Source organism: Ruegeria sp. A3M17 (assembly GCF_003318255.1).
Classification (GTDB): Bacteria; Pseudomonadota; Alphaproteobacteria; order Rhodobacterales; family Rhodobacteraceae; genus Ruegeria.
Genome location: NZ_QOCF01000027.1, coordinates 1 through 57,671, shown reverse-complemented (window position 1 = coordinate 57,671; position 57,671 = coordinate 1). Strand labels below are relative to the sequence as shown.

Annotated in this window: 46 protein-coding genes (1 of these 46 running past the window's edge); 24 read left to right on the top strand and 22 right to left on the bottom strand. The window is 55.8% G+C overall.

The features are described 5' to 3' along the window. Positions 1 to 297, top strand: partial view of a GDP-L-fucose synthase gene (locus DS906_RS14155; RefSeq protein ID WP_113790830.1) — the 3' portion only. The gene continues 681 nt to the left of window position 1, outside the view; only the last 297 of its 978 coding nucleotides appear in the window; its start codon lies beyond the left edge, outside the window; it ends in the stop codon at positions 295 to 297. A gap of 33 nt (positions 298 to 330) precedes the next feature. On the opposite strand, the gene DS906_RS14150 is transcribed toward DS906_RS14155, so the two are convergent. From DS906_RS14150 to DS906_RS14120, 7 genes are all read right to left on the bottom strand, one after another. Then, a complete protein-coding gene (locus DS906_RS14150; protein WP_233494799.1) occupies positions 331 to 1,470 on the bottom strand; it encodes a DUF2793 domain-containing protein in 1,140 nt (379 codons plus the stop codon). 185 nt (positions 1,471 to 1,655) lie between these two features. After that, a complete protein-coding gene (gene galU, locus DS906_RS14145) occupies positions 1,656 to 2,549 on the bottom strand; it encodes a UTP--glucose-1-phosphate uridylyltransferase GalU (RefSeq protein WP_113790782.1) in 894 nt (297 codons plus the stop codon). 311 nt (positions 2,550 to 2,860) lie between these two features. Then, entirely contained in the window at positions 2,861 to 4,666 is a 1,806-nt protein-coding gene (locus DS906_RS14140) for an ABC transporter ATP-binding protein (RefSeq protein ID WP_113790781.1), read from the bottom strand. A gap of 1 nt (position 4,667) precedes the next feature. Next, positions 4,668 to 5,597, bottom strand: coding sequence for an ABC transporter permease subunit (locus tag DS906_RS14135; RefSeq protein ID WP_058274595.1), 930 nt, complete (start codon positions 5,595 to 5,597; stop codon positions 4,668 to 4,670). Positions 5,598 to 5,607: 10 nt separating this feature from the next. After that, entirely contained in the window at positions 5,608 to 6,531 is a 924-nt protein-coding gene (gene oppB / locus DS906_RS14130) for an oligopeptide ABC transporter permease OppB (RefSeq protein WP_113790780.1), read from the bottom strand. Between the two features lie 65 nt (positions 6,532 to 6,596). Next, the gene (locus tag DS906_RS14125) at positions 6,597 to 8,225 is read right to left on the bottom strand and encodes a peptide ABC transporter substrate-binding protein (protein ID WP_113790779.1); all 1,629 of its coding nucleotides are present in this window, start codon (positions 8,223 to 8,225) and stop codon (positions 6,597 to 6,599) included. 404 nt (positions 8,226 to 8,629) lie between these two features. Continuing rightward, positions 8,630 to 9,853 carry a lytic transglycosylase domain-containing protein gene (locus tag DS906_RS14120; protein WP_369934909.1) on the bottom strand — a complete coding sequence of 408 codons (1,224 nt, stop codon included), beginning with the start codon at positions 9,851 to 9,853 and terminating at the stop codon, positions 8,630 to 8,632. A 199-nt stretch (positions 9,854 to 10,052) separates the two neighbouring features. On the opposite strand from DS906_RS14120, the gene DS906_RS14115 reads away from it, so the two are divergent. Genes DS906_RS14115 through DS906_RS14090 form a run of 6 tightly spaced genes read left to right on the top strand, consistent with a single transcriptional unit; the run spans position 10,053 to position 16,584 of the window. Then, positions 10,053 to 11,015 (top strand): cytochrome ubiquinol oxidase subunit II, encoded by a 963-nt coding sequence (locus DS906_RS14115; RefSeq protein ID WP_233494798.1) that lies wholly within the window; start codon positions 10,053 to 10,055, stop codon positions 11,013 to 11,015. Continuing rightward, positions 11,012 to 13,102: a cbb3-type cytochrome c oxidase subunit I gene (locus DS906_RS14110; protein ID WP_113790777.1), complete on the top strand. Its 2,091-nt coding sequence runs from the start codon at positions 11,012 to 11,014 to the stop codon at positions 13,100 to 13,102. Before DS906_RS14115 ends, DS906_RS14110 begins: the two co-directional genes overlap by 4 nt. Then, complete coding sequence (locus DS906_RS14105; RefSeq protein WP_113790776.1) at positions 13,099 to 13,731, top strand: cytochrome c oxidase subunit 3; 633 nt, start codon at positions 13,099 to 13,101, stop codon at positions 13,729 to 13,731. Before DS906_RS14110 ends, DS906_RS14105 begins: the two co-directional genes overlap by 4 nt. Further along, the gene (locus DS906_RS14100; RefSeq protein WP_113790775.1) at positions 13,724 to 14,050 is read left to right on the top strand and encodes a cytochrome o ubiquinol/quinol oxidase subunit IV; all 327 of its coding nucleotides are present in this window, start codon (positions 13,724 to 13,726) and stop codon (positions 14,048 to 14,050) included. The genes DS906_RS14105 and DS906_RS14100 overlap by 8 nt, the downstream gene beginning before the upstream one ends. 33 nt (positions 14,051 to 14,083) lie before the next feature. Further along, positions 14,084 to 15,064 carry an HlyD family secretion protein gene (locus DS906_RS14095; RefSeq protein ID WP_113790774.1) on the top strand — a complete coding sequence of 327 codons (981 nt, stop codon included), beginning with the start codon at positions 14,084 to 14,086 and terminating at the stop codon, positions 15,062 to 15,064. After that, positions 15,061 to 16,584: a DHA2 family efflux MFS transporter permease subunit gene (locus DS906_RS14090; protein WP_113790773.1), complete on the top strand. Its 1,524-nt coding sequence runs from the start codon at positions 15,061 to 15,063 to the stop codon at positions 16,582 to 16,584. Before DS906_RS14095 ends, DS906_RS14090 begins: the two co-directional genes overlap by 4 nt. On the opposite strand, the gene DS906_RS14085 is transcribed toward DS906_RS14090, so the two are convergent. Next, positions 16,581 to 16,943 carry a CrcB family protein gene (locus DS906_RS14085; protein ID WP_113790772.1) on the bottom strand — a complete coding sequence of 121 codons (363 nt, stop codon included), beginning with the start codon at positions 16,941 to 16,943 and terminating at the stop codon, positions 16,581 to 16,583. The genes DS906_RS14090 and DS906_RS14085 overlap by 4 nt on opposite strands. Beyond that, positions 16,940 to 17,431, bottom strand: a complete 492-nt coding sequence (locus DS906_RS14080; protein WP_233494797.1) for a CrcB family protein — start codon at positions 17,429 to 17,431, stop codon at positions 16,940 to 16,942. The genes DS906_RS14085 and DS906_RS14080 overlap by 4 nt, the downstream gene beginning before the upstream one ends. A 132-nt stretch (positions 17,432 to 17,563) precedes the next feature. On the opposite strand from DS906_RS14080, the gene DS906_RS14075 reads away from it, so the two are divergent. The 3 genes from DS906_RS14075 to DS906_RS14065 are packed head-to-tail and all read left to right on the top strand — an operon-like array spanning position 17,564 to position 21,669. After that, positions 17,564 to 19,144, top strand: a complete 1,581-nt coding sequence (locus tag DS906_RS14075; RefSeq protein ID WP_113790771.1) for an FMN-binding glutamate synthase family protein — start codon at positions 17,564 to 17,566, stop codon at positions 19,142 to 19,144. Between the two features lie 60 nt (positions 19,145 to 19,204). After that, positions 19,205 to 19,744 carry an RNA polymerase sigma factor gene (locus DS906_RS14070; protein WP_113790826.1) on the top strand — a complete coding sequence of 180 codons (540 nt, stop codon included), beginning with the start codon at positions 19,205 to 19,207 and terminating at the stop codon, positions 19,742 to 19,744. Next, positions 19,741 to 21,669 (top strand): VWA domain-containing protein, encoded by a 1,929-nt coding sequence (locus DS906_RS14065; RefSeq protein ID WP_113790770.1) that lies wholly within the window; start codon positions 19,741 to 19,743, stop codon positions 21,667 to 21,669. The genes DS906_RS14070 and DS906_RS14065 overlap by 4 nt, the downstream gene beginning before the upstream one ends. A gap of 42 nt (positions 21,670 to 21,711) precedes the next feature. Here DS906_RS14065 and DS906_RS14060 read toward each other — a convergent pair whose 3' ends face one another. From DS906_RS14060 to DS906_RS14045, 4 genes are read right to left on the bottom strand one after another with little or no spacing between them, the layout of a single operon-like run. Then, the gene (locus DS906_RS14060) at positions 21,712 to 22,362 is read right to left on the bottom strand and encodes an ABC-type transport auxiliary lipoprotein family protein (RefSeq protein ID WP_109310978.1); all 651 of its coding nucleotides are present in this window, start codon (positions 22,360 to 22,362) and stop codon (positions 21,712 to 21,714) included. Further along, positions 22,359 to 23,675, bottom strand: coding sequence for an MlaD family protein (locus tag DS906_RS14055; protein ID WP_113790769.1), 1,317 nt, complete (start codon positions 23,673 to 23,675; stop codon positions 22,359 to 22,361). Before DS906_RS14055 ends, DS906_RS14060 begins: the two co-directional genes overlap by 4 nt. A gap of 5 nt (positions 23,676 to 23,680) precedes the next feature. Beyond that, positions 23,681 to 24,496, bottom strand: a complete 816-nt coding sequence (locus DS906_RS14050) for an ABC transporter ATP-binding protein (RefSeq protein ID WP_113790768.1) — start codon at positions 24,494 to 24,496, stop codon at positions 23,681 to 23,683. Between the two features lies 1 nt (position 24,497). Continuing rightward, positions 24,498 to 25,622: an MlaE family lipid ABC transporter permease subunit gene (locus DS906_RS14045; protein ID WP_058277195.1), complete on the bottom strand. Its 1,125-nt coding sequence runs from the start codon at positions 25,620 to 25,622 to the stop codon at positions 24,498 to 24,500. A gap of 296 nt (positions 25,623 to 25,918) precedes the next feature. On the opposite strand from DS906_RS14045, the gene DS906_RS14040 reads away from it, so the two are divergent. The 3 genes from DS906_RS14040 to DS906_RS14030 all read left to right on the top strand — a co-directional run bounded on the left by DS906_RS14040 (position 25,919) and on the right by DS906_RS14030 (position 30,145). Beyond that, positions 25,919 to 27,451 (top strand): sulfatase-like hydrolase/transferase, encoded by a 1,533-nt coding sequence (locus DS906_RS14040; RefSeq protein WP_113790767.1) that lies wholly within the window; start codon positions 25,919 to 25,921, stop codon positions 27,449 to 27,451. A gap of 130 nt (positions 27,452 to 27,581) precedes the next feature. After that, entirely contained in the window at positions 27,582 to 29,447 is a 1,866-nt protein-coding gene (locus DS906_RS14035) for a PAS-domain containing protein (RefSeq protein WP_233494796.1), read from the top strand. After that, positions 29,447 to 30,145: a response regulator transcription factor gene (locus tag DS906_RS14030; protein ID WP_113790766.1), complete on the top strand. Its 699-nt coding sequence runs from the start codon at positions 29,447 to 29,449 to the stop codon at positions 30,143 to 30,145. Before DS906_RS14035 ends, DS906_RS14030 begins: the two co-directional genes overlap by 1 nt. 71 nt (positions 30,146 to 30,216) lie before the next feature. Here DS906_RS14030 and DS906_RS14025 read toward each other — a convergent pair whose 3' ends face one another. Genes DS906_RS14025 through DS906_RS14005 form a run of 5 tightly spaced genes read right to left on the bottom strand, consistent with a single transcriptional unit; the run spans position 30,217 to position 39,779 of the window. After that, a complete protein-coding gene (locus DS906_RS14025) occupies positions 30,217 to 31,488 on the bottom strand; it encodes an HlyD family type I secretion periplasmic adaptor subunit (protein ID WP_255415409.1) in 1,272 nt (423 codons plus the stop codon). Positions 31,489 to 31,510: 22 nt separating this feature from the next. Then, entirely contained in the window at positions 31,511 to 33,658 is a 2,148-nt protein-coding gene (locus tag DS906_RS14020) for a type I secretion system permease/ATPase (protein WP_113790764.1), read from the bottom strand. Next, positions 33,646 to 35,001: a TolC family protein gene (locus DS906_RS14015; RefSeq protein ID WP_113790763.1), complete on the bottom strand. Its 1,356-nt coding sequence runs from the start codon at positions 34,999 to 35,001 to the stop codon at positions 33,646 to 33,648. Before DS906_RS14015 ends, DS906_RS14020 begins: the two co-directional genes overlap by 13 nt. 2 nt (positions 35,002 to 35,003) lie before the next feature. Then, the gene (locus DS906_RS14010; protein ID WP_113790762.1) at positions 35,004 to 35,810 is read right to left on the bottom strand and encodes a SapC family protein; all 807 of its coding nucleotides are present in this window, start codon (positions 35,808 to 35,810) and stop codon (positions 35,004 to 35,006) included. A 60-nt stretch (positions 35,811 to 35,870) separates the two neighbouring features. Further along, positions 35,871 to 39,779, bottom strand: coding sequence for an Ig-like domain-containing protein (locus tag DS906_RS14005; protein ID WP_233494794.1), 3,909 nt, complete (start codon positions 39,777 to 39,779; stop codon positions 35,871 to 35,873). 135 nt (positions 39,780 to 39,914) lie between these two features. Between DS906_RS14005 and DS906_RS14000 the strand changes: the two genes are divergently transcribed. After that, a complete protein-coding gene (locus DS906_RS14000) occupies positions 39,915 to 41,963 on the top strand; it encodes a dockerin type I domain-containing protein (RefSeq protein ID WP_233494793.1) in 2,049 nt (682 codons plus the stop codon). 13 nt (positions 41,964 to 41,976) lie between these two features. Here DS906_RS14000 and DS906_RS13995 read toward each other — a convergent pair whose 3' ends face one another. From DS906_RS13995 to DS906_RS13985, 3 genes are all read right to left on the bottom strand, one after another. Further along, positions 41,977 to 43,290, bottom strand: a complete 1,314-nt coding sequence (locus DS906_RS13995) for an HlyD family type I secretion periplasmic adaptor subunit (protein WP_113790760.1) — start codon at positions 43,288 to 43,290, stop codon at positions 41,977 to 41,979. Continuing rightward, the gene (locus tag DS906_RS13990; RefSeq protein ID WP_113790823.1) at positions 43,290 to 44,987 is read right to left on the bottom strand and encodes a type I secretion system permease/ATPase; all 1,698 of its coding nucleotides are present in this window, start codon (positions 44,985 to 44,987) and stop codon (positions 43,290 to 43,292) included. The genes DS906_RS13995 and DS906_RS13990 overlap by 1 nt, the downstream gene beginning before the upstream one ends. Before the next feature lie 703 nt (positions 44,988 to 45,690). Further along, positions 45,691 to 46,950 carry an aminotransferase class V-fold PLP-dependent enzyme gene (locus tag DS906_RS13985; RefSeq protein WP_113790822.1) on the bottom strand — a complete coding sequence of 420 codons (1,260 nt, stop codon included), beginning with the start codon at positions 46,948 to 46,950 and terminating at the stop codon, positions 45,691 to 45,693. A 558-nt stretch (positions 46,951 to 47,508) separates the two neighbouring features. Here DS906_RS13985 and DS906_RS13980 point away from each other — a divergent pair. From DS906_RS13980 to DS906_RS13935, 10 genes are all read left to right on the top strand, one after another. Beyond that, a complete protein-coding gene (locus DS906_RS13980) occupies positions 47,509 to 49,248 on the top strand; it encodes an ABC transporter substrate-binding protein (protein ID WP_113790759.1) in 1,740 nt (579 codons plus the stop codon). Positions 49,249 to 49,330: 82 nt separating this feature from the next. Beyond that, the gene (locus tag DS906_RS13975) at positions 49,331 to 50,380 is read left to right on the top strand and encodes an ABC transporter ATP-binding protein (protein ID WP_113790758.1); all 1,050 of its coding nucleotides are present in this window, start codon (positions 49,331 to 49,333) and stop codon (positions 50,378 to 50,380) included. Between the two features lies 1 nt (position 50,381). Beyond that, entirely contained in the window at positions 50,382 to 51,458 is a 1,077-nt protein-coding gene (locus tag DS906_RS13970; protein ID WP_113790757.1) for an ABC transporter ATP-binding protein, read from the top strand. Next, on the top strand, positions 51,455 to 52,318 hold the full coding sequence (locus DS906_RS13965; RefSeq protein ID WP_113790756.1) for a carbohydrate ABC transporter permease: 864 nt from the start codon (positions 51,455 to 51,457) through the stop codon (positions 52,316 to 52,318). Before DS906_RS13970 ends, DS906_RS13965 begins: the two co-directional genes overlap by 4 nt. Then, positions 52,315 to 53,112, top strand: a complete 798-nt coding sequence (locus DS906_RS13960; protein ID WP_113790755.1) for a carbohydrate ABC transporter permease — start codon at positions 52,315 to 52,317, stop codon at positions 53,110 to 53,112. Before DS906_RS13965 ends, DS906_RS13960 begins: the two co-directional genes overlap by 4 nt. Before the next feature lie 8 nt (positions 53,113 to 53,120). Continuing rightward, entirely contained in the window at positions 53,121 to 53,525 is a 405-nt protein-coding gene (locus DS906_RS13955) for a DUF2160 domain-containing protein (RefSeq protein ID WP_113790754.1), read from the top strand. A 66-nt stretch (positions 53,526 to 53,591) separates the two neighbouring features. Continuing rightward, positions 53,592 to 53,987: a BlaI/MecI/CopY family transcriptional regulator gene (locus tag DS906_RS13950; RefSeq protein WP_113790821.1), complete on the top strand. Its 396-nt coding sequence runs from the start codon at positions 53,592 to 53,594 to the stop codon at positions 53,985 to 53,987. Beyond that, a complete protein-coding gene (locus tag DS906_RS13945; protein ID WP_113790753.1) occupies positions 53,974 to 55,071 on the top strand; it encodes a M56 family metallopeptidase in 1,098 nt (365 codons plus the stop codon). Before DS906_RS13950 ends, DS906_RS13945 begins: the two co-directional genes overlap by 14 nt. A gap of 430 nt (positions 55,072 to 55,501) precedes the next feature. Next, entirely contained in the window at positions 55,502 to 55,891 is a 390-nt protein-coding gene (gene speD / locus DS906_RS13940; RefSeq protein WP_113790752.1) for an adenosylmethionine decarboxylase, read from the top strand. Between the two features lie 7 nt (positions 55,892 to 55,898). Next, positions 55,899 to 56,207 (top strand): hypothetical protein, encoded by a 309-nt coding sequence (locus DS906_RS13935; RefSeq protein ID WP_147235259.1) that lies wholly within the window; start codon positions 55,899 to 55,901, stop codon positions 56,205 to 56,207. Positions 56,208 to 56,242: 35 nt separating this feature from the next. Here the strand turns inward: DS906_RS13935 and DS906_RS13930 are convergent. After that, positions 56,243 to 57,585, bottom strand: a protein-coding gene (locus DS906_RS13930) for an IS3 family transposase (RefSeq protein ID WP_369934897.1) whose coding sequence is annotated in 2 segments (ribosomal slippage) — positions 56,243 to 57,256 and positions 57,259 to 57,585 — 1,341 coding nt in all. Because the reading frame shifts where the segments join, the coding sequence is not laid out codon by codon here. Positions 57,586 to 57,671: the final 86 nt, after the last annotated feature.

Here is a 57,671-nt window from a genome sequence, read left to right as displayed (position 1 = left end):
GACCTGCCTCGTGCTGAGTATGAGGCAAATACCCAACCAATGCTGAGCCATATCAACGTGGGATTTGGCGAAGATATCTCAATCGCGGAACTGGCCGCGATGGTGGCAAAGATCACCGGGTTCACCGGGCGGATTACGCAAGACGTCAGCAAGCCGGACGGTACCATGCGGAAGCTGATGGACGTTTCCCGGCTGGCCGACATGGGATGGCGCGCGACTATCGGGATCGAAGACGGTATTCGCGAAACCTATGCTTGGTTTCTGGAACAAGCCGAGGCAGAACTTCGCGCGAAGTGACCGCCCGGACAAAGATCCGGGCAGTCTGTCGGATCAGAACCAGCGGCCAATAGCTATGGCCGTTGGTGGTAAAACCGTTGCGTCAGAAGCAGACGAAAGAACTTTGTACACGACCTGAGTGTCGGTCGGTCCATCAAACCCGATAAACCTGCCGATTGAACCTCCGCTGCCGCTGAGTGCCGGCGTCGTGCCCGCAGCAAAAGCAGCTGGAAAATCCCATGCTTCCGACGAGCTTGCGTACAGTGCACCTTCGGTGTTTGTGCAGGTCGTTGCATCCAGTGAAGCGGTGCAAATCTGGGTACCATCAGCGAACCGGACGAAATCACCACTCGGTGTGGCTCCTCGTTCAATCACAGCGCCGGTCGGGGTTCCGCCACTTTGCGTGACCGCCCCCAAAAGATTTCCGGGCCCATACCCGTAGTCGGCCCGCATCAGGCGGCCCGCTGTTGTGTCGTATGCACTGTTTTGCACGGCCGTGCCAGTGACTACCCCGGACGCTGGATCAAAGTTCAGCGCTTCGGACCAACTGTTCCCATCCGGCGAGACCTTGATAGAAAAGCCTGTGTTACCGGACAGGCCCATTTCAGCATGCCCGGTCCAATTGGACTGAAACAACAGAGATGCGGTCTCACCCGCATTTGCCTTGTTGATCTTCAGTTGATGCCCGGCACCTTCGTGGCTTAGCAAGGTTGCAGGCGCGCGCACCGACAGACGGTTGGTCATGTCGTGCCCGGTGGCAATTCCGATGCCTGGCAGGTTCTGCGTCTTAGTCGGGGGTTCGACCCATTCTGACCCGTCCCAAATTGTCAGACGGTTAGTCTCTTGGTCCCACGCGCGCCAGCCCGATTTGGGTGTTATAAAATGCCAGTCATTGTCCAACCAGGCTGCAAGTTCTCCGGCATGATCCGACCAATCGCCGATGGGTGTTGATCCAAGGGCATAAAGCTCGCCCTGAGCCGGAACTGCGGGCGGGGTTGAGGCATTAATAGACGCAACACTCAGCTGGACGATCAGATCAAGGCGTCTCAGGGCTTCGTTATGCGTGATGTGTTTTTGCGCTTGCGAAGGTTGCAGGAATGGCAAGTTCAATTTGGGCGAATTTTGGGACAAAGGGCATTCTCCGTTGGTTGTCGGATCGACAATTGCGTTGCGCGCCAGACTGCCGCGCTTCACATGAATCCCGCCTGACCGGTACGAACGCTCGGTTAATGTTGTGCCAATATTTTCCCAGAGTGAAGGGCTGTCCAATCTGCCCCAGGGCCTTTCATCCACACCGAAAGAAAAAGGCAAACTGCAATGCCCGCAGTTTGCCCTTAATACGATACCGTTTGCCTCGTCTTCGAGGCCGCAATCCCTAGTTACTGGGCTGCCTGACCCGTGGCGACAACTTCGTGCAGGTATTTCTGCAAATCCTCTCGAAGGTCATCGCGCGCCAGCGCAAAGGCGACGGTCGCCTGCAGGAAACCCGCTTTTGACCCGCAGTCAAACCGTTGGCCGTCGAATTTGTACCCGAAGACCGGGACACCGTTTCTGATGTCTTCGGCGATTGCGTCCGTCAGTTGAATCTCGCCGCCACTGCCTAGCTTGTTCTGATTAAGGTTGTACAGAACCGATGGGCGCAGAATGTAACGACCGATAACCGCCAAATTGGACGGTGCCTCCTCGGGTTTCGGTTTCTCGACCATGCCGCGCGCGCGCACGACTGTGCCGATGTTATCGCCGACATCCAGAACGCCGTAAGAGCTTGTCTTTTCCGAGGGAACTTCCATGGTGGCAACCATATTGCCGCCGGTTTCTTCATAGGCTTCTATCATCTGCTGCAAGCAGGGCTTTTCCCCCGCGATGACGTCGTCGGGCAGCATGACCGCAAATGGTTCGTCTCCGATCAGGCGGCGTGCGCACCATACGGCGTGACCCAAGCCCAAAGCTTTGTGTTGCCGGATATAGGCGATTGCCCCGCTTTCCATGTTGGTCGCATTTAGCGTTTCCAACAGGTCGTCTTTGCCCTTTTCCTTAAGCGTTTGTTCAAGGATTTGGTTGTGGTCAAAATAGTCCTCAAGCGCCGATTTTCCGCGGGACGTTACAAAAATGAATTCGGTAATCCCGGCCGCCCGGGCTTCGTCGATTGCGTATTGAACCAGCGGGCGATCGACCAGGGTCATGATTTCCTTAGGTACCGATTTTGTCGCGGGCAGAAAGCGAGTACCAAGACCCGCAACCGGAAAAATCGCCTTTGTGACCTTACGTGCCATGCTACCTCTCAGCAAAAAGTCTTGTCCGTATGAAAGTGTTTTGTCGACGCAACCTCATAGTGTGTGCGGTTAGAACAATCAACGCAAATAGGCAAAGCCGGTCCACTTGGAGAGATCGTGCCACCGTCGAAATCGGAAGTCAAAATGCTGTGCTCATGCTGGCCATAACATAGCCTCGAAGGTTGTCAATTTTGTGTTGAAATAGATAAAATTACGCACATTGGACGCAATGCGGAAACAAAAAGGAGTCGCCGAAACATCTAAAAACGAACCTGCCCCGAAGACTGTGAATTGCTTCGGAGCAGGCGGGTTTATGCCTTTGCCATGATCGCCTCGAGCGGGTCGTGCTCGGCCACAAAATGATTAGGCTTCACTTCACTCAACTGAGGAACATAGTCATTCTCACCAGCCGCCAAACGACTTGGGAGGAAACGCAACGCGGCTTTCGGATCCATCGGTGAGGGCAGCTCACCCGGCAATTTCAGGCGTGTGCGACTGCGCTCCACATCCGGGTCCGGGATTGGCACGGCCGAAATCAGCGATTTGGTGTAGGGGTGGATCGGATCAGAACAGATCACTTCTCCGTCACCCAGTTCCACGATCCGGCCCAGATACAGCACCATGATCCGGTTCGATACCGCCCGAACGACCGAGAGGTCGTGGCTGATAAAGATCATCGACAGACCGAACTCCTGCTGCAACTCGCGCAGCAACTCCACGATCTGCGCCTGAATCGACACGTCCAGCGCCGACACAGCTTCGTCGCAGATGATCAGCTTGGGTTTGTTGATCATCGCCCGCGCAATGCCGACGCGCTGGTTCTGACCGCCCGAAAGCTCGTGCGGATAGCGGTTGATCATGTTGGCCTTCAGGCCGACCCGTTCCATCATTTCGGCGACCAGCTTCTTGCGTTCCCGCTCAGTCAGGTCAGGGCGATAGGTCTTCAGCGGTTCCGCAATTGAGGCCGAGATGGTCATCCGCGGATCGAGGCTGGCCAGCGGATCTTGGAACACGATCTGCAAGTCCTTGCGGTACTTGTTCAACTCGGCCCTTCTAAGCCCTACAATGGGATGACCCAGCCAACTGACATTTCCCGCGCTGGGTTCGATCAACTGCAGAACGGCCCGTGCCAGCGTTGACTTTCCACAGCCGGACTCGCCCACAACTCCCAATGTTTCGCCCTTTCGGATGTCAAAACTGACACCATCAACGGCTTTCAAAGGTACTTTGTGTCCGAACAAACCGCCCGAGACGTGGATTGGGAAGTGCACTTTGACGTCGTCGACTTTCAGCAGCGGCTCATCGACTTTTTCTAGCGCCTTGGGTGCGTCGCCGGCGTCGATGCGGGGCATCGCGGCCAGCAAAGTCTTGGTGTAGTCGTGTTTAGGCGCTCGGAAAATTTCGCGCGTCTCGCCGGCTTCGACGAATTGACCCAGCCGCATGACCTGAACGCGGTCGCACATACGTGCGACAACGCCCATGTCGTGCGTAATCAGTGCAATCGCGGTGCCTTCGTCCTTTTGCAGGCGCACCATCAGGTCCAGAATGTCGGCCTGAACGGTTACATCCAGCGCTGTCGTCGGTTCATCAGCGATCAACAGCTTTGGATTACACAGCATGGACATTGCGATCATGACCCGCTGGCGCATACCGCCGGACAGCTCATGTGGATACTGATCCAGGCGCCGTTTAGCCTCGGGGATGCGTACACGTTCGAGCCATTCAAGACAGCGCGCCCGAGCAGCCGAACCTTGCAGCCCTTCGTGAACCTGCAGAACTTCGCGCATCTGCTGGCCGATCCGCAGGTGCGGGGTCAGGGCGGTCAGAGGATCCTGAAAAATCATGCCGACATCGTCGCCACGGATCTGGTTCAGCTTGTTGACGGGCAGGTTCAGAATTTCCTGTCCGTTCAGCAGGGCGGAACCGGTTGCCAGCCCGGCAGGCGGCAGCAGGCCCATCGCGGCCATGAAGGTCTGGCTTTTACCAGACCCACTTTCACCTACGATGCCAAGGCATTCACCCGGATTGATGTCAAAACTGATGCCTTTGACGGCCTCGACAACGCCATCGGCGGTGTTGAACTGGACGCTCAGGTCTTTTATGGAAAACAGGCTCATATCAGCGATCCTTCGGGTCCAGAGCGTCGCGCAGGCCATCACCTATGAAGAACATGGTGATGATGATTGCGACGTAGAATGTCAGTGGGAACAACAACTGCCACAGTGTGCCATAACCCATCGTCCCGGCCCCTTCGGCGATCAGTCGACCCAGCGACGTGTAGGGTTCAGAAATCCCAAGGCCGAGGAACGAGATGAAACTTTCAGTCAGGATCATCTCAGGCACCAGCAGCGAAGCATACACAATCACCACGCCCAGAAGGTTGGGCAGGATATGGCGATACATGATGGTGAATTCACTGACCCCAGCTGCGCGCGCGGCCTCGATGAACTCTCGGTTCTTCAGGGTCAGGGTTTGCCCCCGGACAATCCGTGCCATCGTCAGCCAGCCGACCGCGCCAAGTGCGATGAACAGCATCACGAATGATCGACCCGCGACAACCAACAACAGGATGATGACCAGAGTTGCCGGAATGGCCAGCAGGATATCGACGAAGCGCATCATTACACCATCAGTACGGCCACCGATATACCCTGCAGCAATACCGTAACATGTACCGACGATCAGGGCGGTCGCGGCACCGATCAGACCCACCAGCAGCGATGTCGTCGTCGCCTGAATGATGCGGCTGTATAGATCGCGCCCCAGATCGTCGACGCCGAAGAAATGTCCAGTCTCTGCGGACGGCATTCCCATGCCGCGGACGTCGCCCATGACATTCCAGTCGATTTCCTCGTTGCTCCAAACGGCAAAGTAGGGGCCAATGATCGTGAACAAAACGATCATAGCCAGAATGAACAGGCTCGCCATGGCCGCCTTGTTGCGAACAAAACGCATACGTGCGTCCTGCCAAAGTGAACGCCCCTGAATGACCGTGTAATCGGTGATATCTTCGGCCAGGTGGGCGGCTTTTTGTGATTTACCAAGCATTGCCAGCCCCTCAGTAACGGATTTTCGGATCGAACCAGGCATAGGCCAGGTCGGTCAGCAGGTTTACGAGAACGGTCAGGACGCCATACAGGATCGTGACCCCCAACAGCACCGCGTAATCACGCGACAGCGCGGACCCCACATAAGCCTGCCCCAGTCCACCGGTCGAAAAATAGATGTCCACAAAGACCGAACCGGTCAGAACGTAGACGAAGACCGGTCCTAGATAGGACACAACGGGCAGCAAGGTTGGTTTCAGCGCGTGGCGCCAGATCACGGTTCTTGTCGGCAGACCCTTGGCGCGGGCCGTGCGGATGAAGTTCGAGTTCAGAACTTCCAGCATCGATGACCGCGTGATCCGTGCAATGGACCCCATGTATGAGGTCGCAAGCGCGATAACGGGCATGATCAGGTACGGCCACTGGCCGCCATTCCAGCCACCACCCGGCAGCCACCCCAGCCACAAGGTGAAGGTCAAGATCAGGATCGGACCCATGATGAAGTTCGGCAGCGCTTGCGCTGCGATTCCCAAACCAACAGCAAGATAGTCGATCCAGCTGTTGTGCTTGATCGCAGCGGCAATCCCCAGCGAGACTCCGACGGTTGTTGCGACCAGGAAGGACAGCGAACCGTAGGTCAGCGAGATCGGGAAACCCTGCGCGATGATGTCATTTACATCCCGGTCCTTGAACTTAAAGGACGGGCCGAAATCAAAATGCACGACGATGTTGTACAGATAGTCCCACAGCTGTTTCCACAGCGGTTGGTCCAAACCGTACCGCGCCTCGATATTGGCCAGAACCGCGGGCGGCAGTGGCCGTTCCGATGTGAATGGCCCACCTGGCGCGAAGTGCATCAGAAAGAAACTTGCAACGATCAGCAAAAGGATCGTTGGGACGGCGATCAGCAATCGCCGGACGATATAGGCAAGCATTTCATGCCCCCATTATTGGCTTTGCCCCGGAAAGAACTCCGGGGCAAAGCGTGGTCTAAGGAAGATTATTCGGCGGTTTTGTAGAGGTTCTTGGAATACCAGTTCTGCTCTACGTTTTTGACCGGCCAGTTACCAACATCGCTGTCCATCATGTAGACGCCAGCATAGTGATAGATCGGGATAACGGGCGTTTCTTGCGCGATGATACGCTCGACCTCGGTGTAGAGAGGAGCGGCATCGTCAGAGGTTTTGGCTTCGGACAGCAGTTCATCAACGCGGGCGTTGTTGTACTTGCCGTCGTTATAGCCGGAATCCGACTGTAGCAGATCGAGGAAGGTCGAGGCTTCGTTATAGTCGCCACACCATGCGCCGCGTGCCATATCGAAGTTCTGGTTGCCACGCTCTTCCAGGAAGATTTTCCATTCCATGTTGGCCAGCTCGGCATTGATGCCCAGCTTTTGCTTCCACATCTGGCTCAGGGCCACGGCAACTTTTTTGTGCGCTTCCGAGGTGTTGTAAACCATCTCAAAGCTCAGTGGGTTGTCGGGACCATAACCAGCTGCAGCTAGCAGTTCCTTGGCCAATTCGTCGCGCTCGGCCTGCGACATCGACGCCATTTCTACATCCGGAACGTCAAAGCCAGCGGTTGCTGCCGGGGCAAAGGTATAAGCTTGCGGTTGCCCACCTGCCATAATGTTCTCGGTGATGATCTTACGATCAACCGCCAGGGACAGCGCCTGACGGACGTTCGGGTCTTTGAAGGCTTCGGGTCCACCATCGGACAGGTTGAACGTGTAATAATAGTTACACAGGCGCGGGAAGCTGATTGCCTCTTCCGGGTTCTCTTTCTGCAGGCGTGGGAATTGACCGGCGGGAACTTCGGTGCGGTCTAGCTCACCTGCCAGATAGCGGGTCAGGGCGACGTTTTCGTCATTGATGACCAGCGCCACGACCTTTTCGATGATGGTGTTGTCGTTGTCCCAGTAGTTTTCGTTCCGCTCGCGGACTGAACGTTCTTGCGGCAGATGCTCGGTCAGGACGTATGCACCATTCGATACGATGTTTTCGGGCTTGGTCCAAGCGTCGCCAAACTCTTCGACAACTTTCTGCGGGGCAGGGAAGGTGGTCGAGTGCGTGGTCATTTGCGGGAAGTACGGCAGCGGTGCGCTGAGCGTCACTTCAAGCGTGTGGTCGTCGATGGCTTTAACGCCCAAGTCGTCAACCGACTTGTCCCCTGCGATGATTTCAGATGCGTTCTCGATCGACATCAGTTCCATGAACCATGCATAGGGCGAGGACAGCGCGGGATCGACGGCACGTTTCCAGGCGAAAACAAAATCGCCGGCGGTTACCGGATCACCATTCGACCACTTCGCATCGTCGCGCAGGGTAAAGGTGTAAACGTCTTTGGTGTCGTTGGTGGTGTAACCGGTGGCAACACCGGGGACCAGATTGCCGTCTTCGTCCTGGTTCATCAGGCCTTCGAACAGGTCACGCACGATCTCGGCGCCGGAAACATCTTCGACAACCTGAGGGTCAACTGAGCTGTGTTCGTCCAAGATACGATAGGTAAAGGTCTGGTCATCCGCCAACGCTTCGCCGGTAGTCGGATGGGTTCCGGCGGCAAATGCAGCACCGGTTATCATGGTCGAGGTCAACAGCCCCGCAAGAGATGTACGAATATACTTGTTCATGTTTTTCAACTCCCGTTTTTTATTCGGCAACCCACGCGCATCCCTTCAGGATGGCTGAAGGCCACCATGTTTGTCCGACCCAGAAAGAGACCGGGACTGGTTCGAATTTTGCTTTTTCAGATCGCAATGAACACCGCGTCGCAGTCTTTCGGTTTGCAGTCGGGAACGTGTTTGCAAAAGTCGCCTTTCACTGAGATCGAACGTGGCATTATTTCAAAAAAGGTTAAAGCCTTTGCCTGAAAATTGGGCAACCAGAGGTGGATTGTGAATGGAAACGGGGGTGCAGCGGAAATTTTATGTTGAAACTCGGAGGCTTCGTGACATTTTCGTGAAAGGCGACGTTTTTCGTTTGGCTGTTGCCGTTGGGTCAAACAGCTAAGGGGGCTCTGGATCAGGGCGAATCGCTACTGTTTCAGGCTGGTCTTCATGCCCGCATCAGGAAAGCAGGTCGGAGCCTGGCCGATCGATTCTTGCCAACGCCCGATCGAGCGGCGGGTTTTGAAACCCGGTAGGCCATCTGCCCCGCCCACGTCGTGTCCTTGTTGTTCCAGTGTGCGTTGCATGGACGCTATGTCAGACCGGTACAAGTTTCCCACCTTGCTCCAGCGTCCTGTGAAATCGCCAACGCCATATTGAATGCGGTCTCCGACGTGTCCAACGAACAAGGCATAAAGATCGCTTTTGTTGTATTCCTTGAGGACATAGAAGTTCGGTGTGACGACAAAGGCAGGGCCGTTCCGCCCTGCGGGCATCATCAAATACCCCTCTCCTGCCAGTTCATGTTTTGGAAACGGCTTGCCTGACACGCGAACAATTCCCATTTCGGCCCAGTCCCGAATGGGTCTGCCTTGGTCGGGACCTTCCAGTGCGCAGGATATGGTGTCAGGAACTATGACTTCGAACCCCCAATCGCGCCCGATTCTCCAGCTATGCTGCGCCAGATAATTCCCGATAGAGGCAATTGTATCTTCGGCTGAGGTCCAAATATCAGCTTTCCCGTCCGCGTTTCCGTCGGCCGCATAGGTCAGGAAATTGGAGGGCATGAACTGCGGCTGGCCCAATGCGCCCGCCCAACTGCTCTTCATTGTGCCCGGCGGTGCATCGCCCGCTTCGGCGATTTGCAGCGCCGCGATCAGCTCTTTGGTGAAATATTCAGCGCGGGTACTCATGAACCCTTTGGTGCCCAGAACCTGGAAGGTGTTGTGCCGAATGGGAACTTGTCCATAGCCGCTCTCACGACCCCAGATGGCCAGAATGATGCGGGCGGGTACGCCGGTTTCGGTCTCGACGCGCGACAAGGTTGCGGCGTGTCGCCGGGCCATCTGCCGCCCGACTGATGTTGCGCCCTGAACGGAACCCGCGTTGAAGTATCGACCCGGAGAGCCAAATTCAGCCTGTTTTTGCCGTTTGGGGGTTTTGATCGGTTGCCCCGGCGGCACCAGATCCGGTAATTTCCAGTTCAGCGTCACACCGTCAAAGGCCTGCTGCATCGTGCGCCTGGAAACACCCTTGGCTCTGGCCTTTGGCCAGATGGTTTCTTGTAGCCAAGACTGGAATTGTTTTTCAACCGCAGCACGATCTTGCGCGGTTGCACTTGTGGACAGGCACCAAAGACCCAGGACGAACATGATCCATCGCATCGCCTAAGGTCTGGCTTGGTCAAAGCCGCAAGTCAACAGCGGTTTTCCTGTGGTTTTGTCTGCGCCTATCCCCACCGTTGATTAGGGTCGGTGGCAGAGCACCGACCTATTTGGGAAAAAGCCTTGAGAAATTTCATTTGTCTGCCGATAGTTGGCGCGAGAGATTGCTTTAGAAGGACAATCAGGCGTGGCCCTATTCCGAATGTCACCAAAGGCGATTCAAGTTTTGATTGCCGCTGCGGCTTTCTCTGCTACGGCGCAAGCTGTCTGTGCAAGTGACAGTTTCATGGACCCACAAGGTCCGATTGCCGCTGTCCAAAAAGTGCACCTTTTCCGCGCAACTGTCCTGATCCTATTGGCGGTTATTCCGGTTCTTGTTCTGGTGCCGCTGATTGCCTTTCGGTATCGCCGACGCAAAGAAGGCGGAGCCATATACCGGCCCAAGTGGGATTTCTCCGGTCCGTTGGAGTTCGTTATGTGGGGCGTGCCGGTCCTGATTGTTGCTCTGCTGTCTTTCTATCTGTGGAAGGCGACTCACCGATTGGACCCATATTCGGATCGCTTTGGCGAAATGCCTGCGCTGAACGTTCAGGTCGTCGGATTGGATTGGAAATGGCTGTTCATCTATCCTGACCTAGGCATCGCCAGCGTCGGAGAACTTGGCATCCCCGTAAAACAGCAAGTCGCAATGACGCTGACGACCGATACCGTGATGCAGTCCTTTATGATCCCTGCTTTGGCAGGCCAGATTTACGCAATGCCCGGTATGACTACGGAATTGCATGTCGTGTCGGATGTAGCTGCAACAATGCAAGGCGAGAACACCCAGTATAACGGGCGCGGGTTCACCAAACAGAAGTTCCAAACAGTTGCCATGTCCGTCGGGGAATTCAACGAATGGGTCGACAAGGTGCGCAGCAATAGCATTCCGTTGAACGGCGAAAACTATCGCATATTGGCCATGCGGACGGATCGGGACGAGGTGCAGGCCGCGTTGGGAACCGCGCAAATGCCAGATAACGCGTTGTATTTCACGCTGGAGGACAGCAACCTGTTTCATTCAATTGTGCATCGGTATCACGGCAGCAATGCTCTGACCGCCGACCAGCAGCCAGGGACGGTAGAATTCGGGCAGGAGGCGCAGCAATGACCACCAATGGTTCCGGCTTCTTCGGCCGCCTGAATTGGGACGCGTTTCCGATTACAGGGCTTATTCAGAATCCCAACACGAACGAGATTGTCGCCAACACTGCCGCTGCGATTGTGATCGTCGGGGTCATCGTCGTCGTCGGATCATTGACGTGGTTTCGCCTTTGGGGGCTTTTGTGGCGTGATTGGCTAACCAGTGCGGATCACAAGAAGATCGGCATTATGTACATCGTCTTTGCAATCGTCATGCTGGCGCGTGGTGTTTTGGAAGGCGTTGTAATGCGGGCGCAGCAGGCGGCCGGTCCAGGCGATGGATTTCTTGAGGCCGAGCATTTCGCCGAACTATTTAGTACCCATGGCACGATCATGATCTTCTTCGTCGCCGTTCCGTTTGTGTTTGGGCTGGCGAATTTCCTGATCCCGCTGATGATCGGTGCGCGCGATGTGGCCTTTCCTGTGATGAACCAGATCAGCCTTGGTCTGACCGTCTCAGCCGGAATGATGCTGATGGTATCGTTGGTGGTGGGCGAGTTTTCGACCGGCGGCTGGACAGCCTATCCGCCATATACCGGTGCGGCGTTCAACCCCGGTGTCGGTCCGGACTATTGGATCTGGGCCATTGTCGTCTCTGGTGTCGGAACAACACTGACGGGCATCAATTTTGCTGTCACGATCTATAAGCTGCGCGCGCCTGGCATGAAATTCATGCGGCTGCCGATGTATTGCTGGACAATCATCTGTAGCTCGATCCTGATCGTCTTTGCCATGCCGCCTCTTGGCGTTGCCGCACTAATGCTGGCAGCGGACCGATATCTGGACTTTCATTTTTTCACCAACGATCTTGGCGGCAACATGATGAACTATGCCAATATGTTCTGGCTGTTCGGTCATCCCGAGGTCTATTTGCTGGTTCTGCCGGCCTACGGTATCTACTCTGAGGTTTTCGCAACATTCTCGGCCAAGCGCCTGTATGGCTACAACTCACTGGTTATCGCCACCATGTCGATTGCGGTGTTGTCGTTCACCGTCTGGCTGCACCACTTCTTCACCATGGGTCAAAGCGCGCTAATCAACGCCGTGTTTGGCATCGCGACAATGCTGATCGCTATCCCGACCGGCGTGAAAGTCTATGACTGGATGGCTACCTTGTTCCGAGGGCGTATCCGGTTTTCGGTGCCGATGCTATATGGGTTATCTTTCTTGATGCTGTTTGTCATCGGCGGGCTTTCCGGTGTGATCCTCGCCAACCCAACAGTGGACTATCAGGTCCACAACACGCTGTTTCTTGTCGCCCACTTCCACAATGTGCTGTTGCCGGGCGTGCTGTTCGGATTGCTTGCCGGATACAACTATTGGTTCCCCAAAGCTTTCGGGTTCCGCCTGAACGAGTTTTGGGGCCGCGTCTCGGTTGCTCTGTGGACTGGCGGGTTCATGCTTACTTTCCTGCCGCTGTATTTCGTCGGGCTGATGGGAATGCCACGCAGGTCATTCAGTTGGGAGGATCCCAGTTTCCACCCGTACATGATCGTCGCAGTCGTCGGCGCGTTGATCATATTGGCGGCTTTGCTGTCGGTAGTCGTGCAACTGTGGGTCAGTATCCGTGATCGGGAAAAGGCACGCGTTCCGGTTGGTGATCCGTGGGATGCGCACACGTTGGAATGGTCGATCCCGGCCCCGCCTCCTTCCTACAATTTTGCCATCATCCCCCATGTGACCGATCGCGACAATTTCGCTGCCGCGAAAGAGCGCGGCAACGCGTACCCGTCGCCTGATGCCTATGAGGATATCTCGGTTCCGCTGAACACTGGCATTGGGTTCAGTCTCTGCGTGCTCAGCGGGGTTTGGATGTTTGCGCTGGTCTGGTGGATCTGGTGGCTGGCGGCGCTGGTGACAATCTTTATGCTCGCGACCTTTATCGCATGGACGTTCAAAGCCGAAACAGAACGGGTCATTCCGGCGGAAGAGGTGCGCAAGCAGCACGAAGCCTGGTTGGATCTGGTTCACAGCTCTACGCCTGTTGACCGCGATCACGAAACAGCCCCGGAAAATCGCGGGTTGGCCCGCCCTGATCTGGAGGCCGTGACATGAAACGCGCGCCCACCCACAGCTATCCCGGTCTGAACCTTGGGCGGCGGCATGCAAGTGCCGACAAGGCAAGCGAAGTCGTTACCTTCGGGTTTTGGGTCTTTTTGATGAGCGATCTGGTCTATTTCGGGCTGATGTTCGCGATCTACATCACGATGATCGACGCACAGGCCGGCGGACCGGGGCCGCACGAATTGTTCGACCTGAAAAGCATCTTTGCCCAGACGCTGATCCTTTTGACCAGCAGTCTTACCGTTGGTCTGGCGATGCTTGCGCTCAAATACAACCTTCCGCGGTGGCGGATCGTATTCTGGTTCTTCGTAACACTGGTTCTTGGTCTCAGTTTTCTGGTTCTGGAAATACGCGACTTCATGTCGATGGCCGCAAAGGGCGGTATCCCACAGCGCAGTGGGTTTTTGTCCGCATTCTATGGGCTGGTGCCTTTACACGGTCTGCACGTCACGGCCGGGTGCATCTGGTTGATCGTGCTGGGTATTCAGCTACGAATTTTTGGCCTGACCGATCTGCTGATGTCACGCGTGGTGCGGCTAGCGCTATTCTGGCACTTTCTGGACCTGATATGGATAGGCATCATCACGATCGTTTACTTCGGAGGGCTGACCTATGGATAAGCGCAGCGAGATGCATCGCCGCGAGCGTCGCCGCTATGTAATCGGTTATGGTGGGTCGCTATTGTTGACCTTTGCAGTATTTGGGATCGCCTACCGTTACGGCATTGAGACAAAGGGCGTTTACCTTGCAATCAGCCTGCTTGGGTTGGCTCAGCTGATCGTACAACTGGTCTATTTCCTGCATATCGACAGACGCCGCAGCAGTCGCGAAGATCTGGATCTTATCCTGTTTTCCACGATGGTGCTGCTGATCATCATTCTTGGAACTGTTTGGATCATGGGTAATCTGGCGGTTCGGATGCACACGTTTCCAATGTGACGTCTGGCAGAGTTGAACGAAGGGGGCCGGTTCATGAAATCTCTTAAGGTCGTTGGTGCGGTGGTCATCTCGGGCGCAATTGCCGCTGGCCTTTTCTTGTACTGGCGCCATCAGGAACGTTACCCTTCGACCGATGACGCCTATGTGGGGGCGAACATCATATACGTGGCACCACAAGTCACCGGTCAGGTTGCCGAAGTGCTGGTGATTGAGAACCAGCCGGTCAAAACCGGGGACTTGCTGTTCACAATCGACGATACGCAATTCAAAGCTTCGGTCGATCAGGCCAAGGCCAACCTCGACAGCGCGGTGCAGCAGGCGCAGTCTTACGGTACGCAGATCGCGGCTGCACAAGCGGTGGTCGACAGCACGCAGTCGGCCTACAACACCGCCCAAAGCAATCTGGAACGTGCTAAGGCCCTGTTTTCAGATGGTGATATTGCACAAGCATCACTGGATCAGTCGAGTTCGGAATTTGCGCGCGCCGCGGCGCAGCTTACCACAAGCCAATCCGCTCTATTGGCCTTGCAAAGCGGTCTAGCGGCAAAACAGGATGATATTCTGTCATCGCAAGCCCAAGTGGAAATTGCGCAGGCAAATCAAAATTGGACCAAGATCTTTGCATCGGCAGATGGATGGATCGCTAACCTGACACTCAGACCTGGATCTTCGGTTTCAGCCAACGCACCGCAGTTTTCCATCGTCGAGTCGTCTGATTGGTGGGTAGACGCCAATTTCAAAGAGACTTCTCTGCCGCGCATTCGTCCGGGGCAGCCCGTCACTGTCAAGATCGACTTGTTACCGGGCGTGACCCTGACGGGCAAAGTTGCGTCAATCGGGCGGGGGTCGGGGGATACGTTCTCGCTTTTGCCGTCCGAGAATGCCAGTGGCAATTGGGTTAAGGTCACGAAGCGGTTTCCGGTGCGGGTTGAACTTGATCCTACGGATGCCCCATTGCGTGTAGGTGGCAGTAGCAAGGTGACCGTGGATACCACACCGCAGGCCCAAAAATGACATCCCCGGCAGCAGGCCACATCAATCCGGTGATTGTGGTTGCTGTTGTCCTTAGCGCTATTCTTGAGGTGCTCGACAGTACAATCGTCAATGTTGCGCTGCCCCATATTCAGGCGGCATTCGGCGCAACAACCGATCAGGCCACGTGGATACTGACTAGCTATATCGTGTCGGCCGTTGTGATCATGCCACTGACGGGCTTTGTCGCCCGCCGTGTCGGCCGTCGACGTCTGATCCTGACCGCTGTGACCGGGTTCGCGACGATGTCGGTCATGTGTGGCCTGTCCTGGAGCCTTGAGACCATCGTCGCCTTTCGCCTGGCCCAAGGCATGTTCGGGGCGTTTCTGATCCCGTTGTCCCAATCCATTCTTTTCGACGCCTACCCCCGCGAAAAACGTGGGCAGGCGATGGCGGTCTTCGGTTTGGGAGTCGTCGTAGCCCCGGTGTTGGGGCCCACAGTAGGGGCTATCCTGACCGAATATTTCTCGTGGCGGATGGTATTTTTCGTGAACTTGCCGGTAGCCGCGATGGCACTGCTTTTGTTGGCCGGAGAGTTGCCAGACGACGAAACCGAAGAGGTTCGCATCGATTGGAAAGGCCTTGCCCTTCTGGCCATTGGCATAGGCTGCCTGCAATTTGTTCTGGATCAGGGAGAGACCAAGGACTGGTTGTCATCGCGTGTCATTCAGGTTGCCCTCATCGCGTCGGTTTTGGGCGCGTTTGGGTTCATCATTCACGTGCTGACCACGGAAAAGCCGGTTGTCGATTTGCGTTTTTTCGCGGACCGCAATTTCGCGCTGTGCAATCTGGTTATCGCCGGATTTGCCATTTCCCTGTTCGGAGGTATCGCGATCCTGCCGACTTTCGTTCAGAACTTGCTGGACTATCCAGTCATCACATCGGGTCATCTGTTTATCCCACGAGGGGTCGCCGCCGGGCTGTCGATGGTCTTGACCGGCGCTGTTTTGGTAACGCGTTTCGATCCGCGCGTCCTGGCGGGGCTGGGTATGCTTTTGACGGCTGTCAGCAATTTCATGATGGGGGCGCTCAACATGGATGCGGGATTTTGGGAGCTGGCCTGGCCAGGGGCAGTAAGCGGTCTGGGAATGGGGCTGGTTTTTGTACCAATGTCGATATTGGCCTTCGAAAGCATCTCCAAATCGCGGCAGGACGAGGCATCCGGCCTGTTCAATGTGACCCGTCAGCTTGGCTCATCGGTTGGAATTTCCTTGGTCGGAACTTGGGTTGTTCGGGGCCTTCAAACAAACACGGCTGTGCTCAGCCAAAACGTGACGCCCTATAACCCGGCCGCGCAAGCCTATCTTGCTCCACTGAACCTGACACCGGACAGTGCGCAGGGGGCAGCTATTCTGGGACAGGAAATTGCTCAGCAGGCTGAACTGATCTCATATCTGACAGTCTTCAACAATCTCGGGCTTTTGGCATTGGCGACCATTCCGCTGCTGTTCTTTTGCAAAGCACCTAAACCTGGAACGCAGGCGTCAGTGCCTGCACATTAACGCATCAGAAACAGGCCAAATACCAAGGCCGCCCAGCATATTCCCAAACTAAGCACAATGTTGCCCGCCGCCAGCGCGATGGTCCGCTCGCGTCTGAGTTCCAGGGACTGGTAGGCAAAACTGGAAAAAGTCGTGAAGCCACCACAAAAGCCGAAGACCAGGCGTTTTTGTTCTTCGCCCATCTCTATTGATCCGCCGAGATAGCCGATCCACAACCCCAGCAGCAGGCTACCCAGAACGTTTACAATCAGGGTCGAAAACGGCAGGTCATGAACAATCCGCAGAGCGATCCAGTGGCGCAAAACAGCCCCTAAACCGCCGCCTAACCCGAACATCGCGTGCAGGAACAATTCGCTCATTCAGTCGCCCTCGGCGGATGAAAGCGCCTTCCGATAGCCTCACCCAGAATGGCAGCGGCCAGCCCCACCGCGATTTCTAACGCGGCGGCCGAAGCCGCAACCCAGATGTTGGACAATGCCAACCGCTCCAATTCCGCAACAAACGAGGAAAAGGTCGACAGGCCGCCACAAAAGCCGACAGCTCCAAGATGCAGCACATGGGCATGGACGCGGTTTCGCACCGAATACAGCCACCCCAGTATGAAGCAGGCCACGATATTGATGCCAAAGGTCTGCGTCAGAAATCCGGCATGCGGTATGCTCACCGAGAATAACTCGCGCAGCAGCGACCCAACTGCGCCACCAATGAACACGGCTCCGAACATCAATGCCGTGGTCCGAACATGCGTTCGTTTCTGTGTCACAGCCTGCCGTCCTGCACCTATCCCGTTTCTTCGGGCATAATAGCTGACGTTACCCAGATCAACCGTGACCAATGTCCGCGCCACATTTCACATCTTCGCCCGATTACGTGAAGGCGGGCACAATCGCTTGCAATCTAACAGCGATTTGGCCCACGTTTGGCGAACACCTCGCCTGCTACAGCAGGCCGGAAAACACGCGACCTTGGGAGAGCACGAATGATTGTACGCAGACTCTATTACTTCATTGCATATGTGTGTCTGCCGCTGACCCTGTTGTGGGGTTTTTTCTGGCCACCCGCCCATTGGTTGCTGGTGGTGCTCATTCCATATGCCGTGATCGGCCTTTACGACATGCTGACGACCAAGCATAACGTGCTGAACAACTATCCGGTTCTGGGGCATTTCCGGTATATGCTGGAGTTCGTCAGCCCGGAAATCCGACAGTATTTTGTGGAAACCAACGAAAGCGGCCGCCCTTTTAACAGGATCGTACGATCGCTTGTCTACTCGCGTGCCAAGGGACAGGTGGATACACAGGCCTTTGGTACGCAGTACGACGTCCTGTCAGTCGGATATCATCGTGCCAACCACTCGCTGGCGCCCAAACATGTGGATGAAAGCGAAGAACGGATCCTACTGGGCGGTCCGCAATGTACGCAGCCATACAGCGCCTCGCGGCTGAATGTATCCGCCATGAGCTTTGGGGCGCTCAGCGCCAATGCGATCCGGGCCCTAAATGGCGGGGCCAAGGACGGGGGATTTGCGCATAACACCGGGGAAGGCGGTCTGTCCCCACACCATCTGGCCGAGGGTGGCGACATCATTTGGCAGATCGGAACAGGCTACTTTGGTTGCCGCACGCCCGAGGGTGGTTTTGACAAGGACCTGTTTGCCGAAAAGGCAAAAAAGAACGTTGTCAAAGCGATTGAAATCAAGCTGTCGCAGGGGGCCAAGCCGTCGCATGGCGGGGTGTTGCCTGCCGCAAAAGTGGATCAGGAAATTGCCGAAATTCGTGGCGTGCCCGAGCATCAGGACGTGATATCCCCGCCCACCCACTCTGCCTTCGAAGGCCCGACCGGTCTGATCCATTTTGTGCAGCATCTGCGGGAAATGTCTGGCGGCAAACCAATCGGGTTCAAGCTGTGTATTGGCAGGCCGTCCGAATTCATGGCGATTTGCAAGGCGATGATTGAAACAGGCATCCTGCCGGACTTCATCACAATTGACGGTGCCGAAGGCGGTACCGGTGCCGCCCCGGTCGAATTCACCAACCGTTTGGGCATGCCGCTGAACGAGGCGCTGATATTCGTCAACAATTGCCTGCGCGGTGTCGGTTTGCGCGACAAAATCCGGATCATCTGTTCGGGCAAGGTAGCCACCGGCTACGACATGGTCGAGAAATTTGCGCTGGGGGCGGACATGTGTAACGCAGCGCGCGCGATGATGTTTGCCGTGGGGTGCATTCAGGCGCTGCATTGCAATACGAACCGCTGCCCGTCCGGCGTTGCCACACAGGACCCGATACGGGGCAGGGCGGTCAATGTTCCCCAAAAACGCCAGCGCGTACACCGCTTTCACGATGCGACATTGGAAAGCTTCCGCGAACTTTTGGGCGCTATGGGCAAAGACAAGGTGTCGGACCTTCACCCGGTAGATATCCGCCGCCGCACGGCAGACGAGCGGGAACGGTCTTATGCCGAACTCTATACCCTTATTGACGAGGGCGTTTTGTTGACCGACACCATTCCGTCCGACTACGCGGCCGATTGGAAACTCGCCTCGGCCGCCCGCTTTTAATTTTTTGGCTATTTCGCCAAGGATTGACGTTTTCGATCCGTCATACTCAGTGTGATGCGTATGAAAACATCGGATGAGGACTTGGCCAGGGCCGCCGCGGACGGGGACGCTGATGCGTTTGCGACCCTGTTGCAACGCCATTACGACCGGGTCTTTCGTCTGGCTTTCCGTCTGACCGGACGGGCTGATCAGGCCGAGGATCTGACACAGGATATCTGTGCGGCGCTGCCCGCCAAAATCGCGGGCTTTCGGGCGCAGGCCAAGTTCACGACCTGGCTTTATCGCGTTGTCGTCAACGCGGCTGAGGACGCTCGGCGCCGCCAGGCAAGTCGCAGTCGCGCTGCCGCAGGGTGGGGTGATGTGGAGCACATGCGGCGGGCAGAGGCGACAGAAACAGCCCAAGCAATGGATTGGTTGCAGCGCGCCATGCGGTCTCTGCCACTCGATTTGCAAGACACACTGGCCCTGACATTAGAGGATGAAATGACACACGCCGAAGCTGCTGCAGTTCTGGGTGTGTCCGAAGGCACCGTGTCCTGGCGCATGTCCGACATTCGCAAACGTCTGCGCGCCCTGCGACAAGAGGAATTGGCACCATGACCGATGATCTTGATGACTTCAAAGCCTTGATGGATGCTGCGACGCCGGCACCAGATGCCGAACGACGGGCGCAAAACTTGAAACTGGCTCAGAAAAATTTTGCACACAGCCAAGGATCGCATGCTGCGATGCGTCCGACTGTTAAGCGAGGCCCAATGGCCCGCATGACAGAAGGAGCGAAATCCATGTTGAATGCTTTGTCCCATCGCGGCGCCCTAACCGCGACAACCGCAATTGCCGCTGTTGCGCTGATCATGTTCGTGCCGCAATCCCGCGACATCGTTGTGCAGCCCCTATCGCGCAGCGAAAGCCCTGTGCCCGCACCCGAAGCAGATTCTGCCGCATTGGAAGAACCCGTCGTTGAGGCCCCGGTCGTAGTTGAAGAGTATGCCGCGCCCGTGCGATCCAAAGCGGCCGCCCCTCAGCAAGGCGTTTCGGGCTTGGTTGCTGAAAACACTGCGCGACTTGGCGTCGCCTCGGGCGATGCCACTCATATGATGGGTGAACCAGAGGTGGGATTTCTGCCCCTCCCGGATACCGAGGCGTTTTCAAACGCTGAAGCCAATCCTCTGAAAGTCACCAGTCAAGAGCCTGTTTCCACCTTTTCAATTGACGTTGATACGGCCTCATATTCGATCGTCCGGTCCTCTCTTATGCGCGGTCAGCTTCCACCCAAGGATGCCGTCCGTGTCGAAGAGATGGTAAACTATTTTCCTTACTCGTACCCCGCACCAGAAGGGGATGCGCCATTCCGGCCGACGATCACTGTAACACCGACGCCCTGGAATGAGGGCACTCAACTTGTGCATATCGGTATCCAAGGGGCATTGCCGCAGATTGAGGACCGACCACCGCTTAATCTGGTCTTTCTGATCGATACCTCGGGATCGATGCATGATGCCAACAAACTACCACTGTTAAAACAATCGTTCCGTTTGATGCTGTCAGAGTTGCGAGATGAGGACGAGGTCTCGATCGTGACTTATGCCGGTAGCGCGGGGCAGGTTCTGGAACCCACCGCGGCCGTGGAACGAGACAATATCCTTGGCGCGCTCGACCAGCTGGAGGCAGGCGGCTCGACCGCAGGTCAGGCCGGGTTGCAACAGGCATATCAGGTAGCCGAAAGCATGAGCGCCGACGACGAGGTTACGCGCGTCATCCTGGCAACGGATGGGGATTTCAATGTTGGCTTGTCTGATCCTGATACGCTGAAAGACTTCATAGCAAATAAACGCGACAGCGGTACGTTTCTGAGTATATTGGGTTTTGGGCGGGGTAATCTGGACGATGCTACGATGCAGGCGCTTGCCCAGAACGGAAACGGACAAGCCGCGTATATCGACACGCTGAGCGAGGCGCAAAAAGTCCTGGTGGACCAGTTGACCGGCGCGTTGTTTCCAATCGCCAACGACGTCAAAATCCAGGTCGAGTTCAACCCGTCGCAAATCGCCGAATATCGCCTGATAGGATACGAGACGCGCGCGTTGCGTCGGGAAGATTTCACCAATGACAAAATGGACGCCGGCGATATCGGTGCAGGTCACTCGGTCACGGCGATTTACGAGGTCACGCCTGTTGGTTCAAACGCCATCCTGAACGACCCGTTGCGCTATGGTGCCCAAGCGGTACGCGATCGTTCGGATGAGATCGGGTTCTTTAAGCTGCGTTACAAAATGCCCGGCGCGGACCTGAGCCAGTTGATCGAACAGCCCATTGCGGCGACGCAAGGTGAGGTCACTGATGATGTCCGCTTTTCCTATGCCATCGCCGGTTTCGGGCAGTTATTGCGCGGTGCAGAATATCTGGGGAACTGGTCCTACGACGACGCGATCGGATTGGCAAACGCTGCGCGTGGCGAAGATCCTTTTGGGTACAGGGTCGAAGCTGCCACGCTCATGCGGCTTGCGCAAACGTTGTCAAGGTAACAGCGGCAATGGGGCGCTGCGTTGGGCAGCGCCCGTGTCCCGTCAATACGATCTTTGGTTGTTGGCCGCATGTGTGTTGATCCGGCGCACGCTCCACTCTACGGCGTCGCGCATGGTCCTGCCCAAAGCATCGTCAAAGGCTTTCACAAGGTCAGGCGTCGCATCGCTGGCAGAGGCAACAACTTCCCGAAATGAACTGGACGCGATGATCTTGTCTTCGAATTCATCAATGATCTTAATGTTCATGCGCACTTCAACGCGGATGGTTTTTGTCCCCTCAACATCGCTGACAACGAACCCCTGAAATTCGCGCAGGTCCGGAACGATGACATAATCGGCGCGCAGGCCCACGGTTGAGCGACCAACAGCGGCCACCTTGCCGCTGTTTTCATAGCTTTCGACCAACAGCGCCTGTACGATAAGCGGTGCACGGTCGACCCATCTGGCGCGCGGTAGATACTGCACCTGCAATGGGGTCGGCTGAATAGCGATCTGATCGGTATTGACCGCCGCCGTTGCAGTTGGTTCCTGTACAACGATTTGTTTCTGTACACGCGGCAAAGAAGACGAAAAGGTGCTTTTCGGCGTCAAAAGATACAGATCGTTTGGCTTGGATGCCTGCCTCAGCGTGCCCAACCCGGTGCACGCGCCCAGCGACCCCAACGCCAGAACCAAAAGAAACAGCCTGATCATTGGCGAAACTCCGAAGCTTGGGTTCCCAGTAAGAAGCGTGCCGGGTCACGTTCGACCTTGTCCACCAGCCGATCCAGGCTGATTACCAATCGTTGCGACTCTTCTACGAAACGTGTGAATTGCGGCAGGCCGACGCGGAGGAAGTCGGACAATTGCCGTCGGTTGTCCTGAACGATGCCGTCGATGGTGCCCAGCAACTCGGACGCCGATCGCGATGCATTGAGGATATCTGCCGAAATTTCGTCCAACTTGCTTGTGACATTAGACACCGTCGAGGCGACCTGATTGGCCGCATTGCGGATATCGTCCATGACTGCACCGACGTCTTTGTTGATGACCTCATTGGCCGAGTCAAAAGCGCGTTCCGCAGAAGCCAATGTGGTGTTTGCTGTATCCATCGCTGCCGTGATCGACCCCAGTGTTTTGTTTGCATTTACAAAGGTCTCGGTCGCGGTCGCCAAGGCAACGCTGCCTTCGTCAGACAGGCCGGTCAGGCGTTCTGCCAATGTCGAGGCCCGATCGATAAATGGTTTCACGTCGTCCTGTATTATGCGATCGGCGGTTTCGATTGTAGTCTTGGCGCTGTTCAGTGTTTCTGTCGCGGACTCGGATGCAGTTTTTACGCTTTTGAGTGTGTCTGTCCCTGTCGTCAGGGTGGTTTCGGCTGTATCGGCCAATTTATCAAGCCGCGTTGTAAAGTTGCCCAGTTGCTTGGCAGCGCTACCAAGGTCGGTGGACAAGCTTTCAAAATCTGTCAACGTTTTGTCCAGCCTACCGGATGCAGAAGCCAGATTGTCCAATATTTCGCTGACGGATTGGCGGTTCTTGTCGTCAACGACCGAATTCAGACTCTCAAGCAAGGTAACCGCCTCATCCAGAACTTTCGGGGCGCCTTCGAACAATGATTGAATTGCGCTGCGTTTGCTTTTGATAACGCTGTTTTCGGGCAAGGGTTTGTCACCGCTTTTGCCACCCGTCAGCTCAACATAACTTACGCCTGTGACACCCAGAGATTGTAGCTGCGCGATGGTATCTTCGGTGACGGGTATGTCGGCATCAACTTCAATCTTTACGCGAACCTTTGACGGATCGTCCTCGTCCAGGTTCAACGAGATCACCTGACCAACGGGCAAGCCATTGAAACTTACGCCACCTGCGGAGGAGAGGCCCGATACGTTTTCGAACAGAACGTCATAATATGCGTATTGGCGCGACACCTCGAATTTCGCGAGCCATAGGAAAAACCCGAAGGCACCAAGGATGCCCGCAATTGTGAACGCGCCAATCAGGATATAGTTTGCCCGGGTTTCCATAGCCTTTACCTGTCCTGCCCCTTCTCTTGCGCCGCGCGGGCCCGGGGGCCGGTGAAATACTCTTGAACCCAAGGATGGTCGACTTTGGTCATTTCTTCAATCGGACCTTCAACCAGAACCCGTTTTTCTGCGAGCACTGCGACCCTATCGCAAATGGCATAAAGACTATCGAGGTCATGCGTAACCATAAAGACGGTCAAGCCTAAAGCATGCTGCAATTCACCGATCAACTCGTCATACGCAGCCGCGCCGATTGGGTCGAGGCCCGCGGTTGGCTCGTCCAGAAATACGATCTCGGGGTCCAACGCCAAGGCGCGGGCAAGGGCGGCGCGTTTGCGCATCCCTCCGGACAATTCGGAAGGCAATTTACCGCAACTTAGTTGCGGCAATCCGACAAGGCTGATCTTCAGGTTGCCAAGCGCGCACATCAGGCTTTCGCTCAACCCTGTATGTTCGCGTAGCGGGGCCATCACGTTCTTCAAAACCGTCAGTGAGGAAAACAAAGCCCCGTCCTGAAAAGCAACACCCCAGCGGCGCTCGATCCGGCGGCGTTCCTGCTCTGGGCCGTTCAATACGTCGACACCCAGCACCTCGATACTGCCCGCCGCGGGTCTGTTCAGGCCCACAATCGTGCGCAGCAGAACCGATTTGCCAGTTCCCGATCCGCCGACAATGCCCAGAACTTCACCACGCCAAACGTCCAGATTTAGGTTCTGATGTACAACTTGCGGACCGAACTGGTTTGTAAGATTACGAACGCGGATCACCGCTTCGCGCTGAGCGCCTGTATGGGATGTCCGTTCCAGCGTCGTGCCGTCCATCTCAGACCTCCATCACCGAAAAGAAGATCGAGAACAAAGCATCCAAAGCGATCACCAGAAAGATGGATTGCACAACCGAAGCCGTGGTTCGTTGCCCGACGGATTGGGCAGACCCCTTGACCTGCATTGCCTGCCAGCAAGCAATAACGCCGATGACCAAGGCGAAGAAGGGGGCCTTGATCATGCCGATGGCGAATTGCCAAATACCGGTGTTTTCTTTAAGACGCGTGACGAACATGCCGGGGCTGACACCCAGATCAATCCAACTCATCAATCCGCCGCCGATCAGGGCGGCAAGGTCGGCGATAAAGCCAAGGATCGGCAGCATGATCAAAAGGGCAACAACACGCGGGATCACCAACACCTCGATTGGGTCCAAACCCAACGTGCGCATTGCGTCGATCTCTTCCTGAACCTTCATCGAGCCAATTGAGGCGGTAAAAGCCGAGCCTGAACGCCCCGCAACGATGATCGCTGTCAGCAAAATGCCGAGCTCACGCAAAACTGAGATCGAAATCAGTTCGACCACGAAAATCTCGGCGCCGAACTGCTTTAGCTGGGTCGCGCCCTGAAAGGCCAATACGACGCCGATCAGGAACCCCATAAGAGCAACGATCGGGATAGCCTTGAGGCCGGTCTCTTCCATTTGCGAGACCAAGGCCGCTTTGCGCAGACGGCGCGGCATTAGAATTGTACGGACAAGGCGATGCAGCGTCAGACCTAGAAAGCCTAGCAGGGATAACATGTCTTTTCCGGCCTGGGCGGTGCGTTCCCCGACACTTGCGACCCAGTCGGTAAAACTGCGCTTTTCAGTTGCCACACCGGGGTCGTCGGGAATGTTTTCCGCCACAGTCTCTAAAAGAGCGGAATGAGCGGGCTTTAACCCTTCATAATGTACGTTTGCGCCACTTGCCTTTGCGCGCCGCGCAACATCGGCAATTAGCCATGCGCCACCGGTATCCAGTGCTCCGACCTTCGAAAGATCGACAGTTAGTTCGTTACTGTCTGCTCGAAACCCTTCAAACGCCTTTTCGACCATGTCCAGGGATTGAGTCACCAGATCACCCGAAACCCGCAGGTACACGCCGTTGGCGTCACGGTCCGACTGTATCACTGGCTGCGTCATGAGCGTATGTGATGGCAAAGGACATTGACCTGCAACGGATTTTTGCGAACTACGTTGTATTTCTTGCCGCTCAATAGCGTCTAAGTGACATCTCCAGACACCAAAACCATCGTTGTGGTTGGTTTTGCGCTCAACTATGCCGGCCGGTGCAAGTTCATTTCAAAAAAATCTGTTGCTTCTGTTGCAAAGGTGCGCGGTGCGAAAATCCGATGGCTCGTGACTCAGGTGTTGCGGGGTTCTGCGAACCAAGACAGAGTTCGCTCTGGCGCCACTAACGTGGAATCAGGGAGAGCGAAATGCGGCACGCTAAGAATGTTTTGTTCATCATCATAGATCAGTTGCGCGCCGACTGTCTGAACGGCGCTTTAGCGGCCCATGTCGATCTGCCAAACCTGCGTGCATTCATGGACGAGGCGGTGACTTTTGACCGGCATTTTTCGGTGACCAACCCCTGTGGCCCTTCGCGTGTGTCAATCCTAACCGGGCAATATGCGATGAACCACCGGTCGGTTCGCAATGGAACCCCGTTGCGGCATGATACCCCGAACATCGCGACCGAAATGCGCAAAGCTGGCTACCTGCCCATGCTGTTTGGATACACGGATACATCCGCCGACCCTAGGGTTCATGACCACAACGATCCGATCCTGAAATCCTATGAACACCCAATGGCTGGGTTTCATGAGGTCCTCGAAATGCGGTTGGAGGAATCCTATCCTTGGCGCGGACATCTGATGCAAAAGGGTTTTGCGTTCGAAGACTACTGGGATGTTCACAAGCCGGTCGCGCCGGATGGGGTTGATCCCCGGTTGAATGACCCGGCGATGTATCGGGCTGAAGACAGTGATACAGCCTTTCTGACGGATGTGTTTCTGAACAGCATGGCGCCTTATGTTGGCAAAAACTGGTTTGCCCATCTGACCTATATTCGACCTCATCCGCCTTTGGTCGCCCCGGCACCCTACAACGATATGTATGACCCAGCGACCTTGCCCCGACCCGAAGGGTTCTCTGATCCGATGGATGAACGGGCGATGCACCCGTTTATTGGCCCGACAATTGACAATACGTCCGCCGGTGACTTTGTTCTGGGCTTTGACGGGGTTGAGCCGACGCTTGAAAACATCCAAACGCTGCGCGCCGTTTATCTGGGCCTTGCGACCGAGGTTGACCATCACATCGGGCGTGTCGTCCAGTTCCTGAAGGATAGTGACCAATACGACAACACGATGGTTGTCATCACTGCGGACCACGGAGAGATGTTGGGCGACCGACACAGCTGGGGCAAGATGGCGGTCTTTGACGCCGCCTATAAAACGCCATTGATGATTAGGGACCCCAACAATCAATCGCATGCCGGGTCGGTGATCTCGGTACCGACGGAATCCATCGACATAACGCCGACTATATTGGATTGGATCGGCCAGCCGATCCCAAATTCCATGGACGGCCGGTCGTTACTGCCGCTGATGCAAGGGCAAATCCCCGACGATTGGCGCACATATTCCTTCAGCGAATTGGATTTTGCCGAACCCGAGCAGCCAACAATCTGGCAGCAGGTTTTGGGGACGGGTAACAGCGACTCGTGCCTTGGCATCCTGAGGGATGAGCGTTTCACTCTGGTCGAATTCGCCGCAGACCTTCCGCCCATGCTGTTTGATCAGCAGGATGGTGGAGAATTGCGGAACAAAGCAAATGATCCCGAATATATGTCGGTCTTGATGAGCCTATCCAGACAAATGTTGCGCCATCGCATGCAAAATATGGATCATACACTGTCCCTGGATTCCATTACTGCGGATGGTCCCAAGACCAAATCCAGGTATTGAACGCAAAATATGTGCGACCCGTTTTTCCAACCTGTCGCGCTGTTGCCCTCTACACCTGTAGCAGATCCGGTGTTACGCATGTGTCGCGGGGAGGATGGATTTGGAAATAACCGAGCAACAGATAAAATCCATGACGACGGCTGGCCTGAATCTGATCGGCCAGGCCCTGTCAATTTATGACAGCCAGCTTCGGCTGGTGGTCAGCAATCGACCGTTTCAGACGATGTTCGATTTGCCGGACCATCTCGTTCAGCCCGGCGCATTGTTCAGCGACACAATCCGACACCTCGCATCCAGCGGCGAATACGGCGATGTCGATGATGTCGAAGCGGCTGTCAATCTGCGTGTCAATCAAGCTCTGACCTTCGAATCTCACTATATCGAACGTGTTCGGGCCAATGGCCAGGTCATATCGGTCGAAGGGGCCCCTCTGCCCAAAGGCGGATGGGTGGCGGTCTACACGGACATCACCAATACCAAACAGGCTGAGGCCCTGTTGCGTGCCCGTTCCGAAGAGCTGTCTGGTCAATTGCTTGACCGGGCAGAGGAGCTGTCAGCAGCGAACAGAAAACTGGCCGCAACAAATTCGGCGCTGGAAGAAGCCAAACGCCAATTAACCGAGATCGAAGCGCGCACCCGTATGACGACCGAGATGATGCCGGCCCATATTGCACATCTGGATGCCGAAGGCCGTTACGATTACTCCAACCGGCGGCTAAACTCGGTCATGCCAGGTCGCCCGTCCGAGATTTTGGGTATGCATATTTCTCAAGCGTTGGGATCTGTCGCTTTTACACGCGTCCAGGCGCATCTGAAAAAGGCCTATGCCGGGGAAACCTCCGTTTTTGAATTTACCGAAGATCAGGATTCCAGGCGCATTCGCGTATCCTTCACACCTGATGGCGAAGGTGGTGTTTACATCATGTCCGTCGACATCACCGAGGAAACGCAAGCGCGTGTCGCGCTGCAACAGACCCGCCGCCGCGCAATGGCCGCACAGATGACAAGTGGGTTGGCGCATGATTTCTCGAACCTGTTGACCATTATTCTGGGCATGCAGTCTCGGTTGGAAAAGATGGAATTGCCGGAAGACGCCCGTGAGCTGATCGACGCGACCAAGCAGACAGCGCGCAGGGGTGGACAGTTGCTGAATCGCATCGCCGACATGACGGGTAACCGGACACCTCAACCCAAAGCGACGGACATGCGCGGATTGCTCGAGGATTTGCGCATCCTGGCCTCTCCCTCCTTGCCGCGCGGTGTCGGCTTGTCGGTCGTCAATACATTGCCGGACAAAGCCCTTATGCTGGATCCCGGGATGGTTCAGGACGCCTTGCTGAACCTCGTGCTAAACGCGCGCGATGCTTGTGGCGAGACCGGGCAGATCACAATTAGCGCCCACACAATCGCTGAGATCTGGACCGAAATCGCAGTGTCAGACACTGGCCTCGGGTTTTCGAAAGATGCGTTGGACAAGGCCCTGAACCCATTTTTCACAACCAAAGGCGACAAAGGGTCGGGTCTTGGTCTGCCGATGGTCTACGACACGGTCAAGCTGGCCGGCGGAGACCTGAGTTTGCGCAATACTCCGTCAGGTGCATCGGTCATTTTGCGCCTGCCGTATCGAACAGCCCCGCCAGTACAGGAAGGGTTGGTCCTGTTGGTCGAAGACAGCGACGATCTGCGCAGTCAATTCCGCGATATGTTGGTCGACATCGGGTTTGCAGTGATTGAGGCGACATCTTGTGACGAGGCCATCGCCCTGGCAAATGATGTCAAAGACATTGCTTTGGTGCTGTCCGATATTCGCCTTGAAGGGCAGGAGACGGGTTTGGATCTTTTGGCAAAACTGGAGCCCGCCTTGCCCCGTATCCTGATGACATCCTTGCCTTATGCCGATCCGTTGTATCGCGAGGCGCTGAAACGTGCGCCGGTGCTGCGGAAACCCTTCACCCGGGCGCAACTGTCCGCCCTAATCCGTGACGAGGCTGCCTGATGACCCAACCGCTGGTGACCATCGTCGATGATGAGCCGGAGATACGGCGCATTCTGACCGACGCGCTTGAAGAAGCAGGCTTTCGCACCCAGAGCTTCGCGCGCGCGCGGGAATTCGAAGCGTCGCTCAAACGGGTTACGCCGGACGTATGTTTGGTTGATTTGTCACTGCCGGATACGGACGGATTGGCACTGGTCCATCGGCTGGCACTGGAGCAGGGAGCTTCGGTGATCATCATATCCGGTCGCGCGCAGGTACAGGATCGTGTCACCGGGTTGGAATTGGGGGCGGATGACTATATTACCAAGCCGTTCGACCCGGCCGAAGTTGTGGCGCGCATTCGGGCACGGTTGCGGTCCCCCAAGGCGCAGAACACACAGTCTGACGTGGCGCGTTTCAACGGCTGGACGGCCTATTTTGATCGCTACATCCTAGAAGACGGATCCGGCGCCGAGACCCCGTTCAGCCATGCAGAGGGCGAAGTTTTGAGGCTGTTTCTGGAAAGTCCCAAGCGATTGATCAGCCGCACTCAGATGCAAGATGCTCTGGGTGGTGCTGCCGGCGACAGTTTTGATCGTGCGATGGATGTCAGAATTTCCAGGTTGCGGACCAAACTGGGCGAAGACCCCAAAAACCCTCGCCTGATCAAGACAATTTATGGTGCCGGATATATTTTTTTGGGTGATGTTGAATGGTAGGCAATGGTCAAAACGACGCCCTGCCGCGTTAAAACTTGAGGTGCCAACTTGTCGTTTGGCTCTGTGCTTAATTATTCGCGCAGAGCGCGATCCTTGATCTTGATTACGGGTTGCAAAAGGTAGTCCAGAACCGTTTTTTTGCCTGATAAGATATCCACTTCGGCAATCATCCCCGGGATGATCTCAACGGCTACGCCGCTTGCGTCCAGAATAGCGTGACGTGTCTGGATCTCGATGACGAATACCTCTTCATCATTACGTTCGGGCCTTGTCACAGTGTTCGCGCCTATGCGGGTGATCTCACCATCCAGCGCGCCGTAACGCGCAAAGTCATAGGCCGTAATTTTCACCTTAACAGGCTGGCCTGCGTGTAAAAACGCGATATCTTCGGGGCGAACATAGGCCTCGACCAGAAGCCTGTCGTCCAGTGGAACAATCTCGATCAGCTCTTCGCCGCTGCGTGCCAAACCGCCAATCGTTGTCCGGTGAACGCGATTTATGATTCCCCGCACGGGTGATCTGATCTGTGCGCGATCCGCGCGGTCTTGCAAGGCCGGTAAGGACGGCCGAAGTGCTGCGAGTTCGGATGTCGAGACCGCAAGGTCGGTCAGAGCTGCGCTCCGGAACCTGCTATGTGCGGCTTGAATACGATCGTCGATTTCTTCCAGTCCGGTTTTCAACCTTTTGGTCACTGCAACTGCACGGACCTTGCGACCCTCCCATTCAGCGGAACTGCGGCGCAGCGACAAAAGCGTTGTCGCAGGCTCCATCCGTTTTTCCACCAAGGGGGTCATGATGGCGCGTTCTTCGGCCAGAATCCCAAGCGTCTCTTCGGCCGTCACCTGGTCCGCCAGTCCTTCCTCATACTCGCGATGTCGCTGCTCACGCTGTCGCTCCAGAATGGCGATTTCAGCAGCCAGTTCCGCTTGCCGGCCCTGATACAAAGCAGTTTCCGAACTTACGACTTCTGGCGCACCTTCAATAAGCTTTCCTGAGAAGATAAGTTGGGTGCCGTCAATCTCTGCCTGCAATCTTTGGGCACGAGCCATCAATCCAAATGCGCGCTGTTGTTCCTGGCTCAACTGGCTGTCGATCTGAGTTGTGTCGAACTCCATCAACAGTGTTCCCTTGTCGACAACCAGCCCTTCCGCGACGTGCAAGGATTGCAAAACTCCGGGTTCTGTTGCCTCGATCAGCTGAACGTCCGCCGACGGCACAATCCGGCCATCCACTCGCGTCACGTCGTCCAGTTCCGTCATATAGGCCCAAAGCCCGGCGGAGATGAGACAGGCAAGGATAACAAGCAACAGGAGAGATCCCCCCAACGGAGATTTCCCCCGCATTTCTCTTGCCATCATGGCAAGGTCAGGATGCCGCGACATTCAGATGCCTCCCTGTTGCGCGCGCGCGCTGGGTCAGCATGCTTTTTGGGCCGTCTGCGCCGACCCGACCGCGTTCGACCACAATGACCCTGTCGACCAGATCAAGCAGGCTGGTCCGATGTGTGACGATAACCATTGTGGCGTCATTGGTTTCTTGTTTCAGTCGCTTGATAACCTCGGCTTCAGTCTTCACATCCATTGCACTGGTCGGTTCATCCAACAGCAACACTGGTGGGCGTCCAATCAGCGCGCGGGCAAGCGCAATGGCTTGACGCTGGCCGCCCGATATGCCTTCGCCACGTTCAGCCAGTTGTTGGTCATAGCCGTTGGGGCATTGCGCGATAAAATCTTCAACCCCGGCCACCTGGCCCGCTCTGATCAAATCTTGATCCCTTGGCCGGATCGCGCCGCTGGCAATGTTTTCGCGAATTGAGCCGGAAAAAAGCCAAACGTCCTGCAAAACTGAACCGACATTGCGACGTAGGTCGCCAGGGTCAATCTGACGGATATCGACCCCATCCAGCATTACCGAACCGGTCCTCGGCTCGAATAAACCGAGCATCAGACGCGCGATGGTGCTTTTCCCTGATCCGATCGCGCCCAGAATGGCAACTTTTTCACCTGGTTCTATGTCGAAAGAGACACCTGAAAGGGCATCATCGGCTTGTTCGGGATAGGCAAAATGCACATCCTTGAATGAAATGCGGCCTCTAACATGCGGTCGACTGATCCAGTTGCGCCCTTCGGGCCGCTCATTTTCTGCCTGCATCAATGCGTTCAGATTTCGATACGCGCTGCGCGCCTGGTTCACACGTGTGAGTGTCTGGGCAAGCTGCCCCAGTGGCGCCAGCGCGCGTCCAGTCAGCATTACGGACGCGATTAGCGCACCCATACTCGCCTGCCCTTCGGTGATCAGGAATACGCCGAAGAAAACAATCAGGACTTGCGCCGCCTGTTGCGTGAAGCCCGTCAGATTCAATGCGAATTGGGTAACTGTCCGGCTGCGGATTCCATGCGAGGACTGGCGCTCGATTGCATCTTCCCAGCGCGCCCGCATTTGTCTGGCTGCTGCGGTTGTTTTGATGGTTTCAAGACCGGAAACCGTCTCGACCAGAACGGATTGTTTTGACTGACCGTCCGCAAAACTTTTTTCGGCCAAACGCGATAACATTGGTTGCACTGCCAGGCCCGCAATCAAAACAATCGGAACGGCGAGGGCAGGTATCAGCGCCAGGGGTCCACCAACGAGGTGAATGACCAATATAAAGAGGGCGATGAAGGGCAGGTCCACGAGGGCTACTAGAGTTGCCGACGTAAAAAACTCGCGCAGAGTTTCAAATTCGCGGATCGTGCTGGCCATTGCGCCGGTCGATCCGGTCCGCGATTTCATTTTGATGTTCAAAACCTGGTCAAAAACGCGCCGCCCCACAAACATGTCGGCCTTTTGCCCTGCCCGATCAATAAAGCCGGCGCGCAAGAGTTTGAGGGCGAAATCGAAAGAAAGGGCAAGACCAACCCCTGCGGTTAGTGCGATAAGGGATTCCGTCGCTTCATTCGGAAGGACCCTGTCATAGACGACCATGATGAAAACGGATGTGGAAAGGCCCAGGAAATTCGCTACCGCCGCAGCAAGCACCACTTGCGCATAGGACCAGCGGTTTGCCAACATGGCCGACCAAAACCAATGCCCGGATGCGGTCTTGTTTCGATCCGGCGATTCCTCATTGTGGCTGCGCCGAAACAAAAGTGCGTAGCCGGTGTAGCTTTTCCCTAAAACTGTTTCTTCAACTTCCCCGATGCCTTCACCCATCTCAGGGTCGAAAATCAGAAGAAGGCCGCTCTTAGTACGCCCGTGAAACACAACTGCTTTGTCGTCCTCCAACAAAAAAATTGCTGGGACCAGTGTGTCATCGAAATCCGCAATTTTTCGCGACCCAAATCCCGCCTGCAACCCGGCATGGCGGGCCACTTCAATTGCATCGCGCTGGGTCAAATGGCCTGTGGTGCCGGATTGCGCAGCGTGAAATGCCCCGACCGTGAGTGAGCGATCAAGATGCGCGGCGACGTGCAGCAGGCAGGTTTCCAACTGAGAAAGCTCTTGTTTAGGTGTTAAAGGTTTTAACGCGGCCATGAATCTTCACCTGTGTTTGCAATTGAAATACCGAGATAATCCAGGATGTCCCCGGTCAAACTGAGGGCGGCGTAGTTTGTGAGGAAGAAGCTTTGTTCCGCCAAAATCAGCCTTTGCTGTGCGTTCACATAATCTCGCTGGGCATCCAGTATCTCGACCAGGCTGCGTCGACCGATGGTGAATTGGGCCCGTGCAGCTTCAACGCTTTCGGCGTTGGCCTGGGCAGCCAAACGAGCCGCTTGCAAGCGAACCGCACCTGCGTCCTGATCTGATCGAATGAACTCTAACTCGCGGCGGATTTCTCGAATTAACGTCTCGCGGGCGAATTCGGCCTCTTTTACCTGAGCTTGGGCAGCAGCTATGGCGGCCTTACGTTGACCGGTGCTGTCCAGTTCATAGTTAACGGACAGGTCGACACCGAAATTGGCGTCATTGCTGTCATCGCGATCTGCAAAAGCCGCGATCTCTACACCTGGCTGCCGTTGTGCAATGGCTGCGGTTTGCTCGGCCTTTGCGACTACCAAGGCGGCATTCGCATGTCGTACTTGTGGGCTGTCCAAAACGATTTCCGATTCCGTTCTGGTCAGCTTGGGTGCCGCGACCGGAGCGGTAAGTGTCCCCGGAGGTCGCCCGAATATTTCCTGGTACTGTGCCTCTGCCCTGTCTGTCCGAGCTTCTGCATCGGCAAGCTGCGTACGCGCGTCTGCCATACGCGAGCGCGCAGTCAAAACGTCGGCACTCGACCCTACGCCCTGCGCGTTACGTTCAGTGATCTGGCGCACGATCTCGGCGTGCACCTCAACGTTCTGGGCCGAGATTTCCAGGATTTTGCGCCGATCAAGGACCACAACATACGCTTCGATCGCGGCAAGGGCCAGCGCCGCTGCGGTTTGCAACTGACCGCCCCGACTTTCGAGGACGCGAGCCTGAGCCGCAGCCAGTTCGCCTGACGCGGCGCCTCCATCATAGACGAGTTGCGAAACGCGCAGATACGGGGTGAAGTCTGCAATATCGGAATTCACACGCTGTGATCGCGCATTGATGCCCATTGATACGCGAGGAAGGAAAGCACCCTTGGCCGCATTTTCGTTAGCGTCTGCGATTTCCAGTCGTGTCGCGCTTTGCGCGAGGTTTGGGTTGGTTTCGACAGCCGTCCGCACCCGTTGACCAAATTCGCTTTGCGTCAGGCGTGGAATGGGGCGCTGCGCGCCAGCCCCAACAGAACCTGCTGACAGTGAAACCTCTACGCCCGTAAGGTCGGGTGGAGGTGCGCAAGCCGCCATTAAAGGAATACACAGGCAGGCAAGATACTTTAGGCCACGGTTGCAGCTGATCAGAGGCATATTCACACCCCACCAGCCACTAAAAGTTCGTCATTTTGCGCGTGTGCCATGGCGGTAAGGAAACGGGAAATGTCTGAATTTTCGGTGTATTGCTTTTGAAGTTTTGGCTTTGCCAGCTGCTCCTGTGCCTGCGACAGCCAAGAAATGTGTGATAGTGATACTTGGTGGGCGTGCAGCAATTGAATTGCACCGACATCGAACAATGCAAGCTTCTCTGTCTGCGAAAGAGCCTTCAGGCGTCGGACATTCAGGACCAGAAACCCCGTCGGCAGCGCGACGTTTTCGTTGCTGGCCATTTGTTCGAAAAGACCCATCCCCTGAATGACGTTACACACGGATCGAATTTTCTTGGCTGATGCCTCTCGTGCTTGGATAAATCCGAGGATGTTTGAAAGTTCAGCGGGCAACTCACCAGCGTCGGTAAAGAACGGTTCGTCCTCTGGAGTGTCGGTGACCAGACCAGAAGATTCATCGACCAGAAGTTGCGGATCACAATCCGTATTACTCGGCAAACCTGCTTGAAAGGGCGGGCACCGCAACGCGGACGGAATGTAGGTGGCCAACCATCGGCCATCGTCGGACACAAAAGGGGTTTGTGCGTCCGGGTTCAGTGACAATAGTGCTACAGGTTCAATTTCCCCCCCGGTTTCGCGAAACATTACCGGATACGTGGCCGCGACGAGCAGAATCTCTTTCTCGACAATCGAGCAAGCCTGCTGGGTTTCCGCAAAGTGGTAAGATGAAAAACGCTTCCAGTATTTGTCACCGTGCCGCTCATATGTGACTGGAAACAGGCCATTCTCTGCCATTTTCGATTCCTTGGTGTATGGAATGGCTGCCGGTTGAAAAACCGGCAGTCCGTGTTTTGATCAAGCCGTTGCTCCGGTAGGGTCGGCGATCAGGATATTGTCTTCGCTCAAGCCGCTCAGGTCGTCCAAACCCGAAAAATGCGCCATGGTTTCAACGGTGGCTGCAGTCGGCGATGAATAGTCGGCTCTGACCAGAACGCTGTCGTCTCCATCTGTCGCGAGTACGTAGATTTCGTCACCGGCTTGAAGTCCCGTCAAACTTTCAACGACAGTTTCGATGGTATTGATCGACAGGTCGGCCAGGACCGTGGTCAAGCCGATGACGCCCGTGTTGGCACCAACCGCGCCGCCTACATTTAATGTCTCAACGTCCGTGCCATCGCCGCGCAAAGTAGAGTGATCGAGGCCACTGAACATTAACGCATCTGCGACATCCGCTGCCGCGCCGAGTGAGAAGCCGGTGATCGTGTCCACCCCGTTGGCCGCAGGAGCGGCTTCGAACACAACAACGTCGCGACCCGCGTCCGAGACATTGATGGCGTCGTCGCCGTCCTGACCACGAACAAAGCTGTCCACATCGCTGGCGACCAAAGTGTCATTTCCATCAGTGCCGATTATGACGGTTGTCGGACCCCCATCCGGGGTGGTAAGCGAAAGTTCAACCGGTTTGCTGGGGTCCTGAACGGTCATGGTGAATGTCACCAGGGGTAGGTTCAGATCCGTAAAGCTGGTCGCGACACCCGCGAAGTTGACCACGGAGCCTCCAACTGGGTTGGATAGATACAGACCAAAAGCCCCGTTCCCAACATCGGATCCTGCGTCGAATGTCACAACTGACGGATCAAATCCCAACTCAACCGTCATCGCTAGCCCACTGGAAACGTCGCGGTCAGCGTCTGCGAAAACTTGGTACGTGATTGTCGAACCGCTCCGACCCGCTTCTGCAATGACATATGCGCCCGGTACATGCGCCGTCGCCTCACCGGTTGCAGGTAAAGGATCAGGGCCGCCTGAAACCGTTGCCTGAGCCTGAAAGTTCAGGTCATCACCGGCTGAAAAACCTGTGAAACACGACGCCGGAACTGTAAGCGACCAGTTGCCATCGGCTGCGACATTGGCGGTGCCGACCGAGTTACTGTTGAGTGTTACGTTCACCGCTTGGCCTGCGGCGAGGCCAACGGATGTTCCAGACACAACAACACCGGAACTCTGCGCGTCGCTGAGTGAAACTGAGCTGTTTGTCCCTACAGAATTCAGGTCTAACAGCGGTCGGAAATCCGTGGCGAGCGTTGTGGTCGCCGGGCTGGCGCTGTTGCCGGCCTGGTCACTGACCGTTGCCGAAACGGGGAAATTTGTACTGTCCGCCAACCCGGAAAGATCCGCTGCAGGTACAGTGACCGACCAAGTGCCACCAGTGGCGACACCGGTATATGGTTGACCATCCAGCATGACGGTGACTATTTGCCCTTCTTCCGCCGATGTCGCCCCGGAAATGGACAGATCGCTACCCCTTTCGGAGACGTCCAGAACCGATCCGACAGCCAGAGGGTTGATCGTCACGGTTGGTGCTGTGAAGTCTGTTCTAAATCCATCACTCGCGCTCGCGTTGTTACCAGCCGTGTCTGAAACCGATGCATTCACACTGTAAATTTCGTCGTCTTGCAGGCCATTTAGGCCGGCCGCCGGCGAAACCAACGTCCAGGAACCGCCACTGACCGTTGTGGTATTGCTCAGGTCAACAGTGCCATCTGCTCTGACGATTTCCACGGTGATGGTGGTGCCGTCCGGGGCATCGGACGTGCCTGTGACGATCAGATCTGTACCACGCTCCGCCAAGTTCATGACCGGGCCATCGGACAAATTGGTGATGGTGATGGAATGAGGCAAAAAGTCGGTGTCAAAACTGCCAGTTGCTTGTGTCGCCGGGTTTCCGGCCGCATCTGTCACGTCTGCAGTCATCGGGATTGTTGCGCCATCGGACAACGCGGTCAGATCAGCCGCTGGCACAGTCGCGCTCCAGACCCCGCCAGAGACCGTGCCGGTATAATCCTGGCCGTTTAACAATACGGTTACGGTCTGTCCGTCCTCTGCATCAGTTGACCCGGTGATTGTCAGGTCTGTGTCACGCTCAGCGGCATTCAGGACGGCACCATCGGAAAGCCCATCGATGCTCAGGGTTGGGGCGGTGACATCCTTGGACACGGGTGCATTCGCCTGATTGGCAGCGAGCCCGTCCGCATTGGATACATCTGCGGTGATGGTGAACGCGCCCCCGTCTGCCAATGCTCCAAGGTCGGCCGCTGGGATGGTCACCGACCAGCTGTTGCCAGATACTGCACCGGTGTAACTTTGGCCGTCCAACATGATTGTCACCTGCTGGCCGTCTTCCACGTTCCCGGTAATTCCCGATACCATCAAATCCGAACCGACGTTTGCCGCGTTCACGGCAGACCCAACCGATAGCGGCGATATGGAAATTGCGGGGCCAGTCAGATCCACCGGAACCGAGGCTGTTGCCGGAACCGAAGTGTTTCCTGCTGCATCGCTGACAACGGCCCGTACCGACGCCGGAGTACCTGAGGGCAGATTTGCAAGATCTGCGGATGGAACAGTGACGCTCCAACTACCGTCAGAGGCGGTTGTCGAATAGGTCTGCCCCCCGAATTCGACCATAACTGCCCGGCCATCAGCTGCTGTTGTCGATCCGCTCAGCTCCAGATCGTTCTGAACGTCAACCAATTCGATTTTGTCGACGGGGAGAGGATCCAAGGTAACGGTCGGCGCCGTAAAATCAGTCTCAATGCTGTCACTGATCTGTGCTGCCGGGTTCCCCGCCATATCTGAAACATCTGCGGTCAACACGATGGTTTCCCCATCCGGCAACGCGGCAAGATCACTGGCAGGCACGGTGACGACCCATTGCCCATCGGCTAAGGTGCCAGAGTATGTTTCGCCGTTCAGAGTGACGGTCACGGTCTGACCGTTTTCCGCGTTTGTCGTCCCGGAGACGGTCAGATCCGTTGCACTTTCCTCCGCATTTATGACCGCACCGTTCGACAAACCGGAAATTGTCAGAGTAGGGGGGATTGTGTCGATGTCGTAGGACACAGTCTCGACCGAAAGTTCTTGCCCACCGCTATCCAAGTGGCGAACCGTGACGTTCTGAACACCTTGTGGCAGACTGGCCGCTTCGACGGCTGTCAGCGAAATGCTCCAACTTCCATCGGGATCAAGTGGCACGGATTTGACCAAAGACCCGATCGTAAGTTCCACCGTTTCGGTTCCATCCGGGACACTGATATTGGCCTCTGTGCTGCTGAACGCAGTGGATTGCGCTTGCGCGAGATTCAAAACCTGAGGCGGTGCCGGCGGCGCGGGTTGAAAATCACCATCGTCTCCACCGCCGCCACCGCCGGCCCCCGCCGCGGCGGCGCCAGCCAGGCCCAATCCGCCCAATGCAGCGCCGACGCCACTAATGCCGCCGCCCGCCGCGGCGGCACCACCTGCTTCGGCAGCCAGGCTGAATTGCGCAATTTCACTCACGGCATTTTCGGCGATCATGATTGCGCCACTGTCCAGAACCTGAACGTTTTCCGCGGCGACAATCATCGAACTGCCATCAATCATCTTCAGCAGAACATCCCCGTTTTTCAGCAGCTTCACTGACTGAACGCCGGGAATCGTTTCTGCAAACTGATAGGCATAAAGCTCTTCTATCGTTGCCTGCGCCAAGGCGGGAAGCGCCATGAGAGTCGAACCAAGCCCCCCGGCAATACCGCGCCCAACCCAGCGTCGCATTTTGCCATCAATCCACCGGCGAATGTGGTCCTTGCGACCATTGTCTGATCCGGGTTCTGCAGTTTTGGCTTTGGGATCATGTTCTTTGGTCATCTTACCCTCACATGTGATGTCTGTGTCCGCCTGGGTGGGCCAGGTTTTGTTCATCAGTCTTTCGAGTTTGTGACTCATGCGGTCGGACCAGGAAAAATTGTGTTAAACTGAAACCGAACTCCTCGTTTTCACCACAATTCCGCTTTGGTATCGGGCCGGGCATCGGATCATCCTGCAGTCATTGCCAAGTTTGGCGTGGGGTGATGTAGTATGATGCTTCAGTTCGAAAGCGTGGTTGCAACAGGGAGCGCAGCGCTCGATTCAGGTATCCGTGATACGGCTTTAAAAACGCTTAACGGGACCACGCATCTGTACAGTTTGACCGGCCCCGGCGGCGGTGTCGCCGTTTGGAAGCTTGTTGATGGCGCTGTTCCGCAACTGGTCGATACCGAGTATTTCAGTGGTTCGATCACATTTCAGGTCGGTCGCACCGGAACACCGGTTTCGTTCGGTGGTGGTGATCAGCTCGTTTTGGATATCGACACTGCAAATGGGCTGGTGGGGTATGATCTGAACCCGGATGGGACTGTTGGAACCTTGCGGGAAACCGGGACATTAACAGGCGGCGGTGACATTTCGGCCTTGGTGAAACTGTCGACCGGGTCCGGCGATCTGCTGATGATGGCACATGAAGATACCGGGCGGATTGTCACCTATAACGTTAACGGAGACGGCACATTGACGTCCTCGGGCGTGATTGTGGCAAAATCTGATTCGATGCAGGCGTTGAAGATTGGCGCAGACAACATTGTTATTGCGGCCGATGGGGCCAGCAACACTGTCTCGACCTACCGGGTTGATGGGGGAACCGGAGCCATAACAGCGGTAGACAACAGCGAGGCCCTGACGACTTTGGGAATCGCGACGCCCACGGCGGTCGAAGTGATACAGGCATATGGCAAGTCCTGGGTGGTGGTCGCGGGGGCTGAAAGCAACTCTCTCAGTGTGATGGAACTGGCTGCCGATGGTCGTCTGATCCCAACCGATCACGTCCTGGATTCGCTGCACACACGGTTCGAGTCGATTCAGGATATTTCGGTGGTCGACGTCAACGGGCATGTGTTCGTCGTCGCGGGCGGTGGCGATTATGGAATAACTTTGTTTGCCATGACGCCCGGTGGGCAATTGGTGCATTTGGACAGTTTTGCCGATACGCTCCAAAGCGGTTTGCAGAATGTGGAGTCGTTCAGCGTCGCGCAGGTCGGTGATGAGCTGCAGATTCTGGTCGCGTCGCAACAGGATGCTGGGCTGACCCAACTTACGGTGGATGTTGCGGATCTGGGTGTCGTTCGCAGTGGCCTGGGAACAGTTAACGGCACCGCCGGTAACGATATGCTCAGCGGCAATATTCTTCCTACGACCCTTAGTGGTGGGGCCGGAGATGACATATTGATTGCCGGTTCGGCCGCGACCACAATGACGGGCGGGTCCGGTGCCGACATCTTTGTCATGCAATACGGAGCGGAAACCACCACGATTACGGACTTTCAGGCTGGTATCGACCGGTTGGACGCGTTCGACTATCCGCTTCTCAGAACGCCCGGACAGTTGACCTTTACCGTGACGGCGCAGGGCGCCCGGTTTGAATACCTCAATGAGACGATAAACGTGAATTCTGCCTCTGGTGGTCCGCTGACCAGCGCTCAGGTGTTTGGCGCGGGTATTGGCGGCCCTGACCACATTCCTGTCGATTTCGGCGATTTCGGGGGGCTCGAGCCGGGCAGTTCCGATGGGGTTTTGGGGGATGTCTCAATCAATTCAGAGACCGCCAACCCCAGCCTCAGTGACGCTGAAATCAGCTTCACCCCAAATGGCGGAGCCACAATCAGTGCTCGTGCAGACAGCAATGGGCGGTTCGATTTGAATCTACCGTCCGGCACTTTCGAGGGTGAATTCGACGTCATCAAGACCTATTCTACCGCGAGCAAGGACATCAACGCATTGGACGCGCTGCAGGTTTTGCGAATTTCGGTCGGACTGGACCCGACATGGGGGCCGGCCTCGCCTGAGAATTTGATCGCAGCAGATTTCAACCGGGATGGTTCGGTGAACGCGCTCGATGCTTTGTCGATTCTGCAAGTGGCGGTCGGACAGCCCACTGCTGTTCGCCCGGAATGGGTTTTTATTGACAGTGACGCGGACCTTTCAGGGATCACGCGCACCGACGTTTCTTATGATACTGGGGCCAATGTGGTGGCTGTGGGTGGCGTGATTGCCACCGACATGACCTCAATCCTGCTGGGTAACCTCGAAGCGCCTTAGTGCGACCGGGAGGTCACTCTCGGAACGCCCGGTTGAAGTAATCTGCCAATGGTTTGACCAAATAAGACATTGGCGTACGTTCGTCCGTCTTGATTAACGTTTCCACTGGCATACCGGGCAGCAGTTCCTGCCCTTTCAGACGATCAACTTGCCCGTCTTGTGGAACGACTTCGGCGCGATAGAACGTCTGGCCGGTGTTTTCGTCGGTAAACGTATCAGCCGAGACATTCATAACCTGTCCGTCAATTTCAGGCGTTTCACGCTGATTGAACGCGGGAAACCGCAACAAAACCGGCTGGCCAACATGCAACTGGTCCACGTGAATTGCATCAACACGCGCAGCGACGACCAGGGGCGTATCCTGCGGTACCAGATACATCATAGGTTCCGCTGGTTGGATCACGGACTGCAGGGCAAAGACCTGACTGCCGTAAACCGTTCCCGAAACTGGGGCACGGATATCCAGTCGCGAAAGACGGGTGTCCAGCGACAGACGGCGCTCGGCCAATTCAGCAATCTGGGACTGAATATCACGCAGGGTCGTGATGGCTTCTTCTCGCCGTGTTGCTTCAAGCTCAAGGATCGAGATTTCGGTCGCTGATATCTGGCCTCCCAGGCGCGCTGCGGCAGCTTCCAACCGACCGATATCCCCTGTGAGGCTGGCCTCCTCACGCTGTAGGGCCGAAACACGACTGGCCTGAGTGAGGCCGCGCTGAAGCAAGCTTTGCTGATCGTCCAGTTCGGTTTGGATCAATTCAACCTGACGCCGCAGCGAGACAAGCTGCGCTTCGGTACCGTCGATTTCACTTTCGATTTGAACGGTCTGTTTGCTCAGCTGCTCTGTTTGCTGGTCCAATGTATTCAATCGCGCCTCAAACAGGCGTTGCTGACCGGCGATCAGATCAGGGTCGATGTTTTCCTGTTGCTGAATCTCAGCCAACCGGGTGGCCAGAGCTTCGGCATTTGCGCCATCTCGCTCGACTTCCAAACGTGCCCGGCGGGCCAGCAGTTCGAACAGCTGGGCTTCGACAATGGTCTTCTCGGACGACAGAAACGTATCATCCAACCGTAATAGTAATTCGCCGCTGGTGACGGCATCGCCATCGCGCACATAGATCTCACCAACAACGCCGCCGTCGGGGTGTTCAATCACCTGACGGTTGCTTTCGACCTCGATAATGCCCTGAGAGATAATGGCACCGGCCAAACGCGTGTTGACGGCCCAAACACCCAAGCCACCAACAAGGATGCCGAGAGCTGCAAAACCAACCAAAGCAGGGATCGTAATGCGCCACACCGGGCGTGGATTATTTGTTTTGTCCTGCATCAGTTGCTTGCCTTACTGAGGTTGCGCTGGATCGATCCGGCGTTTTGTACGACTGCGCCCAGAACCTCATCCCGAGGACCGGATTTGACCACCTGTCCGCGCTCCACCACCGCAAGATCATCGCATTCCGAGATCGCCTGCGGGCGGTGCGTCATAATGATCGCGGACTTTCCTGCGGCCTTGAGATCGCGAACGGCGGCGTTCAGCGCCTCGGTCCCATCGGCATCCAGCGCCGAGTTCGGTTCGTCCAAGATCAACAAAACGGGGTCTCCGTACAGCGCGCGCGACAACGCGATCCGCTGTTTTTGACCACCCGACAGCTGACTGTCATTGCCTTCCAGAATGGTGTCGTAACCTTTTTCCAGCGTCAGAATCAGCTCATGCGCGTTGGCCTTCTTGGCTGCTGCTACAACAGCTTCAGGATTTGGGTCTTCGGACATGCGCGCGATGTTTTCCGCTACAGTTCCGTTGAACAACGTAACCTCTTGCGGAAGGTATCCGATATGCTGACCCAGATCAGTTGGATCATATTGATCCAGCGTTGCACCTCCCAACCGGATTTCGCCTGCTGCAGGCTTCCAAATACCCAACAGCGCCTTGGCCAGCGTGGATTTTCCTGACCCACTTTTTCCGATGACACCAAGCGCCCGTCCGGGTTCGAGGTTCAATGAGACGTTACGCAGGGTTGGAGTATCCGCGCCCGGCGGGACAACCGTCAGGCCCTTGGCTGTCAGCCGGGCTTGGGGCACAGGCAGCTTGGTGCGCTGCGCTTCGGGCGGCGTGGCATCCAGAAACCGGCTCAACGAGGTCCACGCAGTTCGGGCGCGTTCAACGACAGCCCATTGCCCAACGACTTGTTCGACGGGCGCCAAAGCGCGGCCTAACAGGATTGATCCCGCGATCATCGCGCCGGGGGTCAGTTCGTTGCGCAGCACCAGCAATGCCCCAAGTGCCAGCATTGCAGATTGTAAAAACAGCCGCAGCGACTTGGTCACGGATGAAAAGCTGCCGGTCCAGTCACTGGCGGCGATTGTCTGCTGCAGGGCGTTTGTGCGTTGTCTCTGCCATCTTCGCGTGATGTCCTGTTGCATGCCTTGCGAACGTATGACTTCGGCCGCCTGTCGGGCATGTTCAGAAAAGATGTTGGCTTTAGCCGACGAGGATTGAGCCAAGGCAACTTTGCGACGGGTCAGTATCTGGTTCAACAACGCGATCACAACTAAAAGCGAGCCGCCACCAACAGCCAGCCAGCCCAGAAGGGGATGGAACAGAAAGATTGCTGCGATAAAGATTGGCGTCCAGGGGATGTCCATCACAGCCAACAGAACCGGAGAGGAACACAGGTTTTGGATAGACTCTAGATCGCGTAATGCTGTCGCCGGGGCAGCGCGGGCGCGCGGATGCAGCGATCGACGCAGGGTCGCGTCAAACACGCGTTCGTCCAATTGCGACTGAAACCGTGCGCCAAAACGCGCCACGATCCGACCCCGCGCAAAATCGAGCATGGCCATAAGGCCGTACAATAAAGCGACCAACAGGAACAGCGCTGCCAAAGTCTCGACCGCTCGGGAGCCAAGTACACGATCATAGACCTGCAACATGAACAAGGGTCCGGTCAGCATCAGCAAGTTGACGAAGATACTGAACAGAAACGCCAGCGCCAGGAATGTGATCCCCTGGTTGCGCGCTGATTGCATTTCATGTCTTGGCTGGGCGGCCATGCGGTTCTCAATATTCACGAACGATGCTTCTCGTTTTTGTTGCTCGGGCTTCGAATGGGCTAGCATTCGCGCGCATCCTAGACTGATGTCTCAACAGTGGAAATGCATGCCGTTGCGGATTGTCCATATGCCGCCGACCGCCTTCGTAATCGGCGTATTGAGTATGGCTTAGTGGGTTCAGACTCGCGCGTTGATTGAATTGAAACTCTCTTGGCCTTTAAGTAGCGCAATCAAGGCAGAGTCCACTCGGCAAACATCTCAACCGCTCTGAATTGTGCGTTTGTCATAGTCGCGCTTGGCTTAAACCAGTCTGCAACAATAGGATTTTTTGATCCGTTTCGTGCGACCAATTACTTGGGGGGCATGTCTCATAAAAAATGGCACTTCGTGTCTGAAACAAACCGCTATTGTTGTCACAAGCAATAGCGTGGGAATAAGCGCAGTCGCGCCTAGTGATGTCGATGTGACCGGCATTGTAACCCAACCTTGGGCCAGGCTGTCACGGATTCGCGATGCAAGGATCGTTTCCTGGCAAAAGCTGAATGTAAGTTTGCTCTGACATTTGGTGGGTTCACCACGGCCATCATCGAGCTAACGCTAGTCCTGTCTTTACTGCGATTCTGACGACGCTCGGACGCGCGGCAGAAGGCCGCGCACTCGCATGTGTTCACTAGTCTGGTTAGCCGTTTTCGCCTAAAACCTTGATGGCCCCAAGCAGGCGGGCGATTTCCTGTTCCGTGTTGTAGTGACAGAAGGAAATGCGGATGCAATCCGACAGACCCAGCGGTGTAAGAACGTTGCCAGAATAGTGATCGGCCTTTCGCGTATGGGTGCGAATGCCCTGTTGATTCAATATCTCGACCACGTCTTCGGATGCATGCCCCTCGACCACGATTGACACCAGCCCTTCGCGTGCCGGGTTGTCGGCGCCCGCCAGAATGGTCACGTGATCCATATCACGCAGCCCTGGCAGATTGCCTGTGCCGTCGATGGCGGTATTGGTCAGGTGGGTTTCATAGGCGTGAATGGCATGACCCGCAGCCTCGATCCGTTTGCGCGGTTCGGTCTCATCCGAGATTTCGCTACCGAGCCAGTCAAAATACGCCACTACGTCCGATATGGTTGCGTAAGATCCCGCGTCACGGGTCCCGAACTCCCACCCGGTCGTAGGTGCGTCGATCAACATGTCATGCGGCAAAGCGCTGAGTTTGTCAGAAATCCAGGCGATGCCATATCCGTGACGCGAAAACACTTTATAGGGCGAGATCGCGTAGCCATCGACATTATAGCCGTCCAGGTCCAGTTGCCCGTGGGCCGCATGCTGAATGCCGTCGACGATGATCAAACAATCCGGTGCCATAGAACGGATCGCCGCGGAAATCGCAGCTACGTCCATGCCCATGCCTGTCACGGGCGACGCATGCAGGATTGTTGCCACTGCGACATCTGGCGTCATCAGCGCGGTATAGTCATCGGCCGTAACCAACCCGGTGTCGTTGCCGTGGGGCACATTCACATACTCCAGCCCTGCGATTTCAGCCCAGCGGCGTGCTGCGCTTCGGGTGGCAGGGTGCTCGATGGATGAACCTATCACTGTTGACCCTTTGGGGGCGACCAGACACGCGGTGCGGATCATGCGAAACAGCAACTCGGTTCCGCTTTCGCCTGCGAAGAACTGCCCGGAAGATGCGTTCATGAACACGGCCAGGTCGTCTTTGGCCTTGTTAATAACGCCTTGGGTTCCCTGACCTGCCGGATTTATGCGCCCGGGATTGTCCGGGATTGCTGCATAAAAAGCCGAGGTTTCAGCGACGGATTTCAATGTCAGTGCACCGCCCGCATTCTCGAAAAAGATGCGTTCGCCTTGAAACGGGCAAGTGCCGACATGGGCGAACCGGTCGCGGATGGCGTCGATGAGGGCAGGGTTGTCTTGGATCATAGATTTGTCCTGTGCATAGTCAGAGCGCGGTTCACGATCGCACGGCGGAGCTTGGTCGCCGCGATAAGGCTTTGTTCCGAAAACCGTCGACAGAGTCATCGAAAATTCCGCGAATTGAATTGATCAGGCCGCATGCTGCCATCCTGTCAAGCGACAACGCGACATGATTGCGCCGCACCGTCGTTTTGTGTCGCTATCGAACTATTCTTTCATAAAAGTTTTCGCGCTTTTTACCGGGAGATCCAGATGAGAATGGCGTCTTCTATTGGCTCGAGGGTGTGGTGAAGCACGGGATACGTATCGTGAACGGTTTCATATCCTCGACAATGGTTTTTGTCAGCTTAAGCAATCTTCCCGCAGGGTGTTTTTTACGATGGTCGGACACTTTCCTGCCGTTGGTTGATATGCTAGCTTGTTTGAAATAATGATTATTATTAAATAGTTATGCTGGATTGACCTATTTACTAAAAATTTAGTTTGACAGGTGCGTAGAAAATCGCTGATGCTGTCTGCTATCCGGTTTGCGCCGGAAAACCATAATTTTTTGGGAGGAAAGAGATGCGGAGACATCTACTTTCCGCAGTGGCGGCTGTTGCCGTCATTGCGGGGCACGGTCCCGTTTGGGCCGACGAAGCCGCAGCACAACGTTGGATCGACGACGAATTCCAGCCATCGACCCTGTCGAAAGACGAACAGATGGCGGAAATGCAATGGTTCATCGAAGCTGCACAGCCTTACAATGGCATGGAAATCAACGTTCTGTCCGAAGGCATTCCGACCCACTCCTACGAATCCGAGGTTCTGACCAAGGCATTCGAAGAGATCACGGGCATCAAGGTCAACCACCAGATTCTTGGTGAGGGTGAAGTTGTCCAGGCCGTACAGACTCAACTGCAAACCGGCCGGAACCTGTATGACGGCTATGTCAATGACAGTGACCTGATCGGCACGCATTCGCGTCTGCAGCTGGCTTATCCGCTGACTGACATGATGGGTGGCGACTGGGCAGGCACGACCTCGCCGACGCTGGATCTGGATGACTTCATGGGCATTCAGTTCACCACCGGTCCGGACGGCAAGCTGTATCAGCTGCCGGATCAGCAATTCGCAAATCTTTATTGGTTCCGCAAGGACTGGTTCGATGATGAGGCCAACAAAGCCGCGTTCAAAGAGAAGTACGGCTATGATCTGGGTGTTCCGGTCAACTGGTCAGCTTACGAAGACATCGCCGATTTCTTCACCAACGACGTGAAAGAAGTCGATGGCACCACGATCTATGGCCACATGGATTACGGCAAGCGCGCGCCTGACCTGGGTTGGCGCATGACTGACGCCTGGCTGTCGATGGCTGGTGCAGGTGACAAAGGCGAGCCAAACGGTATCCCTGTCGACGAATGGGGCATCCGCATGGAAGCGGGCACCTGTAACCCCGTTGGTGCCTCCGTATCACGCGGTGGTGCTGCGAACGGTCCGGCTGCGGTCTATGCGATCCGCAAGTGGGATGAATGGCTGCGGAACTATGCGCCTCCGGGTGCGGCTTCTTATGACTTCTACCAGTCGCTGCCAGCGCTCAGCCAAGGCAACGTGGCCCAGCAGATCTTCTGGTACACCGCCTTTACCGCCGACATGGTGAAGCCGAAGTCCGAAGGCAACAACACCGTGGATGACGAAGGCACACCGCTGTGGCGGATGGCGCCCAGCCCGCACGGCCCCTACTGGGAAGATGGCCAGAAGGTCGGGTATCAGGACGTGGGTTCCTGGACATTCCTGAAGTCGACCCCTGCTGATCGTGCTCAGGCGGCTTGGCTCTATGCCCAGTTCGTGACCTCCAAGACCGTCGATGTGAAGAAGTCCCACGTGGGACTGACCTTCATCCGCGACAGCTCGGTCAATCACGAGTCGTTTACTGAGCGCGCACCCAAGCTGGGTGGTCTGGTCGAGTTCTACCGCTCACCTGACCGTGTGGCATGGTCGCCGACCGGCATCAACGTGCCGGACTATCCGAAGCTGGCCCAAATCTGGTGGCAGCAGATTGGAGACGTGAACTCGGGCGCCTTCACCCCGCAAGAGGCGATGGACCGTCTGGCCGAAGAGATGGACATCACCATGGCCCGCATGCAGGCCGCGGATGAAAGCGCTGGTGTCTACGGTGGTTGTGGTCCCCGCCTGAACGAACCGCAGGATGCGTCGTTCTGGTTGGAAAAAGCAGGCTCGCCCAAAGCCAAGCTCGAGAACGAAAAGCCGCAGGGCCAGACCGTTAACTATGACGAACTGGTTCAACGCTGGCAGTCTCAATAAGCCATAGAAACCCGGGGATGCCGCTGTAGGCATCCCCACCTCAAGGCCAGTGCGACGCACTGAAGAACCGGAACCCACGGACATGATCGAACTACAAGATGCCACCAAACGCGTTGGCAACGTCATCCATATCAAGCCCACGACCCTGACGCTGCAAACCGGCCATTTCAATGTGCTGCTGGGCGCGACGGGATCGGGCAAAACCTCTCTGATCAAGATGATGGCCGGGCTGGACCCAATCGCCTCAGGCAAAGTCTTGATGGACGGGCAGGACGTCACAAGGCTGAACACGCAAAAGCGGCAGATCAGCCTCGTGCACCAGTTCTTCGTGAACTATCCGCATATGACTGTTTTCGATAACATTGCCTCGCCTTTACGCGTGGCAGGGATGGCGAAATCCGAGATTGAAGGGCGCGTGGAAGAGGCTGCAGACCTGCTGCAGCTGCGCCCGATGTTGCATCGCCGACCGCATGAGCTGTCAGGCGGACAACAACAACGCACCGCGCTGGCCCGTGCCATCGCAAAAGAAAGTCGTGCCGTGTTCTTGGATGAGCCGTTGGCCAACCTTGATTACAAGCTGCGTGAAGAACTGCGCGAGCAACTACCCGACCTGTTTGCCGGTCGTGGGGCGGTGGTGGTTTACGCCACCTCGGAACCCGAAGAGGCGCTGCTTTTGGGTGGATATACCGCCCTTATGGAAGACGGTTGCGTTACGCAATTTGGCCCGACTGCTGATATCTATCGCAACCCTGAGAATATTGCCGCTGCGCGCGTGTTCTCAGACCCGCCGATCAATGTGGCACGCGTCACCGTGTCCGGCGCACAAGCGCGATTGGCGGGTGGAGGTGGCTGGCAGGTCGCGGATATGACTGATGGCGAGTACATGGTCGCAGTGCGGCCGCACCGAGTGACACCAATCCGTACTTCGGATTCAGATGTGGAGCTGACCGGTCGGGTGATTGTAACCGAATTGTCAGGGTCGGATTCCAGCGCTCATTTCCAGCATGGGGACGATGCGTGGGTCTCTTTGGCAGCTGGTGTACACCCCTATCAGGTGGGCGAAGACCACCGTTTTTTCATGAACCCGGCCCATTGTCGGTATTTCGGCCAAGACGGCAAAAGGGTAGCCTGACATGGCACAGATCAAGCTTTCAAACCTTAAACACAGCTACATGCCGACGCCAAAAGGCCCGGATGACTACGCGCTGAAGGAAATCGACGTGACCTGGCGAGATGGCGGGGCTTATGCCCTGTTAGGGCCGTCAGGCTGCGGGAAGTCCACTCTGCTGAACATCATTTCCGGCCTTCTGACACCGTCTGAGGGGCAGATCCTGTTCGATGACCGCGACGTGACGGCCTTGCCGCCCGATCAACGCAATATCGCGCAGGTGTTCCAGTTCCCGGTGATCTACGACACGATGACCGTAGGTGAAAACCTGGCGTTTCCGCTGAAAAACCGTGGTGTCGACGCCGCGACAATCAAACGCCGCGTTGATGAGATAGCCGAGATGCTGGACGTCACCGAGTTGCTAAAAACCCGTGCGTCGGGCCTTAGCCCGGACAACAAACAGAAGATCTCGATGGGTCGCGGTTTGGTGCGTGATGACGTGAATGCGGTGATGTTCGACGAACCGCTGACTGTGATCGACCCACACTTGAAATGGAAACTGCGGTCGAAACTGAAAGAACTACATCAGCGCGTCAAAGCCACGATGATCTACGTGACCCACGATCAGACCGAGGCGCTGACCTTCGCGGACGAAGTGGTCGTGATGCAAGACGGTGAAGTGGTTCAGATCGGCACACCTGTCGAGCTGTTCGAACGTCCTCAGCACACGTTTGTTGGCCACTTCATCGGCTCACCCGGCATGAACGTCTTGCCATGCGAGGCAAGGGGCGACCGCGCCGTTTTCGAAGGTCACGAAGTGGTGCTGGAAGGTCCGACCCATGGTGATGGCGGTCGCACCGATCTGGGCATCCGCCCCGAATATGTTGGGTTCAGTGACACCGGTATCCCCGCACATGTGACAAAGGTTTCGGATATTGGCCGTCACTACGTGGTAAGCGCCATGGTCGGTAATACGGCCCTGAAAGCAGTAACTGAACACAGTGTTCCGGAACCGGGATCACAAGTCTTCCTGCAATTCAAACCTGAACAATCGCGCGTCTACCGCGACGGCTGGATCGCAAGCGAGGAGCGGGCACAATGAGAACGGAAAACCAAAAGGCATGGTTCTTTGTCTTGCCGGTGCTGGGACTGGTCGCGTTCAACGCGCTGGTGCCGATGATGACGGTGGTCAACTACTCGGTGCAGGAGACCTTCGGGAACAACCAATTCTTCTGGGAAGGGCTGGGCTGGTTCGAGCAGATCCTGCGCTCGGACCGGTTCCAGGCTGCACTTGGACGGCAATTTCTGTTCACTTTCCTGATCCTGCTGATTGAGGTGCCTCTGGGCATCATCGTGGCCCTGTCGATGCCTCGCAAAGGGTTCTGGGTTCCTGTCTGCCTGGTTCTCATGGCTCTGCCGATGCTGATCCCGTGGAACGTAGTCGGGTCGATGTGGAACATCTTTACCCTGCCCAAGATCGGCTTGCTGGGCTATTTCCTGAATGACGTTTTGGGCATCAACTATGACATGACGCAGCAGCCGTTGTCGGCATGGATCACGGTCGTCATCATGGATGTCTGGCACTGGACCTCATTGGTCGTACTGCTTTGCTATGCGGGCCTCGTGTCGATCCCGGACGCTTATTATCAGGCCGCCAAGATTGACGGCGCCAGCCCGTGGTCGGTGTTTCGCTATATTCAGCTGCCCAAGATGAAAACAGTCCTGACCATCGCTGTTCTGCTGCGGTTCATGGACAGTTTCAACATCTATACCGAGCCCTTCGTTCTAACGGGCGGCGGCCCCGGCAACTCAACCACCTTGCTGTCGATCGACCTTGTGAAGATCGCGCTGGGACAGTTCGACCTTGGCCCTGCAGCCGCGATGAGCTTGATATACTTCGCCATCACGCTGCTTGTGTCGTGGGTATTCTACACTCTGATGACAAAGGATGACGCGCAATGAAGAAGCGGTCCCTTATCCCAATCCTCTATATCGCATTCCTGATGCTGCCGATCTATTGGCTGGTTGCGATGTCCTTCAAGACCACGAACGAGATTCTGTCGGGCTTTTCCCTGTTCCCTCAGACCTTCACGCTGGAGAATTACATCACCATTTTCACAGATCCGACGTGGTATTGGGGCTACATAAATTCCATCGCCTATGTGACTATCAATACAGTGCTTTCTGTCTGTGTGGCCTTGCCCGCCGCCTATGCATTTTCTCGTTATCGGTTCCTTGGCGACAAGCAGTTGTTCTTCTGGCTACTGACCAATCGTATGGCGCCGGCTGCGGTGTTCGCGCTGCCTTTCTTCCAGCTATATTCGTCCATCGGTCTGTTCGACACATACTTGGCCGTGGCACTTGCCCATACATTGTTCAACGTGCCGTTGGCCGTTTGGATCCTGGAAGGTTTCATGCGCGGCATTCCCAAAGAGCTGGACGAGACCGCCTATGTGGATGGCTACTCGTTCCCACGTTTCTTCGTGACGATTTTCCTGCCGAACATCAAAGCGGGTGTCGGTGTCGCGGCCTTCTTCTGTTTCATGTTTTCGTGGGTCGAGATGCTATTGGCCAAAACTCTGACTGCAGTTGATGCCAAACCCATCGCGGCCGTGATGACGCGCACCGCCTCGAGCGCCGGGTACGAATTGGGCCTGCTGGCCGCTGCCGGCACCCTGACCATTATCCCCGGTGCCATCGTCATCTGGTTTGTCCGTAATTACATCGCGCGCGGTTTCGCGATGGGCCGTGTGTGAGGTTCGATATGCGTAAACTATTTCTCGCCCTAACCTTATTCCCTTCTTCGGCATTTGCGCAGGCGCAGACTGGATGGGGCAATGTTGGCCAGCAAGAGGACAAGGGTTTTTCATGGACCGATCCGCTGTGGCCCGATTTCTGGATGGCCTGGACGCCTGCTACTTTGGCTGTGTTTGTAGGAATATTCTCGGCAATCGCTTTGATTGGCATTCTGGAAGGATTCAAATACCGCGACGGGATCGAACGGCGCGGCGTGCTGGGCCTGACCACCACGCTCGGCGATCGGCTGTTCATCACGCTCCTGGGTTCGGTCTACATCTTTCTGGCCTGGCTTGGACTGGTGGGGCAACCGGTTTGGACGCCGCTGTTTTTGTCCATCGGTTGGGGCATCTTCGTCTTCTGGAAAGTTTAGGCTTTGCGAAACAGTGAAAGGATGCTTGTCTGTCAGGCATACTAAAAAATGGCGACACCGAGACTGATGCGAAAGAAAAAAACTACAAACTTGCTGACCGAAGTGGAACTTGAGTTCATGAACGAACTCTGGGCGCTGGGTCAGGGCTCGGTCCGAGATGTTCTTGATCGTTTGGCGCCGGATCGAAATCTGGCCTACACATCCGGCGCAACAATTTTGCGCATTCTCGATGAAAAGGGATTTGTAGAAAGCGAAAAGAACGGCAAATCGTTGATTTATAGGCCACTTCTGGAAAAAGACAGGTATCAGTCGCGTTCGCTGCAAAATCTCTCCCGGACGTTGTTCGACGACACTCCCGCAACTTTGGTTGCAAGGTTGGTCGACGATGCGGGGCTGACAGAAGATGATCTTGAGGAAATTCGAGCACTGGTAGAGAGGAGACTGCAAAATGACGGCGGTTAAACCGGTTCTCGACGCTTTTCTCGAGTTCAATGTTGTACTTGGATTGTCGGCACTTATCTGGCTGTTGGCGCGCGTCGTGTTGGCGCGATCGTCGATGCGATATGGGTTTGTTGTGCAACTTCGATCGCTCAAAGCACTTTGTATCTGTGTTGTGCTGAGCCCGGTGCTGGCAATGGGTGTCTCGGCCTTTATCGGTTTTCTGTGGCCAGGACGCGCAGTCGCGCTGGGTGATCTGGCCGTGACAGCCTATTTACGTGGTGATATTGCCATGCCAGCTGCGCAGTTCGAAACCCTGCTGAACACGCGCGAACGTTGGCTTGATCACGTTCTTTCTGGTTCGTCTGTCCTTGTAACATGCGTTTTGTTTGCATTCGCTCTGGTGTCGAGTTTCCTGACAATTCGGGTGGTTCGCGATGCATGGGCAATTCGTAAAACCGTGAGATCCAGCTTTCTTTGGCGGCGGTCGTCCAAGGTAGACATTCGGTTGTCGGACCGGATAACCGTACCCTTCGCTGTGCGCGGCCTACGTCGCCGCCACGTCGTCTTACCCAGCCATTTGCTGAATACACCGCGTGAATTGCGGTTCGCTCTGGCACACGAATTTCAACACATCCGTGCTATGGACGTAGAGTGGGAATTGGGCTTTGAGCTGATGCGCCCGCTACTGTTCTGGAACCCGGCATATCTGGTGATTAAGCACCAGTTTGACCGACTGCGCGAGTTGGCCTGTGACCAGTCTGTTGTCTCGCGCAAAGGTATAGACGCCAAAGACTATACGGCCTGTTTGCTGGATTACTGTTCGCGATCTCTTACAATGAATTGCCCACGTATTCTTCATGTGGCTTTGGTGAACGGGACAAAAGCAAAGCATGTGTTGCGTTTGCGTGTGATTGCCTTGACCGAAGCGTCGACGGCAAGTCCTCCTCTGCCTGCTGTATTTCTAGGGATGACTCTAGCATTGGCAACCATTCTTGCTATCAGCTCGGCGTCAGTGCGCCAAACGCAGGATTGGAGCCACGATCGCTTGATGCTGTCGACAGTTGTTAATCTGGAACGGCTTGAGGCTCGCACTCAGGGGAATTGATATGCGGTGATGATCTCCGGCTAGGGTTGGAGAGACGGATTGCGGTGTTATGCGCATGTGTTCAGCGCCGGGTATTTTTTAGCCCGAGGCTGGGGCATGTTGAGTTCCTGATGGGGCAGGGGTGCCCCGTTCTCATGTAATCAGGCAGAGCTATGTCGTTTCACAAACGTACAACCACTCGCACAACCGGCAATGTGATGCAGTGCGGACCTGAATCCAGTGCCGGTTTCACGCTTCCCAAAGAATGGATCGGATATCAAACGAGAGTCTGACGGCAAATAATCAGGCCCTGTTATGATCCCCTATAGGTTGTGTGCTTTTTGCCACAGCGTGGCAGTCAGACGCGGACAACCTTGCAGTCAGATTGACTGCAGAGATCAATAAAATAGAAGTAGATCAATAATTTATGGTTTGAGGCTTTGAGTTTTATATGAGCGCTGTTTTGCCCTCTTTGGGTGTACACCTTTTAGCGGATTTCTTCGATTCAACTGCACTTTATGATCCTGACCCAGCTGAAGAAGCTCTGACACGCGCGGCGATTGCAGCCAATGCGCATGTCCTTGACGTGGAAACTCATGATTTTGGACAACGTGCGGGGTTTACCGGGGTGGCTTTGTTGGCTGAATCCCATATCTCGATCCACACATGGCCCGAGCATGGTTATGCGGCCATTGATATCTTCATGTGCGGCGACGCCGAGCCGCAGCGCAGCCTGGAAGTACTGAAATCCTATTTCCGCCCGCAGCGCCTTGAGGTGCAATCCATCAAAAGGGGCCTGATCAGACAAAACGTGCCGCGGCTGGCTGTGGCTGGCTTTTAAAGGGCAAATGAGAGAGCTGCGCAGATGCCCGGTCACGATATCTCTTATCCTGTGCGCGATCTGCGTCTACGTGCTGTTCGGTCCGGTGCGTTATTCGGGACCTGTGCAAAGCTTGCCCGACCATCTGTTGTTTGTAATCCGGCATGGCGATCTGAGCCATCTGACACTCAACTGCCTAATGATCTTTATCGGCGGCTGTCTGACCGAACCTCGTTTGGGCAGTATCTGGACCGCAGGCCTTGTGATCTTGAGCGTCGTTGCCGGCACAGTGGCAGAGTGTCCGTCGGCAGAGTTTTTGGGTCCAAAGGTCGCCTGAACTAAGAGAGTGTCTGGCTCATCTGGTTGGGTTGATTATGCGGCGCGTTGGCTGTGATGCAAGCGGCGCGCTTCGAGCGTCTTTCGTTTGATCTTTTCTCGTTGTTGTAGAATGGCTTTGTCCCGTCCGAAGTAGACGTCGGCAGGTGTGACGTTGTTCAGGCTCTCGTGGTAGCGCTGGTGGTTGTAGTGGTCGACGAAGGCTTCGATCTGGGCTTCGAGGTCGCCGGGCAAAAAGTAGTTTTCCAGCAGGATGCGGTTTTTCAAAGTCTGATGCCATCGCTCGATCTTGCCCTGCGTCTGGGGATGATACGGCGTTCCGCGTGAGTGCTTCATGCCCCTATCCTGCAACCATTCAGCCAGATCACCCGAGACGTAGCTGGATCCATTGTCGCTGAGTAGCCGTGGTTTATGAACGACGTGGACCTGATCACATCCTGACGCCTCAAGCGCCAGGTCAAGCGTGTCAGTCACGTCCTCAGCCCTCATGTTCGTACAGAGTTTCCACGAGATGATGTAGCGGCTGTAGTCATCCAGGATCGTGCTGAGATAGAACCACCCCCAGCCCAAAACCTTGAGGTACGTGAAGTCCGTCTGCCACAGCTGGTTAATGGCTGTAGTCTTGTCTTTGAACTCGTTGGCGGCCTTGATCACGATGAAGGCGGGGCTGGTGATCAGATCATGGGCTTTGAGTATCCGATATGTTGAAGCCTCTGATACGAAATAGCTTTCTTGATCTGTGAATGTGATCGCCAACTCCCGTGGCGATAATTCTGTTTCCTTCAGGGCCAATTTGACGACCTTGCGCCGCACCGCGTCAGGAATGCGGTTCCAGACGTGTCTTGGCTTGGGAGATTGGTCCTGCAAACCAGCCTCGCCACGCTGATGGTATCGGTCATACCAGCGGTAGAAGGTTGTGCGTGGAATACCCAGCTTGGCCAATGTCTGGCGCGCTGACAGGTGGCTCTCTTCGACCAGCCGGATGATTTCCAGTTTCTCAGATGCGGGATACCTCATTCTTGGTCGCCCCCACCGTCGATCATGCTTTTTTTAAGCAAGCGGAGTTCAAGCGTTTGTTCCGCGACGACCTCCTTCAGATCACGGGCTTCGCGGCGCAGATCTTTGACCTCATCGGTCGTGGCGGCACGGGCCGTGTCGCCAGCCAAGCGCCGCTTACCGGCTTCCATGAAATCCTTGGACCATTTGTAGTAAACGCCCTGGGAAATCCCCTCGCGGCGGCACAGCTCAGCAATGCTATCCTCGCCACGCAGGCCGTCCAGCACGATCCTGATCTTCTCTTCAGAGGAATACTGCTTGCGGGTCGCCCGCTTTATGTCCTTGACGATCTTCTCGCCGGGGCTCTGGTTCGTCTTTCTCATCGTCCACTCCTCGGTGGTTACGATGAGCCAGAAACCCTCTCTTATCAAATCGCCCTATTTGGACCCATAAGCGCTGACGTCAGACA

What these genes read in the sequence shown, in the direction of transcription:
- galU (WP_113790782.1), bottom strand. Translation starts at nt 2,549, where the DNA reads ATGGCACGTAAGGTCACAAAGGCGATTTTTCCGGTTGCGGGTCTTGGT.
- DS906_RS14140 (WP_113790781.1), bottom strand. Translation starts at nt 4,666, where the DNA reads ATGAGCCTGTTTTCCATAAAAGACCTGAGCGTCCAGTTCAACACCGCC.
- DS906_RS14135 (WP_058274595.1), bottom strand. Translation starts at nt 5,597, where the DNA reads ATGCTTGGTAAATCACAAAAAGCCGCCCACCTGGCCGAAGATATCACC.
- oppB (WP_113790780.1), bottom strand. Translation starts at nt 6,531, where the DNA reads ATGCTTGCCTATATCGTCCGGCGATTGCTGATCGCCGTCCCAACGATC.
- DS906_RS14125 (WP_113790779.1), bottom strand. Translation starts at nt 8,225, where the DNA reads ATGAACAAGTATATTCGTACATCTCTTGCGGGGCTGTTGACCTCGACC.
- DS906_RS14120 (WP_369934909.1), bottom strand. Translation starts at nt 9,853, where the DNA reads ATGTTCGTCCTGGGTCTTTGGTGCCTGTCCACAAGTGCAACCGCGCAA.
- DS906_RS14110 (WP_113790777.1), top strand. Translation starts at nt 11,012, where the DNA reads ATGACCACCAATGGTTCCGGCTTCTTCGGCCGCCTGAATTGGGACGCG.
- DS906_RS14105 (WP_113790776.1), top strand. Translation starts at nt 13,099, where the DNA reads ATGAAACGCGCGCCCACCCACAGCTATCCCGGTCTGAACCTTGGGCGG.
- DS906_RS14100 (WP_113790775.1), top strand. Translation starts at nt 13,724, where the DNA reads ATGGATAAGCGCAGCGAGATGCATCGCCGCGAGCGTCGCCGCTATGTA.
- DS906_RS14095 (WP_113790774.1), top strand. Translation starts at nt 14,084, where the DNA reads ATGAAATCTCTTAAGGTCGTTGGTGCGGTGGTCATCTCGGGCGCAATT.
- DS906_RS14090 (WP_113790773.1), top strand. Translation starts at nt 15,061, where the DNA reads ATGACATCCCCGGCAGCAGGCCACATCAATCCGGTGATTGTGGTTGCT.
- DS906_RS14085 (WP_113790772.1), bottom strand. Translation starts at nt 16,943, where the DNA reads ATGAGCGAATTGTTCCTGCACGCGATGTTCGGGTTAGGCGGCGGTTTA.
- DS906_RS14075 (WP_113790771.1), top strand. Translation starts at nt 17,564, where the DNA reads ATGATTGTACGCAGACTCTATTACTTCATTGCATATGTGTGTCTGCCG.
- DS906_RS14070 (WP_113790826.1), top strand. Translation starts at nt 19,205, where the DNA reads ATGAAAACATCGGATGAGGACTTGGCCAGGGCCGCCGCGGACGGGGAC.
- DS906_RS14065 (WP_113790770.1), top strand. Translation starts at nt 19,741, where the DNA reads ATGACCGATGATCTTGATGACTTCAAAGCCTTGATGGATGCTGCGACG.
- DS906_RS14060 (WP_109310978.1), bottom strand. Translation starts at nt 22,362, where the DNA reads ATGATCAGGCTGTTTCTTTTGGTTCTGGCGTTGGGGTCGCTGGGCGCG.
- DS906_RS14055 (WP_113790769.1), bottom strand. Translation starts at nt 23,675, where the DNA reads ATGGAAACCCGGGCAAACTATATCCTGATTGGCGCGTTCACAATTGCG.
- DS906_RS14050 (WP_113790768.1), bottom strand. Translation starts at nt 24,496, where the DNA reads ATGGACGGCACGACGCTGGAACGGACATCCCATACAGGCGCTCAGCGC.
- DS906_RS14045 (WP_058277195.1), bottom strand. Translation starts at nt 25,622, where the DNA reads ATGACGCAGCCAGTGATACAGTCGGACCGTGACGCCAACGGCGTGTAC.
- DS906_RS14040 (WP_113790767.1), top strand. Translation starts at nt 25,919, where the DNA reads ATGCGGCACGCTAAGAATGTTTTGTTCATCATCATAGATCAGTTGCGC.
- DS906_RS14035 (WP_233494796.1), top strand. Translation starts at nt 27,582, where the DNA reads ATGACGACGGCTGGCCTGAATCTGATCGGCCAGGCCCTGTCAATTTAT.
- DS906_RS14030 (WP_113790766.1), top strand. Translation starts at nt 29,447, where the DNA reads ATGACCCAACCGCTGGTGACCATCGTCGATGATGAGCCGGAGATACGG.
- DS906_RS14025 (WP_255415409.1), bottom strand. Translation starts at nt 31,488, where the DNA reads ATGCGGGGGAAATCTCCGTTGGGGGGATCTCTCCTGTTGCTTGTTATC.
- DS906_RS14020 (WP_113790764.1), bottom strand. Translation starts at nt 33,658, where the DNA reads ATGGCCGCGTTAAAACCTTTAACACCTAAACAAGAGCTTTCTCAGTTG.
- DS906_RS14015 (WP_113790763.1), bottom strand. Translation starts at nt 35,001, where the DNA reads ATGCCTCTGATCAGCTGCAACCGTGGCCTAAAGTATCTTGCCTGCCTG.
- DS906_RS14010 (WP_113790762.1), bottom strand. Translation starts at nt 35,810, where the DNA reads ATGGCAGAGAATGGCCTGTTTCCAGTCACATATGAGCGGCACGGTGAC.
- DS906_RS14005 (WP_233494794.1), bottom strand. Translation starts at nt 39,779, where the DNA reads ATGAGTCACAAACTCGAAAGACTGATGAACAAAACCTGGCCCACCCAG.
- DS906_RS14000 (WP_233494793.1), top strand. Translation starts at nt 39,915, where the DNA reads ATGCTTCAGTTCGAAAGCGTGGTTGCAACAGGGAGCGCAGCGCTCGAT.
- DS906_RS13995 (WP_113790760.1), bottom strand. Translation starts at nt 43,290, where the DNA reads ATGCAGGACAAAACAAATAATCCACGCCCGGTGTGGCGCATTACGATC.
- DS906_RS13990 (WP_113790823.1), bottom strand. Translation starts at nt 44,987, where the DNA reads ATGCAATCAGCGCGCAACCAGGGGATCACATTCCTGGCGCTGGCGTTT.
- DS906_RS13985 (WP_113790822.1), bottom strand. Translation starts at nt 46,950, where the DNA reads ATGATCCAAGACAACCCTGCCCTCATCGACGCCATCCGCGACCGGTTC.
- DS906_RS13980 (WP_113790759.1), top strand. Translation starts at nt 47,509, where the DNA reads ATGCGGAGACATCTACTTTCCGCAGTGGCGGCTGTTGCCGTCATTGCG.
- DS906_RS13975 (WP_113790758.1), top strand. Translation starts at nt 49,331, where the DNA reads ATGATCGAACTACAAGATGCCACCAAACGCGTTGGCAACGTCATCCAT.
- DS906_RS13970 (WP_113790757.1), top strand. Translation starts at nt 50,382, where the DNA reads ATGGCACAGATCAAGCTTTCAAACCTTAAACACAGCTACATGCCGACG.
- DS906_RS13965 (WP_113790756.1), top strand. Translation starts at nt 51,455, where the DNA reads ATGAGAACGGAAAACCAAAAGGCATGGTTCTTTGTCTTGCCGGTGCTG.
- DS906_RS13960 (WP_113790755.1), top strand. Translation starts at nt 52,315, where the DNA reads ATGAAGAAGCGGTCCCTTATCCCAATCCTCTATATCGCATTCCTGATG.
- DS906_RS13955 (WP_113790754.1), top strand. Translation starts at nt 53,121, where the DNA reads ATGCGTAAACTATTTCTCGCCCTAACCTTATTCCCTTCTTCGGCATTT.
- DS906_RS13950 (WP_113790821.1), top strand. Translation starts at nt 53,592, where the DNA reads ATGCGAAAGAAAAAAACTACAAACTTGCTGACCGAAGTGGAACTTGAG.
- DS906_RS13945 (WP_113790753.1), top strand. Translation starts at nt 53,974, where the DNA reads ATGACGGCGGTTAAACCGGTTCTCGACGCTTTTCTCGAGTTCAATGTT.
- speD (WP_113790752.1), top strand. Translation starts at nt 55,502, where the DNA reads ATGAGCGCTGTTTTGCCCTCTTTGGGTGTACACCTTTTAGCGGATTTC.
- DS906_RS13935 (WP_147235259.1), top strand. Translation starts at nt 55,899, where the DNA reads ATGAGAGAGCTGCGCAGATGCCCGGTCACGATATCTCTTATCCTGTGC.